Source organism: Rhizobium sp. BK529, assembly GCF_014194105.1.
Classification (GTDB): domain Bacteria; phylum Pseudomonadota; class Alphaproteobacteria; order Rhizobiales; family Rhizobiaceae; genus Rhizobium.
The window spans coordinates 1-57671 of sequence record NZ_JACIAU010000006.1 but is presented as its reverse complement, the minus strand read 5'-3'; the positions used below and the strand labels follow the sequence as shown (position 1 = coordinate 57671).

Annotated in this window: 48 protein-coding genes and 2 riboswitches (1 of these 50 running past the window's edge); of the genes, 18 read left to right on the top strand and 30 right to left on the bottom strand. The window is 58.8% G+C overall.

The genetic code is table 11. The features are described from left to right. Positions 1-488, top strand: partial view of an SMP-30/gluconolactonase/LRE family protein gene (locus tag FHX08_RS27825; RefSeq protein ID WP_132657165.1) — the 3' portion only. Its footprint begins 424 nt before the window's first position; 488 of the gene's 912 nt are visible here — the last part of the coding sequence; the start codon falls outside the window, past its left edge; the stop codon is at positions 486-488. Positions 489-498: 10 nt separating this feature from the next. On the opposite strand, the gene FHX08_RS27820 is transcribed toward FHX08_RS27825, so the two are convergent. The 6 genes from FHX08_RS27820 to FHX08_RS27795 all read right to left on the bottom strand — a co-directional run bounded on the left by FHX08_RS27820 (position 499) and on the right by FHX08_RS27795 (position 5896). Next, positions 499-687, bottom strand: a complete 189-nt coding sequence (locus FHX08_RS27820; protein ID WP_165911957.1) for a MurR/RpiR family transcriptional regulator — start codon at positions 685-687, stop codon at positions 499-501. 160 nt (positions 688-847) lie between these two features. Further along, positions 848-1597, bottom strand: a complete 750-nt coding sequence (locus FHX08_RS27815; protein ID WP_184328069.1) for a ThuA domain-containing protein — start codon at positions 1595-1597, stop codon at positions 848-850. Between the two features lie 15 nt (positions 1598-1612). Then, the gene (locus FHX08_RS27810) at positions 1613-2695 is read right to left on the bottom strand and encodes an ABC transporter ATP-binding protein (RefSeq protein ID WP_132657171.1); all 1083 of its coding nucleotides are present in this window, start codon (positions 2693-2695) and stop codon (positions 1613-1615) included. Positions 2696-2714: 19 nt separating this feature from the next. After that, positions 2715-3626 carry a carbohydrate ABC transporter permease gene (locus tag FHX08_RS27805; protein WP_132657173.1) on the bottom strand — a complete coding sequence of 304 codons (912 nt, stop codon included), beginning with the start codon at positions 3624-3626 and terminating at the stop codon, positions 2715-2717. A gap of 1 nt (position 3627) precedes the next feature. Further along, positions 3628-4515 carry a carbohydrate ABC transporter permease gene (locus FHX08_RS27800; RefSeq protein WP_132657175.1) on the bottom strand — a complete coding sequence of 296 codons (888 nt, stop codon included), beginning with the start codon at positions 4513-4515 and terminating at the stop codon, positions 3628-3630. A gap of 88 nt (positions 4516-4603) precedes the next feature. Beyond that, complete coding sequence (locus FHX08_RS27795; protein ID WP_184328068.1) at positions 4604-5896, bottom strand: ABC transporter substrate-binding protein; 1293 nt, start codon at positions 5894-5896, stop codon at positions 4604-4606. 202 nt (positions 5897-6098) lie between these two features. On the opposite strand from FHX08_RS27795, the gene FHX08_RS27790 reads away from it, so the two are divergent. The 3 genes from FHX08_RS27790 to FHX08_RS27780 all read left to right on the top strand — a co-directional run bounded on the left by FHX08_RS27790 (position 6099) and on the right by FHX08_RS27780 (position 10459). Then, complete coding sequence (locus FHX08_RS27790; protein ID WP_132657178.1) at positions 6099-7103, top strand: Gfo/Idh/MocA family protein; 1005 nt, start codon at positions 6099-6101, stop codon at positions 7101-7103. A 9-nt stretch (positions 7104-7112) separates the two neighbouring features. Next, the gene (locus tag FHX08_RS27785; RefSeq protein ID WP_184328067.1) at positions 7113-8111 is read left to right on the top strand and encodes a LacI family DNA-binding transcriptional regulator; all 999 of its coding nucleotides are present in this window, start codon (positions 7113-7115) and stop codon (positions 8109-8111) included. A gap of 104 nt (positions 8112-8215) precedes the next feature. Further along, entirely contained in the window at positions 8216-10459 is a 2244-nt protein-coding gene (locus FHX08_RS27780) for a glycoside hydrolase family 2 protein (RefSeq protein WP_132657182.1), read from the top strand. Between the two features lie 6 nt (positions 10460-10465). Here FHX08_RS27780 and FHX08_RS27775 read toward each other — a convergent pair whose 3' ends face one another. The 4 genes from FHX08_RS27775 to FHX08_RS27760 form a co-directional block, all read right to left on the bottom strand. Beyond that, positions 10466-11581, bottom strand: coding sequence for an ABC transporter ATP-binding protein (locus FHX08_RS27775; protein ID WP_132657184.1), 1116 nt, complete (start codon positions 11579-11581; stop codon positions 10466-10468). Positions 11582-11584: 3 nt separating this feature from the next. Next, complete coding sequence (locus FHX08_RS27770) at positions 11585-12532, bottom strand: carbohydrate ABC transporter permease (protein ID WP_132657186.1); 948 nt, start codon at positions 12530-12532, stop codon at positions 11585-11587. Next, complete coding sequence (locus FHX08_RS27765) at positions 12529-13482, bottom strand: carbohydrate ABC transporter permease (protein WP_132657188.1); 954 nt, start codon at positions 13480-13482, stop codon at positions 12529-12531. Before FHX08_RS27765 ends, FHX08_RS27770 begins: the two co-directional genes overlap by 4 nt. Before the next feature lie 75 nt (positions 13483-13557). Next, a complete protein-coding gene (locus FHX08_RS27760) occupies positions 13558-14817 on the bottom strand; it encodes an ABC transporter substrate-binding protein (protein ID WP_132657189.1) in 1260 nt (419 codons plus the stop codon). A 308-nt stretch (positions 14818-15125) separates the two neighbouring features. Here FHX08_RS27760 and FHX08_RS27755 point away from each other — a divergent pair, with 308 nt between their 5' ends. Beyond that, the gene (locus FHX08_RS27755; protein ID WP_132657190.1) at positions 15126-16178 is read left to right on the top strand and encodes a LacI family transcriptional regulator; all 1053 of its coding nucleotides are present in this window, start codon (positions 15126-15128) and stop codon (positions 16176-16178) included. On the opposite strand, the gene FHX08_RS27750 is transcribed toward FHX08_RS27755, so the two are convergent. The 7 genes from FHX08_RS27750 to FHX08_RS27720 all read right to left on the bottom strand — a co-directional run bounded on the left by FHX08_RS27750 (position 16175) and on the right by FHX08_RS27720 (position 26891). Continuing rightward, positions 16175-17422, bottom strand: coding sequence for an adenylate/guanylate cyclase domain-containing protein (locus FHX08_RS27750; RefSeq protein WP_132657192.1), 1248 nt, complete (start codon positions 17420-17422; stop codon positions 16175-16177). The two genes, FHX08_RS27755 and FHX08_RS27750, sit on opposite strands and share 4 nt — an antisense overlap. A 93-nt stretch (positions 17423-17515) precedes the next feature. Then, entirely contained in the window at positions 17516-18490 is a 975-nt protein-coding gene (gene nrdF, locus FHX08_RS27745) for a class 1b ribonucleoside-diphosphate reductase subunit beta (RefSeq protein ID WP_184328114.1), read from the bottom strand. A gap of 16 nt (positions 18491-18506) precedes the next feature. Beyond that, positions 18507-20675, bottom strand: a complete 2169-nt coding sequence (gene nrdE / locus FHX08_RS27740; protein WP_184328066.1) for a class 1b ribonucleoside-diphosphate reductase subunit alpha — start codon at positions 20673-20675, stop codon at positions 18507-18509. Beyond that, entirely contained in the window at positions 20654-21055 is a 402-nt protein-coding gene (gene nrdI, locus FHX08_RS27735) for a class Ib ribonucleoside-diphosphate reductase assembly flavoprotein NrdI (RefSeq protein ID WP_132657196.1), read from the bottom strand. Before nrdI ends, nrdE begins: the two co-directional genes overlap by 22 nt. Positions 21056-21068: 13 nt before the next feature. Next, positions 21069-21290, bottom strand: a complete 222-nt coding sequence (gene nrdH / locus FHX08_RS27730; RefSeq protein WP_132657254.1) for a glutaredoxin-like protein NrdH — start codon at positions 21288-21290, stop codon at positions 21069-21071. 263 nt (positions 21291-21553) lie between these two features. Then, positions 21554-21780, bottom strand: a riboswitch (cobalamin riboswitch). 157 nt (positions 21781-21937) lie between these two features. After that, a complete protein-coding gene (metE, locus tag FHX08_RS27725; protein ID WP_132657198.1) occupies positions 21938-24259 on the bottom strand; it encodes a 5-methyltetrahydropteroyltriglutamate--homocysteine S-methyltransferase in 2322 nt (773 codons plus the stop codon). A gap of 100 nt (positions 24260-24359) precedes the next feature. After that, positions 24360-24565, bottom strand: a riboswitch (cobalamin riboswitch). A gap of 40 nt (positions 24566-24605) precedes the next feature. Beyond that, positions 24606-26891: a heavy metal translocating P-type ATPase gene (locus FHX08_RS27720; RefSeq protein WP_132657200.1), complete on the bottom strand. Its 2286-nt coding sequence runs from the start codon at positions 26889-26891 to the stop codon at positions 24606-24608. 71 nt (positions 26892-26962) lie between these two features. Here FHX08_RS27720 and FHX08_RS27715 point away from each other — a divergent pair, with 71 nt between their 5' ends. From FHX08_RS27715 to FHX08_RS27670, 10 genes are all read left to right on the top strand, one after another. Next, positions 26963-27385 carry a MerR family transcriptional regulator gene (locus FHX08_RS27715; RefSeq protein ID WP_132657201.1) on the top strand — a complete coding sequence of 141 codons (423 nt, stop codon included), beginning with the start codon at positions 26963-26965 and terminating at the stop codon, positions 27383-27385. Between the two features lie 38 nt (positions 27386-27423). Beyond that, on the top strand, positions 27424-28635 hold the full coding sequence (locus tag FHX08_RS27710; protein ID WP_132657203.1) for a TIGR03862 family flavoprotein: 1212 nt from the start codon (positions 27424-27426) through the stop codon (positions 28633-28635). A 215-nt stretch (positions 28636-28850) separates the two neighbouring features. Beyond that, positions 28851-29810 carry a helix-turn-helix domain-containing protein gene (locus tag FHX08_RS27705; protein ID WP_132657205.1) on the top strand — a complete coding sequence of 320 codons (960 nt, stop codon included), beginning with the start codon at positions 28851-28853 and terminating at the stop codon, positions 29808-29810. Between the two features lie 168 nt (positions 29811-29978). Beyond that, entirely contained in the window at positions 29979-31487 is a 1509-nt protein-coding gene (gene adh, locus FHX08_RS27700) for an aldehyde dehydrogenase (protein ID WP_184328065.1), read from the top strand. Positions 31488-31560: 73 nt separating this feature from the next. Then, the gene (locus FHX08_RS27695) at positions 31561-31956 is read left to right on the top strand and encodes a DUF779 domain-containing protein (protein ID WP_132657209.1); all 396 of its coding nucleotides are present in this window, start codon (positions 31561-31563) and stop codon (positions 31954-31956) included. 87 nt (positions 31957-32043) lie between these two features. After that, positions 32044-32640 carry a DJ-1/PfpI family protein gene (locus tag FHX08_RS27690; RefSeq protein WP_132657211.1) on the top strand — a complete coding sequence of 199 codons (597 nt, stop codon included), beginning with the start codon at positions 32044-32046 and terminating at the stop codon, positions 32638-32640. 124 nt (positions 32641-32764) lie between these two features. Continuing rightward, positions 32765-33115, top strand: a complete 351-nt coding sequence (locus tag FHX08_RS27685; RefSeq protein WP_132657213.1) for a ribbon-helix-helix domain-containing protein — start codon at positions 32765-32767, stop codon at positions 33113-33115. A 176-nt stretch (positions 33116-33291) separates the two neighbouring features. Next, positions 33292-34425 (top strand): calcium:proton antiporter, encoded by a 1134-nt coding sequence (locus FHX08_RS27680; protein WP_132657215.1) that lies wholly within the window; start codon positions 33292-33294, stop codon positions 34423-34425. Between the two features lie 237 nt (positions 34426-34662). Further along, positions 34663-35859, top strand: coding sequence for an efflux RND transporter periplasmic adaptor subunit (locus FHX08_RS27675; protein ID WP_132657217.1), 1197 nt, complete (start codon positions 34663-34665; stop codon positions 35857-35859). Positions 35860-35901: 42 nt separating this feature from the next. Further along, complete coding sequence (locus FHX08_RS27670) at positions 35902-39069, top strand: efflux RND transporter permease subunit (protein WP_132657218.1); 3168 nt, start codon at positions 35902-35904, stop codon at positions 39067-39069. A 13-nt stretch (positions 39070-39082) separates the two neighbouring features. Here FHX08_RS27670 and FHX08_RS27665 read toward each other — a convergent pair whose 3' ends face one another. From FHX08_RS27665 to FHX08_RS27655, 3 genes are all read right to left on the bottom strand, one after another. Beyond that, positions 39083-39412 carry a hypothetical protein gene (locus FHX08_RS27665; RefSeq protein WP_132657220.1) on the bottom strand — a complete coding sequence of 110 codons (330 nt, stop codon included), beginning with the start codon at positions 39410-39412 and terminating at the stop codon, positions 39083-39085. Further along, positions 39409-40200, bottom strand: coding sequence for a DUF2092 domain-containing protein (locus FHX08_RS27660; RefSeq protein ID WP_184328064.1), 792 nt, complete (start codon positions 40198-40200; stop codon positions 39409-39411). The genes FHX08_RS27665 and FHX08_RS27660 overlap by 4 nt, the downstream gene beginning before the upstream one ends. Before the next feature lie 167 nt (positions 40201-40367). Then, positions 40368-41165: a cysteine rich repeat-containing protein gene (locus tag FHX08_RS27655; RefSeq protein ID WP_132657222.1), complete on the bottom strand. Its 798-nt coding sequence runs from the start codon at positions 41163-41165 to the stop codon at positions 40368-40370. Positions 41166-41607: 442 nt separating this feature from the next. Between FHX08_RS27655 and FHX08_RS27650 the strand changes: the two genes are divergently transcribed. Beyond that, positions 41608-43446: an SLC13 family permease gene (locus FHX08_RS27650; RefSeq protein WP_184328063.1), complete on the top strand. Its 1839-nt coding sequence runs from the start codon at positions 41608-41610 to the stop codon at positions 43444-43446. 58 nt (positions 43447-43504) lie between these two features. On the opposite strand, the gene FHX08_RS27645 is transcribed toward FHX08_RS27650, so the two are convergent. Together FHX08_RS27645 and FHX08_RS31775 are read right to left on the bottom strand one after the other, a co-directional pair. Next, positions 43505-44575, bottom strand: a complete 1071-nt coding sequence (locus FHX08_RS27645) for a helix-turn-helix domain-containing protein (protein WP_184328062.1) — start codon at positions 44573-44575, stop codon at positions 43505-43507. A gap of 410 nt (positions 44576-44985) precedes the next feature. Then, the gene (locus FHX08_RS31775) at positions 44986-45375 is read right to left on the bottom strand and encodes a hypothetical protein (RefSeq protein WP_245508357.1); all 390 of its coding nucleotides are present in this window, start codon (positions 45373-45375) and stop codon (positions 44986-44988) included. Between the two features lie 78 nt (positions 45376-45453). On the opposite strand from FHX08_RS31775, the gene FHX08_RS31770 reads away from it, so the two are divergent. Then, on the top strand, positions 45454-45972 hold the full coding sequence (locus FHX08_RS31770; RefSeq protein ID WP_246698415.1) for a helix-turn-helix transcriptional regulator: 519 nt from the start codon (positions 45454-45456) through the stop codon (positions 45970-45972). Between the two features lie 4 nt (positions 45973-45976). Here the strand turns inward: FHX08_RS31770 and FHX08_RS27635 are convergent, their stop codons facing one another. Next, a complete protein-coding gene (locus FHX08_RS27635; RefSeq protein ID WP_184328060.1) occupies positions 45977-49093 on the bottom strand; it encodes an efflux RND transporter permease subunit in 3117 nt (1038 codons plus the stop codon). Position 49094: 1 nt separating this feature from the next. Then, positions 49095-50279 carry an efflux RND transporter periplasmic adaptor subunit gene (locus FHX08_RS27630; protein WP_184328059.1) on the bottom strand — a complete coding sequence of 395 codons (1185 nt, stop codon included), beginning with the start codon at positions 50277-50279 and terminating at the stop codon, positions 49095-49097. Positions 50280-50772: 493 nt separating this feature from the next. On the opposite strand from FHX08_RS27630, the gene FHX08_RS27625 reads away from it, so the two are divergent. After that, positions 50773-51297, top strand: coding sequence for a DUF1269 domain-containing protein (locus tag FHX08_RS27625; protein WP_132657229.1), 525 nt, complete (start codon positions 50773-50775; stop codon positions 51295-51297). A 95-nt stretch (positions 51298-51392) separates the two neighbouring features. Here FHX08_RS27625 and FHX08_RS27620 read toward each other — a convergent pair whose 3' ends face one another. The 6 genes from FHX08_RS27620 to arcD all read right to left on the bottom strand — a co-directional run bounded on the left by FHX08_RS27620 (position 51393) and on the right by arcD (position 57332). After that, positions 51393-52430 carry an AI-2E family transporter gene (locus FHX08_RS27620; RefSeq protein ID WP_132657231.1) on the bottom strand — a complete coding sequence of 346 codons (1038 nt, stop codon included), beginning with the start codon at positions 52428-52430 and terminating at the stop codon, positions 51393-51395. After that, positions 52423-52584 carry a hypothetical protein gene (locus tag FHX08_RS27615; RefSeq protein ID WP_184328058.1) on the bottom strand — a complete coding sequence of 54 codons (162 nt, stop codon included), beginning with the start codon at positions 52582-52584 and terminating at the stop codon, positions 52423-52425. Before FHX08_RS27615 ends, FHX08_RS27620 begins: the two co-directional genes overlap by 8 nt. Positions 52585-52659: 75 nt before the next feature. Then, positions 52660-53013, bottom strand: a complete 354-nt coding sequence (locus FHX08_RS27610; RefSeq protein ID WP_184328057.1) for a YXWGXW repeat-containing protein — start codon at positions 53011-53013, stop codon at positions 52660-52662. A 45-nt stretch (positions 53014-53058) separates the two neighbouring features. Next, positions 53059-54315, bottom strand: coding sequence for an arginine deiminase (gene arcA, locus FHX08_RS27605; protein WP_132657232.1), 1257 nt, complete (start codon positions 54313-54315; stop codon positions 53059-53061). 14 nt (positions 54316-54329) lie between these two features. Beyond that, positions 54330-55763, bottom strand: coding sequence for a basic amino acid/polyamine antiporter (locus tag FHX08_RS27600; RefSeq protein WP_184328056.1), 1434 nt, complete (start codon positions 55761-55763; stop codon positions 54330-54332). Positions 55764-55904: 141 nt separating this feature from the next. Further along, on the bottom strand, positions 55905-57332 hold the full coding sequence (arcD, locus tag FHX08_RS27595; RefSeq protein ID WP_184328055.1) for an arginine-ornithine antiporter: 1428 nt from the start codon (positions 57330-57332) through the stop codon (positions 55905-55907). Positions 57333-57671: the final 339 nt, after the last annotated feature.

Sequence of the window (57671 nt, the reverse complement as noted above, 5' to 3'; positions counted from 1 at the left end):
CCGACTATGAAGGCCACAAGTCTCCGAAAGAGCAGGAAACCCACAACGTCTATCGCATCGACGCTGCGACCGGCGAAATCGAAGCTGTCGTCACCGATTTCATTCAGCCGAACGGCCTCGCCTTCTCCCCGGACGAGCGACAGCTCTTTATCGCCGATTCCGGCTCCTCCAATCATGACGTCCCGCGCCACATCCGCGTCTTCGATGTGGTCGACGGCCGCAAGCTGGCAAACAGCCGCTATTTCTGCTCGATCGACAGCGGTGTGCCTGATGGTTTCCGTTTCGATATCTCGGGAAATCTCTGGACGAGTGCGGCTGACGGCGTGCACTGTTTTGCCCCTGACGGGACACTGATCGGCAAGATCAAGGTACCGCAGACCGTCTCCAACATCACCTTCGGCGGCCCGAAGAAGAACCGCCTGTTCATCACTGCGACGCAATCGCTCTATTCGATCTATACGACGACGAACGGGGCACAGTACCCGTAGGCGCGACGAACTATTTCTGCGCCCCAGCCCGCAGACCCTGCTGAAAGATCTGCTTCAACTCGGCAAAGCCGTCGAAACCGAGATGATGCGCAAAGCGGATGACGCTGGCCTGCGAGACATTGCAGCGCTCGGCGATCTTGTGGCTGCTTTCGAAGGCGAAGATATCGGGGCCGCTCGGCTGCAAGCCTCGCCAGCGCATCCAGCCGCTGCGGCAAGTCGCAATGGATGGCAACCCAGAATGCCTTGCTGAGAAAGGCATCGCCGCTAGCCTTTATCGATAGGGTCTGCATTCTTCACTCCATCATTGTCGCCCAGGGAGGCCAGAGCCATCAGGCCCCAGTCCCCGCGGGAAGAGCCGTTTAAGCCTTCACTTTGTCCGGCCGGCCGTGCAGCGGCTCCTTGCGGTGCCAGTTTTCCAGGATGCGGCCGTCGGTATGCTTCTGCTGTGCCCAGCGGATGCCGTTCGAAATGACCTTGTGCACCATCTTGTCGTGATAGATCGGATAGGTCTCATGGCCGGGGCTGAAGAAGAAGATGCGCCCGCGGCCGCGTTGGAAGGTGCAGCCGCTGCGGAATACTTCGCCGCCGGAATACCAGGAGATGAAGACCAGTTCGTCCGGCTGCGGAATATCGAAGGGCTCGCCATACATTTCCGAAGCATTGACCTCGAAATAGGGCGGCAGGCCCTCGGCGATCGGATGCGAGGGATTGACCACCCAGACACGTTCCAGATCACCCTCCGGGGTTTCGCGCCAGGAGAGATTGGCATTGGTGCCCATGAGCCGGCGGAAGAGTTTGGAGTGATGGCCGGAATGTAAGACCAGCAGACCCATGCCCTTCAGCACCCGTTGCTGCACGCGGTCGATCAGCCCGTCGCTGACGTCCTCATGCGCCATATGCCCCCACCAGAGCAGCACGTCAGTATCGTTGAGCACGGAATCCGGCAGGCCTTCGTCCGGATCGTCGAGCGTGCCGCGGCGGATCTCGAAATCGGGATGGGCGATACCGGCGGCGATCGCGCCGTCGATACGGTCGGGATAAATATCCTGAACTTCCTTGTGTACTTGCTCGTGACGCCCTTCGTTCCAGATCGTGACCTTGATTGTCATGTCATTCCTCTTGTTTCAAGCTTGGGCCGAACGGACAACCCGGCCGGCGGGATCAAACAGATGGCAGGCGGCGCGCTCGGCAGTGAGCGACACCCGGTCACCGGGACGGATGGTCACGTCGCCCTCGGCGCGCACGACGATCGGCTGCTGCTGCGAACCGACCGTCAGATAGGTCTCCACGCCAAGCCGCTCGACGATGACAACCTCCGCTACAAAATCGCCCTGCCCCTGCGGCGCGAGCTTCAAATGTTCCGGCCGAATGCCAAGCTTCGCCTCGCCCTGCGGCACGGAACCGTTGGCATCCGAGAGGTCGATCGCAAGGCCGAGCGGGCTTTCCAGATGCACCTTGCCGGCGTCCCTCCGCGTCGCCGTCATCGGCAGCACATTCATCTTCGGCGAACCGATAAAGGTGGCGACGAACTCGTTTTCCGGCTGATGGTAGAGCTCCATCGGTGCGCCCTGCTGGGCGACGACACCCTTGTTCAGGACGACGATACGGTCGGCCATCGTCATCGCTTCGACCTGATCGTGTGTGACGTAAACGACGGTGGCCTTCAGCTCCCGATGCAGCCGCTGCAGCTCGGCGCGCATCTGTACGCGCAGCGCCGAGTCGAGGTTCGACAACGGCTCGTCGAACAGGATCAGGGACGGCTTTTTGATGATCGCACGACCAATCGCCACGCGCTGGCGCTGGCCGCCGGAAAGGGCGGCCGGCTTGCGATTGAGATAATCGGTCAGCTGCAGGATCTCGGCGACGCCATCCACCTGTTTTTTGATCTCTGTTTCCGGCACCTTCTTCAGGCTGAGCGAGAAGCCGATATTTTCCGCGACCGTCATATGCGGATAGAGCGCATAGGACTGGAACACCATGGCGATGCCGCGTTTATCAGGCGGCACATCGTTGATGCGCTGGCCGTTCAGCACCAGGTCGCCCTCGTCGATGCCTTCGAGGCCGGCGATCATGCGCAAGAGCGTGGACTTGCCGCAGCCGGACGGGCCAACGAAGACAGCGAATTCGCCGTCTTCCACCGTGATATCGACGCCCTTGATGACTTCGAGCGCGCCGTAGAATTTGCGAACGTTTCTGACATTGATCATTCGTTTCTCTTTCTTGATCTCAACCCTTCACACCGCCCGCGAAGGTCTGGACGAGGAAGCGCCGCGCAAAGCCGAAGGCGACGACGGCCGGCAGCAGGTAGATGAAGGCCAGCGCCGTCAGCAGGCCGTAATCGATCTCGTTGATGCGCAGGAAGGCGCGGAAGAGACCGAGCGGCAGTGTCTGCAGCTCCGGCGAAGACAGGAAGATCAGCGGCAGCAGGAAATCGCCCCAGGCCGACATGAAAGCAAAGAGCCCGGCAGCGGCCAGCCCTGGCATGGCAAGCGGGATCAGTACCCGACGGATGCGCTGCATCATCGTCGCGCCGTCCATGACCGCCGCCTCCTCATAGTCGCGCGGTAGACCGTCGAAGAAGGTCTTCATGATCCAAAGCGCCAGCGGCAGCTGCATCGTGGCTAGCACAAGCATGAGGCCGAGATAGCCGTCGATGAAACCCGTCCAGCGCATGATGTCGCGGGCGTAGCTTCCGAAGATTGGCCTAAGAATGGCGCCTTCCGCATTGTTGAGCGTCAGCAGGAACTTATAGAGCGGCACGACCAGGGCCGTCGGCGGCAGCACGCGGATCAAGAGGATCGCGTAGAGGAAGGGCAGCTTCCACCAGGCACGGGTGCGCGACAGCGCATAGCCGCCGAGCCCTGCCAGCACCATAACGAGCAGCGTGGCGCCGCCGACGACGAAGAGCGAATTGAACAGCCACTTCGCTCCGTCTTCCTTGGTGAAGACGCGCACATAGTTTGCGAGCGTCCACTGATCCGGCCAGCGCAGGAAGAGCTGCGCCTTGCCATCGAAGGAGGCGAGCAGCACCCAGAAGAAGGGCACGGCGCAGAAGATCGAGATGATCGACAGCGTGGCGTAGGCGAGAAGATCGGAGCGGGTCTTGTTGGCGCCTTCGCTCGGGGAAATAGCGGTCATGTCAGAACTCCACCTTCATGGCGCGCACATAGCCGATGCCGAGGATCAGCGAGATGATGAGCGCGACGACCGCGACCGCAGCGCCATAACCGAGCTGGAAGGCCGTGAAGGACTGGTTGTAGATGTAGATGCTGACGACCTCCGTCGCCCCGCCCGGCCCGCCGCGCGTCAGCGCATAGACGAGGCCGAAGACGGCAATGGTCGAGACGGCCGAGATCAGCATGTAGAGCAGGATCGTCGGCATCATCAGCGGCAGGGTGATACGACGGAACATCTGCGAGGGTGTCGCGCCATCCATGCGCGCCGCCTCGTAGATTTCAGAGGGAATGGTGCTCAAACCAGCCGTCAGCAGGATCATGGCGGTGGCGATGCCGCGCCAGGTATTGACGATAATGATCATCGACAGCGGAAAGACATTCAGCCAGTCAGTCGGATTGATGCCGAAGAAGGCAACGATGCGCGACAATGTGGCGTGTTCGCCGCCCGCCAGCATCGAAATCCACATGAAGCCGGCGACGACTTCCGGTGCCGCATTCGGCAGAAGGATGATCGAGGAAAAGAACCGCCGGAAACGGATCGGCCGGCGCAGCGCCATCGCCGAAATCAGCCCGAGAACAAACTGCCCGATGACGGCCGACCCCATGACGAAGACGAAGGTGACGAACAGCGAATTCCAGAACTTCGCATCGTTGAAGAGCCGCACATAATTGCGGATGCCGACGAAACGCGGCCGCAGCGCTGCAGCGCCCGTCAGCGCTTCATTGGTGAAGCTCAGATAGACGGAATAGAGGGCAGGATAGATCACAAAGGCCAGAAGCAAGATGAGCGACGGCAGTAGAACCAGCAGGAGTTGGCGCTCGGTTCGCTTTTCATGAGAGTTTCGGGCCATTGAAGCTGACAACCTTATCGAATGAAATCGGGAAGACGCGGCGACTGTGCCGCGTCCCCCGTCTCGGCGGGAGGAAGATATCAGTGGCTTACTTGACCATGTCGTCGCCGAGCGTTTCCTTGACGTAATCGACAAGGATCTTCTGGGCGCCGGCAGCATCGGTTTCCTTGCGCAGCAGGGCCTCGGTGGCACGCGCCACGCCTTCGGCGACAGTGCCGAAGCCGGAAGCCTGCTTCAGGAAGGCACCGTTTTCAGCAGCAGCATGGATCGGAACGAGCTCCGTCAGCTTCTGGAATTCCGGATTTTTGGCGGCATCCTTGCTGGCCGGGATATTGCCGATGCGGGCAGCGTAAGAGACCTGCGTTTCGACAGAGCCGATCTCCATCAGCGCCTTCTTGGCAAGTTCCACATTGGCAGACTTAGAGTTGACGGCCCACGGAGCAGCAAGGTTGGCAAGCACGTACTGACCGCCGCTCTGGCCCGGGACCGTCCATGTGCCGACGATCTTGGTCACGTCGGGGATCGGATTCTTGCTCTCACGACCCCAGTCGAAAATGTAGCACCAGGAACCGCAGGTGGTGGCGGCAAGCTTGCCGGCCGGGAACATTTCGTACTTCGGTACAACCCACGGCTCCGGTCCGAGTAGCGGCTGCACCGGCATCAGATCCTTGTCGATCAGCGTCTTGTAAACGTTGAAGACATCCTTCACGCCTTCGCCGTTCAGATCGAGCTTGCCGTCGGCATCGACGAGCTGCGGCGTCTTGGAGCCGACGATCAGGTGCTGGAAGCCTTCATCGAAGGCGCCGCTGCCCCAGGATACACCGGGCGGAAAGAGCAGACCGTAAGAGCCGGTCTTCTGCTTGACTTCGGCTGCGCGGTCGAGCAGCTCCTGCCAGGTCTTCGGCTGTTCCGTCGAGATGCCGGCCTTTTCGAGGACGTCCTTGCGGTAATAGATTTCCTGAATGCCGAGCATGAACGGCATCACATAGGTTTCGCCATCGGGGCTGAAAGCGAGCTGCTTGGCGACGTCATAGAGATTGGCGTAGCCGTCCCAGGCCTTGAATTCGCTGGTGATCGGCGCGAGGTAGCCGGCTTCCACCATATCGGCAACGGCGGCCGTCGTCGGAATGGAGAAGAGATCGGGTGCATTACCTGCACCAAGCTCGGTCAACAGCTTGGTGAGATAGTCCTTATCGGGCGCCGGATATTCGACGACCTCGATGGTTACGCCGTATTTTTTCTCGATCCGCTCGACGGTCGACTTCATGGCGTCGATGCCGGCCTGACCGTGATTGGCGATACGGATTGTTTCAGCATGGGCCAGCGTCGAAACAGCGCTGAGCAGGATGGCGCACAGGCCACCGATAACCGTCTTCTTCAACGGAAGTCCTCCCTTTTTTAGAGCAACGGCGCCCTCCAGCACCGGTGAAGAAAATGTACACGCATTCTAGATAGTGACAAGGTGATTTTTAGAACCCTGTTCAATGCAAATTTATACTATTGATTTTATTATATAATTTATAGCTTGCCTCAGGCGTTTCGTTTGTGTAATCGTTTGCACAACAATATCAGGGAGGACTTCGATGTTTCGAAAATTGCGGCTCGGCGTCATCGGCGCCGGCTTGAAAGCGGCTGAATATGCCCATAGCTGGGCGAAGATGCCGGAAATCGAATTCGCGGCCGTGGCCGACACGACGGAATCTTCCCGCAAACGCCTCATTGACGTTTGCACGGCAGCTGGCACGGGTGAGCCGAAGAGCTTCGAGGACTATCGCGACATGCTCGCCCAATGCCGCGATGAGCTCGATATCGTCTACGTCTCCACCCCGCACGCCTTTCATGCGGAGCAGGCGACGGCCGTCGCCGAAGCAGGTCTCGACCTCTTCCTCGAAAAGCCGATGGTGACCACGGTCGCCGAGGCCGAAACGCTGATCGCGGCGCAGAAGAAGAGCGGCGTCACCATCGTCACAGCTTTCCAGGGTGGGCTTTCGCCGCTGGTGCTCGATACGCGCAAGCGGGCGCTGTCAGGTGAATTCGGCGAGCTGATCGCCATATCCGGCATGATCTGGGAAAGCTGGTCTTCCAATTATGACGGCCACTGGAAACAGCAGCCGGACATCTCCGGCGGCGGTTTCATGTTCGATACCGGCGCGCACATGATGAACACCGTCTGCCTGCTCGCCAATTCCGATTTCGACTGCGTCTCCGCCTATATGAACAACCACGGCAAAAAGGTCGATATAGCCACCGCCGTTTCCGCTCGGCTGAAGAATGGCGCGCTCGCAACACTGACGGCCGCCGGCGAAGGCCCTCCCGGCTGCGCCTCCTACATCACCTTCTTCTATTCCAAGGCGATCGTGCGCATCGACGCCTGGGGCGGTTGGCGCGAAATCAGCGTTGGCCGCAACAGCGAACCGCGCGAAGAGGCCGAAATTCTCGGCAATCCCATGAAGAATTTCCTCGCTATCCGCGCCGGAACGATGGAAAATTCCGGCTCCGTTGAAATGGGTCTCAGATTCGCTAGGCTCTGGGATGCAATCAAGGAATCGGCAGCAGCCGACGGTGCACCCGTCAGGATTGCCGGATAGGCGCAGGCGATGAGCGGAACGAACAGGCGGCGGATCACTTCGAAGGAATTGGCGAAACTTGCCGGCGTCTCATCTGCGACGATCTCCCGAGCTTTTTCGCCGGATTCGAGGATCGGCAGCGCGACGCGCGACCGTATCCTCGCCGTTGCTCGCGAATATGGTTACCAGCCGAATGCGATCGCCCGCTCGCTGAACAACCAGCGCTCACGGCTCGTCGCGCTCGTCGTCAATGCAATCGGCAACCCCTGCGAAGCCGAAGAGCAGCAGCTTCTCGTCCACCGCCTGCAAGCCCGCCAGCTCCTGCCCATCCTTCTCTGCTGCGCCGATCATTCGGACCGCCTGCAACTCATGCGGCTCGCCTCGACCTATCAGGTCGATCACGTCGTCATCTTCTCCGACATGGTCTCGATGCAGGATGCCGTTGATATCTTCCACACGACGAGACCCATCATCGTTTCCTTCGAACCACTTGAGAACGAGGATGTATCCAATGTGCGTATTGATGGCTCCGTCGGCGCCGGCGAGATCATCGACAAGATCGTCGGCGACGGCAAACGGCGCTTCGCCTATCTCGCCGGCACCAAGTCGAGCTGGATCGACAAGCTTCGCCGCAAGTGGTTTGCCGACGCGCTCGCCCGGCACGGCCTTGCCTTCGAAGCGGAAGCCTTCGGCGACTATTCCTATGATTCCGGCTTCAAGGAAGCGGTTCTGCTGCTGCACCGGTCCAAGGTCGATGCAATCATCTGCGGTAATGACGTGATGGCGATCGGCGCGCGCGATGCCGCCCGCCGAGTGCTCGGCAAGAATACGCCCGAAGACATCGCTATCGTCGGCCAGGATGGTATTGCCATGGCCGGCTGGGACTGCAACGACCTGACGACACTGAGCCTCGACCATGCCGCCTTCATGGACGCCGTCGTCGAGGTGATCGAGCGCCACGAGGCCGGCGACGAAGGTTCGCACAGCATCACGCTTACCTGCACGCCCCGCTGGGGTTCGACCGCCTGAGGGTCGGTAAAGTCATTCGTTTCGAGGAGGAATACCGATGATCACCCGTTCACGCGCCGCCGCAGCGCGCTGCCTTTCCCCTGCCGCCGGCGGAGAGGCTTGAGATGCGCTCAATCGTTTCCTTGAATGAATCCTGGAGCTTCCACGAAGGCTTCGGTCAGCGCCTGACCGAGACTTTCGATGGCGATCATATGGTCAGTCTGCCGCACACGGCCGTAGAGCTGCCCTTCAATTATTTCGACGAGAAGCGTTATCAGCGCGCCTTCACCTATCAGAAGGTTCTGCGCTGGCTGCCGGAATTCGAGGGCCGCGAAGTTTCCATCGTCTTCGATGGCGCTATGGCCGATAGCGTCGTCTATCTGAACGGTGAAGAGATCATTGCCCACAAGGACGGTTACACGCCCTTCGAGGCTCGTCTCACCGGCAAGCTGCTTAGGGGCGACAACCTGATCACAGTCAAGATCGACGGCAGCGAGAACCCCGCCATCCCGCCTTTCGGCGGTCGTATCGATTATCTCACCTATGCCGGTATCTATCGCGATGTCTGGCTGAAGGTCACCGACAAGGTTTCGATCCGCAATCTCAAGATCGAGACCCACGACGTGTTGTCCGACGTGAAATCGGCAACAGTCCGCGTCGATATCGCCAACCCCCAGAGCCTGACCTATGCGGCGACCGTGACGGCCTCGCTGAAGGATGCAAGCGGCACCGTGCTTGCAAGTGCCGCCGGCGAAACGATCGGTTCCGTGACGACACTCTCCTTCGGCGGACTGACCGGCATCGAACTCTGGGACCTTTCTAACCCGGCGCTTTACGAAATCTCGGTCGATCTCAGGACCGAACACGGTTCTGACAGAACCTCCGCCCATTTCGGCTTCCGTACCGCCAAATTCACGCCGGAAGGCTTCCTCCTCAACGGCGTTCCCGTGAAACTTCGTGGCCTCAACCGCCATCAGGCCTTTCCCTATGTCGGTTATGCCGCCGGCCGCTCTGCCCAGGAGCGCGACGCCGAGATCATGAAGAAAGTCCTGAAATGCAACATCGTGCGCACCTCGCACTATCCTCAGTCGAAATGGTTCCTCGACCAGTGCGACCGGATCGGCCTGCTCGTGTTCGAAGAAATCCCCGGCTGGCAGCATATCGGCGATCTCGACTGGCAGAACGAGTCAATCGAAAACGTCCGCCGTATGATCGAACGCGACTGGAACCATCCGTCGATCGTCATTTGGGGCGTGCGCATCAACGAGTCGCTCGATAGCCACGATTTCTACACCGCAACCAACAGGCTGGCCCACGAGCTCGATTCCACCCGCCAGACCGGCGGCGTTCGTTACCTCACCGAAAGCGAACTGCTGGAAGACGTTTATACGATGAACGACTTTATCCTCGGCAACGAGGAGCTGCCCGGCGCCAACCGCCCACGCACGGCGCTCCGCAGTCAGCAGGAAGTTACCGGCTTGTCCTACAAGGTTCCCTATATCATCACCGAGTTCAACGGCCACATGCATCCGACCAAGATGTATGATGCAGAGCAGCGCCAGGCCGAGCATGTGCGTCGCCATCTGGAAGTGCTGAATGCCGCCTATGGCGATCCAGATATTTCAGGTGCCATCGGCTGGTGCATGTTCGATTACAATACGCATAAGGATTTTGGCTCCGGTGACCGCATCTGCTATCACGGCGTCATGGACATGTTCCGCGAGCCGAAATTCGCAGCCTATGTCTATGCCAGCCAGTGCGACCCTTCCGATGAAATCATCATGAAGCCGGTCACCTTCTGGGCGCGCGGCGAACGCAGCATCGGCGGCGTCTTGCCGCTGATTATCCTCACCAATTGCGACGAGGTGGAGCTGAAATACGGCTCGCTGACGAAGCGCATCGGTCCGGATCGCGAAAATTATCCGCACCTGCCGCATCCGCCGATCGTGCTGGATCATCGCCACTTCACCCAGGACGAACTCGGCCGTTGGGGTCTGGAATGGATCGACGGCGAATTCACCGGCTTCATCAATGGAGAGCCGGTCGCCACACTGACGCTCGCAGCCGATCCCCTGCCAACAACGCTCGAAGTCGCGCCCGACAGTACTACGCTGAAGGCTCGCGAACGTGATACGACCCGCGTCGTCATCCGGGCGCTCGATCAGCGCGGCCAGCGCCTGCCCTTCCTGAACGATGTCGTCACGCTGAAGGTCAACGGCCCGGCCAAGATCATCGGTCCGACGAGTGTTCCGCTGCAAGGCGGCACGGCTGGCTTCTGGCTGGAGGCAACGGGCCTGACGGGCGAAATCACGGTGGAAACGGCGTCCAGCCACTTCACGACCGTTAGCATTTCCGTAGCTGCCGTCTGACGACTTTTACGCGATCCTGAGCTGGCTGGACGGATCGAAGAACACCGCCTTGTCGAGATTGAAGGCCAGGCGCGTATTCTGGCCGGGCATGATACCGGCGTCGGCGCCAAGGCGGGCCACGACCGATTTGCCGCCGAGCTTGGTGACGGCGAAGGTGTCGGAACCGGCCGGTTCCACGACCTCGATGGCACAGTCGCCATGGACGACCGACTTCGCCTTCCGGTCAGCCCCGTCAATATCCGTCAGCGCTTCGGGGCGGATGCCGAAAATTACCTGCTTGCCGGCATAACCGGTCAGGCTGTTATTGCCCGAATTGACTGGCAGCTTCAACGGCTCGCCATTCGGCCGCTCCAGCGATACCTGTAGCCCGCCGGCGCCGTTCTCAACGGTTGCATTGAGCAGGTTCATGGCCGGCGATCCCATGAAATCGGCAACGAAGACATTGGCCGGACTGTTGTAGATCTCTGCCGGCGTGCCGAATTGCTGCAGCACGCCATCCCTCAGGACAGCGATCTTCGTCGCCAGCGTCATCGCCTCGATCTGGTCATGCGTGACGTAAACGATCGTCGTCCCCATGCGTTGGTGCAGGCGCTTGATTTCCGTGCGCATGTCGACGCGCAGCTTCGCATCCAGGTTGGAGAGCGGCTCGTCGAACAGGAAGACCTGCGGATTGCGCACCAGCGCACGACCCATCGCAACGCGCTGACGCTGGCCGCCTGATAATTGTGAGGGCTTGCGATCGAGCAGATGGCCGATCTGCAGCATGTCGGAGACCTGCTTGATCGCCTTTTCGCGCTCCTCCTTCGGCACGCCGCGGATTTCCATGCCGAAAGCGATGTTGCCGGCAACCGTCATGTTCGGATAGAGCGCATAGCTCTGGAACACCATGGCGATATCGCGCTTGGAAGGATGCAGATTATTGATGGCGCGGCCATCGATGCGGATTTCGCCTGATGTGATCGCTTCAAGCCCGGCGATCGTATTCAGCAGCGTTGACTTGCCGCAGCCGGAAGGGCCGACTAGCACAAGGAAGCCACCCTTTTCGAGCTCCAGATCGATCCCCTTGAGAATGTCGACGGCGCCGAAGCGCTTTTTGAGACCGGAGATTTCGAGGAAAGCCATGGATCACCCTTTGACGGCGCCCGCCATTAGACCGCGCACGAAATAGCGGCCGGCGAGGATATAGACGATGAGCGTAGGAACAGCCGCGATCATCGCCGCAGCCATGTTGACATTGTATTCGACCACGCCGGTCGAAGTGTTGACGACATTGTTGAGTGCCACTGTCATAGGCATGGAATCGCCCGTGCCGGCATAGGCCGAGGCAAAAAGGAAATCGTTCCAGATATTGGTGAACTGGTAGATGACCGTCACCACGATGATCGGCAGCGAATTCGGCAGCATGATGCGGCGGAAGATTTGAAAGAAGCTCGCGCCATCGACCTGCGCCGCCTTCACCAGTTCCGTCGGAAAGGCCTCGTAGAAATTGCGGAAGAACAGCGTCGTGAAGCCGAGACCATAGACGACATGCACGAAGACGAGATTGACGGTCGAATTGCCGAAACCGAAGCTCAGCCCCGTGGCATTCTGCAGCGTGGTGCCGAAACGGCCGAGCGCGCCGAGAATGGTTGCCATCGGCAGCAGCACCGACTGGAACGGGATGAAGCAGGCAAAGAGCATCAGCGCGAAAACCAGTGTATGGCCGGGAAACCGCCACTTGGTCAGCACATAGCCATTGAGCGCGCCGAGAATGGTCGAGATGGCAACTGCCGGCACGACCATCTTGATCGAGTTCCAGAAATAGCCCTTGATGCCAGCGCAGGTGAGGCCTACGCAGGCTTCGCCCCAAGCCTTAAACCAAGGATCAAATGTCGGCGCCTGCGGCAAGGCGAGCATATTGCCATTCTGGATCTCGTCCATCGTTTTGAACGAGGTCGTCAGCATGACGAAGAGCGGCATCAGATAGAGAACGGCAAAGATCAGTAGCAGGCCGTAGATGATGATGCGACCGATCCAGCGGCCGCTATTGCCGCCTTGCGAGGTTGTGATCTCGGAAGAAGTAATGCTGCTCATCGCGCCTTCTCCCTCAGTTCGGAATAGAGATAGGGGACGATGATCGCCGAGATGGTCATCAGCATGATGATCGCGCTTGCAGAACCCACAGCCATTTCATTCCGCTTGAATGTGTATTCGTACATGAAGTTGGACGGCAGCCATGCCGAGCCACCCGGCCCACCCGATGTCAGCGCGACCACAAGGTCGTAGGACTTGATCGCCATATGGGCGAGCACGATGAAAGCGGACAGGAAGATCGGCCGCAGCATCGGAATGACGATGCGCCGGTACATCTGGAAGGGCGATGCGCCATCGATCTGCGCCGCCTTCATGATCTCGCCGTCGATACCGCGCAGGCCCGCGAGGAACATTGCCATGACGAAACCGGAGGCCTGCCAGACACCGGCGATGACGACGGTGTAGATGACGAAGTCCTTGTTCTTGATCCAGTCGAAATGGAAGCTCGTCCAACCGAATTGATGCAGCGTCTGCTCGAGCCCGAGGCCCGGATCGAGGAACCACTTCCAGGCGACGCCTGTCACGATGAAAGAGAGCGCCATCGGATAGAGGAAGATCGGCCGCAATATACCTTCACCACGGATCTTCTGGTCGAGAAGGATCGCCAGCAGCAGGCCAAGCCCTAGGCAGATGAAAATATAGAGAAAACCGAATATCCCCATATTGGTGATTGACGTGTACCAGGAGGACGGTGGATCGCTCTCGAAGGTCCAGCGCCAGAGCCGCTCGTAGGCGCGCGTGCCGGTCAGCACATAGGACGGAAAAGTCTTGGAATTTGTGAAGGAGAGATAGGCCGTCCAGACGATGAAGCCATAGACGAAGATCACTGTGATGAGGAAACTTGGCGCCAGGACGATCTTCGGCAGCGCATCCTGCAAGCGGCCGCGAATGGACGTGCGGCTTGAAGACTTCGACGTCAGGACCGGATCCGTGGTCGCAACTGTGGTCATGTGATCATCTCCTCCCCGCATCGCGGGGGCTGCGGCTTTCCCGCAAGAGTGCGGGAAAGCCTTGCTCGATGGGAATTAACGGGCGTCGTTGATGGCCGCGACGAGCTGGGTCACGGCTTCGTCGGAGGTCTTGATCTGACCATGGACGAACTTCGAGATAACGTCCTTATAGGCATTTGCGATAGCCGGCGGAGCACCGTAACCTTGCGCCAGCGAGCCGAACAGCGTGCCGCCTGCGTTGGCAGCCTTCAGGTCGGCGATGCCCTTCTTGCCGCAAGCGTCGAAATCCTTATCCGAAACGTCGGTACGGGCCGGAACCGAACCCTTGACGACGTTGAAGGCGGACTGGAAGCTCTTCGACAGTGTAGCCTTGGCGAGCGCCACCTGAGCGGCCTTGCGGTCGTCAGGCACATTGAACATGCCGAACATGTCCGAGTTGTAAATCACGCTGCCGTCGGTGCCGGGGAAGCGATAGCACAGGAAGTCGGTGTCCGGCTTTTTCTTGGCGGCAACGAATTCACCCTTCGCCCAGTCACCCATGACCTGCACGAGAGCGTCGCCCTTGATGACCATGGCGGTCGCAAGATTCCAGTCGCGGCCCGAGAAGTTCGGATCGACATACTTGATGATCTTGGCGAGGTTATCGAACGACTTCTTCATCGTGTCGGACTTCAGGGAGTCCTCGTCGAGGTCGTTCATGGCCTTCTTGTAGAATTCCGGGCCGCCGGTCGATAACACGATGGAGTCGAACATCGTGGCTTCCTGCCAGTTCTGACCGCCGAGTGCGAGCGGGGTGACGCCGGCTGCCTTTGCCTTGTCGAGCAGCGCGATCAGGTCGTCGAAGGTCTTCGGCTGCTTGCCGCCGATCTTGTCCATGACGGACTTATTGATCCACAGCCAGTTGACGGAGTGAACGTTGACGGGGGCTGCGACCCACTTGCCGTCATAGACGGAAAATTTCTGCAGTGCTGCCGGAACGGCCTTGTCCCAGCCTTCCTTCTTCGCCGTCTCGGTCAGGTCGCCCATGACGCCTGCCTGAGCGTAGTCGAGCACCGTGTAACCGAGCATCTGCGAAGCGGTCGGATAGGTGCCGGCCGCAACCATTGCCTTCAGCGCCGTCATGGCAGCATCACCGCCGCCGCCGGCCACCGGCACGTCCTTCCAAGCAAAACCTTCTTTGGCAAGGTCCTGCTTCAGCACATTGAGCGCTGCGGCTTCACCGCCCGACGTCCACCAGTGAAGCATCTGAACTTCCTTGACGTCGGCCGCATGGGCACTGCCGAAACCAGCCATCATCACGACAGCAAGAGCTGCCGAGCTCAAAAACTTGCGCATGAATATCCTCCCGTTCGTGAGTGGCGGCGAGACCCTCCTCAGCCGCCCCGATGTCTCCCGCCGCAAAGGCGATCAAACACCACACCGCACCTCCCAGTGCGGTTAACAATTTAAAACGTTATAAACGGTGTCGCGTCAAGCCCTTACTCGACTCCCGAGAAAAATATGATTTACTCTATAACGGTTGATTTTGTTGCGATTTCTCAGATTGCCTAAGAAGTTGTAAAAATTTAAATCGTTTGCATTGATCGATTGCATGCCGGTTTCATCGTGTTATGGTAGCCGCGATCCAGCACGGAATGTCCTCAGTGACCGAATCGTCCCAATTGCAACGCGTTGAAAATCCGGATGGCGCGCAAAAACGCGGCAAGCCGACATTACGCACCATCGCAACTTTGACCGGACTTGCGGTAACGACGGTTTCGCGTGCGCTCAGCGACGCGCCGCAAATATCGGTCGAGACTCGGGAACGCGTCCATCGCATCGCCCGAGAGATCGGCTACCTGCCGGACCGTGCCGCTCAGCGCCTGAAGACGGGCCGCACCAATGTCATCAGCATCTTGCTCGATCCGCATCAGGAAGTCGTCGGCTTCGGCACCGCCATCATGTACGGCATCGCCAAGGTGCTGAAGGAAACCTCCTATCACCTCGTTGTCGCCCCGAACTTCCTGTCGACGACGGATCTCGAAGCGGCGGAATATATCGTCCGCAACAATTTCGCCGACGGCCTGATCTTCACACGGACCGAACCATTCGATGCGCGGGTGCGGATGCTGCAGGAAGTGGGATTTCCCTTCGTATCGCATGGCCGTACAGAGTTTTCCACGCCGCATCCTTATGTCGATTATGACAATTATGCCTTTGCCTATGAGGCCACGCGGCGCCTGATCGCCAAGGGCAGGAAGAAAGTCACGGTCGTCATGCCGCCGAGGCGGCTGACCTTCAGCCAGCACATTCTCCATGGCTTCATGACTGCCGTGCGCGAGGCCGGTGTCGCCTACGAAATAACGGAAGCGGTCACACTCGATTCACCGGCCAATGAACTCAGGGATTTCTTCCGCGCACGTGCCGCCGCACCCGATGTTCCCGACGGCTTTGTCTGCCCGGGCGAAGTTTCCGCGCTGGCACTCGTCACCGCCATGAGCGATACTGGCTTCGTCCTGGCCGAGGACTACGATATTGTCGCCAAGGAAACATCACGTCTCCTGACCCACCTGCAGCCGAAGATCGAAACCATTTACGAGGATCTGGTCGAGGCGGGGGAACATCTCGGTCACATGCTTCTTCAGCGTATCAATAATCCGGCGGCGGAAAACCAGGGCCTGCTCCTGCCACCGCAGATCAATTTCCCGGTGACCTAAGCCGCGTCACGACCGTCTATCGGCGTCTCGCGAAACGCGAAGACTTCCACCGGCTCTCCAAGCCCGCGCAACGGGAACATGCCAAGATTATCCATCTCTTCCGTGCAGGTTGCCATCTCGACGAAAGCGCGAGACAGCAGCACTGGCCGCTTGACCTCCTTCGTCAGGCTCTCGAGCCGCGAGGCAACATTGACCGCCGGTCCGATGACCGTGAAATCCAGCCGCCGACGCGAACCGATATTGCCATACATGACGTCGCCGACGTGGACGCCCACGCCGTAACGCAAGGGATCACGCCCCAGACGCTGATGTTGGTCATTCAGCTTCGCCATCGCCGCCTGCCCTTCACGGATCGCCGTCAGCAGATCGTGACAGGCCGAAGGTTTTGTCAGCGGAAAGATGGCAAGCAGGCCATCGCCCATGAATTTCAGGATCTCGCCGCCATTGCGCTCGATCGGATCGGATATAGCGTCGAAATAATCGTTGAGCAGATGGATAACATCATCGCGTGGCCAAAGATCGGAGATCGCCGTAAAGTCGCGCAGGTCGCAAATCATGATTGCCGCGCCGACGGTCGAGCCGCTGCCACGGGTGATGACGCCGGATAGGATTTGCTCGCTCGCATGCGGCCCCACATATGTCTGCAGCAGCGTACGCGCCATGATGTTCTTGAGCCGGATCTCGCTGACGAGAGTGAGAGCCGGCAGCAGATCGCGCAGGAAATCCACGTGTTCGCCGGTAAACCCCCCAGGCCTATTTGTGGCGAACGTAACAACGTGGCGCTTGTCGAACGTATGATCGATCGGCCAGGCGATATATTCGGAATAGCCGTCGTCGCGCAGTTCCTGGTAAAAGGGATAGTCGTCGCCCTCCCACAAATCGTCCAGGTTCTTCCGCACCTCGTTGGCGCCGTTATGGATCTCATTGACCGGGCTGTTGAGGAATTGCGGCGTGGTTTCCACCCCGTAGGCAAAGGTGTTGATCTTTGCCTCTTCCATACCTTCCACCCACAGGATGCGGGCGCCGATCCACTGCGGATGATTGGTGCGAAAATGCAGGCTGGAACGGTTCACCGGTACGCCCGCTGCCAGCAGCCGTTTGCACATCTCCACCAGGATATTGTCGATGAAACGCTCGCTGCGGGTCTCGTTGATCAGCCAATCGAGAATTCGGCGCCTGCGGATTGGCCAGACGCCTTCGGCAGCTTCGCCTGCCGGATCAATCGTTTCGAAAGAGGGCCTCATGAAAAACTCCCGCTACGCGACATTCAACGAACACATCGGGCTGAATGTGGGCGATAGCGGGCCGAATGATAAGAGGCTTCGTAAAGATAAACCTTAGAAATCCCAGTCTTCGTCTTCGGTCGCCACCGCCTTGCCGATGACATAGGACGAGCCGGAACCCGAGAAGAAGTCGTGGTTTTCGTCGGCATTGGGCGAGAGCGCAGACAGGATCGCGGGATTGACCTTACAGGCGTCTGCCGGAAACAGTGCCTCATAGCCAAGGTTCATCAGCGCCTTGTTGGCGTTGTAGTGCAGGAACTTCTTGACGTCTTCAGTCAGCCCGACGCCGTCATAGAGCGCCTCGGTATATTTCGCTTCATTGTCGTAGAGTTCGAGCAGCAAATCGAAAGCGAAATCCTTGATCTCCTGCCGGCCCTCGTCGGAGAGCCGCTCGAGTCCGCGCTGAAACTTGTAGCCGATATAATAGCCGTGCACGGCCTCGTCGCGGATGATGAGGCGGATCATGTCGGCCGTGTTGGTGAGCTTGGCCCGGCTCGACCAGTACATCGGCAGATAGAAGCCGGAATAGAAGAGAAAGCTCTCGAGGAAGACGCTCGCGGCCTTTTTCTTCAGCGGATCGCCCGAAGCGTAGTGCTCCATGATCAGCGTGGCTTTGCGCTGCAGGAACTCATTCTCCTCCGACCAGCGATAGGCATCATCGACATCGGGCGTCAGGCAGAGCGTCGAGAAGATCGAGGAATAGGAGCGCGCATGCACCGCCTCCATGAAGGAGATGTTGGAGAGCACCGCTTCCTCATGCGGGGTCACCGCATCCGCCATCAGTTTGACGGCGCCGACACCATTCTGGATCGTGTCGAGCAACGTCAGCCCGGTGAAAACCCGGATCGTCAATTGCTGCTCCGCCGGCGTCAATGTCGCCCAGGAGGGAATATCGTTCGAAAGCGGCACCTTTTCCGGCAGCCAGAAATTGCCAGTGAGGCGGTTCCAGACTTCGAGATCCTTGTCATCCTCGATGCGGTTCCAGTTGATGGCGCGCACGCGGCTGACCGGCTTGAATTGCATATTCATCATTATCTCCGGTCGGTTAGAGCGTACACGAAACGCAGCCCTGCACCTCGGTGCCGGACAGCGCCATCTGACGAAGGCGGACGTAGTAGATCGTCTTGATGCCCTTCTTCCAGGCATAGATCTGGGCGCGGTTGATATCGCGCGTCGTCGCCGTGTCGCGGAAGAACAGCGTCAGCGACAGGCCCTGGTCGACATGCTGGGTGGCGGCCGCATAGGTATCGATGATCTTTTCCGGCCCAATCTCGTAGGCGTCCTCGTAGTAATCGAGATTGTCATTGGTCATGAACGGCGCCGGATAGTAGACACGGCCGATCTTGCCTTCCTTGCGGATCTCGATCTTCGAGACGATCGGATGGATCGAGGAGGTCGAGTGATTGATGTAAGAGATCGAGCCGGTCGGCGGCACCGCCTGCAGGTTCTGGTTATAGAGACCCGACGCCATGACCGCCTTCTTCAGTTCGAGCCAGTCTCCCTGCGTGGGGATATGGATACCGGCATCGTCGAACAGCGCCAGCACCTTCCCGGTCGCCGGCTTCCAATCCTGCTCGGTATATTTGTCGAAATATTCACCCGAGGCATATTTCGAATTCTCGAAGCCCTTGAAGCTCGCACCGCGCTCGACCGCCAGGCGGTTGGAGGCGCGCAGCGCGTGATAGGTGACCGTGTAGAAATAGATATTGGTGAAATCGACGCCCTCTTCCGAACCGTAATGAATACGCTCGCGGGCGAGATAACCATGCAGGTTCATTTGGCCGAGGCCAATCGCGTGGCTGTCGTCATTGCCCTTCTCGATCGACGGTACCGAGGAGATATGGCTCATATCGGATACGGCCGTCAGCGCGCGGATCGAGGTTTCGATCGTCTTGCCGAAATCTGATGAATCCATCGCCATGGCAATGTTCAGCGAGCCGAGATTGCAGGAAATATCCTTGCCCATCGCCTTGTAGGAAAGGTCGTCGTTGAATTCGCTCGCCTCGCTCACCTGCAGGATTTCCGAGCAGAGATTGCTCATACTGATGCGGCCAGCAATCGGATTTGCCCGGTTCACCGTGTCTTCGAACATGATGTAGGGATAGCCGCTCTCGAACTGGATTTCGGCAATGACCTGGAAGAATTCGCGCGCCTTGATCTTCTTCTTGGTGATGCGGGCATCCGCCACCATCTCGCGATACTTTTCCGTCACCGAAATCTCGGTGAAGGGCACGCCATAGACCCGCTCCACGTCATAGGGCGAAAAGAGGTACATATCCTCGTTGTTCTTGGCGAGCTCAAAGGTGATATCGGGCACGACGACGCCGAGCGACAGCGTCTTGATGCGGATCTTCTCGTCGGCATTTTCGCGCTTGGTATCGAGAAATCGCATGATGTCGGGGTGATGGGCGTTGAGATAGACCGCACCCGCGCCCTGCCGGGCACCGAGCTGGTTGGCATAGGAGAACGAGTCTTCAAGTAGCTTCATGACGGGGATGATGCCGGAGGACTGGTTCTCGATCTGCTTGATCGGCGCACCCGCCTCGCGAATGTTCGTCAAGGACAGCGCCACGCCGCCGCCGCGCTTGGAAAGCTGCAGCGCCGAATTGATGGAGCGGCCGATCGATTCCATATTGTCTTCGACACGCAGCAGAAAGCAGGAGACGAGCTCGCCGCGCTGCTTCTTGCCGGCATTCAGAAAGGTCGGCGTTGCCGGCTGGAAACGGCCGGTGATAATCTCTTCCATCAGATCGCGAGCAAGCTGTTCATTGCCTCTGGCAAGCGCCAACGCCACCATGCAGATGCGGTCTTCGTAGCGCTCGAGATAGCGCTTCCCGTCAAAGGTCTTCAGCGTATAGCTGGTGTAATATTTGAAGGCGCCGAGGAAAGTGGGGAAACGGAACTTCTTGGCATAGGCCTGATCGAACAGGTCGCGGATGAAATTGAAGGAATACTGGTCGAGCACTTCCTGCTCGTAATAGCCTTCCGTGACCAGATAATCGAGCTTCTCCCGGAGGTTATGGAAGAACACCGTGTTCTGGTTCACATGCTGCAGGAAATACTGCTTGGCCGCCATGCGGTCCTTGTCGAGCTGGATCTTGCCCTCGTCGTCATAGAGGTTCAGCATCGCGTTCAGCGCATGATAATCCAGCGCTTCCATTGCCTTTACCGGCTTTGCACTCGCATCCCGCGTCAGATTTGTTCCCGTGTCCAAAATCGTCCCATCCCGTCTTTGACATTGGCGACATCCTCGGCAGTGCCCAGAAGCTCGAACCGATAGAGGTACGGCACCTGACACTTCCGCGAGATCACGTCGCCGGCAAGCCCGTAAGTCTCGCCGAAATTGCTGTTTCCCGCAGCAATCACGCCGCGGATGTTGGAGCGGTTATCCGCATCGTTGAGGAAACGGATCACCTGCTTGGGCACAGCGCCCTTGCCGCCGTCCCCGCAATAGGTGGGCGAGATCAGCACGTAGGGCTCGCGGATTTGGATATTTTCAGCGCCGAGGGGAATGCGCGCCGCGCGCAGTCCCAGTTTCTCGACGAAACGATGGGTATTTTCAGATCGGCTGGAATAATAGACGATCAGGCCCATCGCTCTTCTCCATTCAGGAGAGTGCGCTGATCATGTCGGGACGGAAACCCGCCCAGTGGCTCTCGCCGGCAACGACGACCGGGACTTGCATGTACCCCATGCCGCGCACGCGATCGAGCGCGTCTGCATCCTCGGAAATATCGATGATTTCATAGTCTACGCCCAGACGGTCGAGGGCGCGGTAGGTAGCTGTGCACTGAACGCAGGCAGGCTTGCTGTAAACGGTAACGCTCATCATGTCCCTCGTGATATCAATGGATTACGGACGCAATACTGGGATCGGGCGCCTTGCGGCGTCCGAGGCAACGTTTGATATTGATCTGATAAAGTTGGCGCTTTACACGCCGAACACCCTTCCATGCAGGATCTGCGCGGGCGGCGGTTTTGATGCCCTCGACATGACTTCAACCCCTAAGTGTTCATCGGGCATTCCGGGGCAGCGCTGCAAGCGTGGATTTGATCCGCCTGCATAATACGCGACCTTCCGGACACCCCGCCCGTGGACTTTTTGTTCAAGGCAGGTCTCCTGACTCGCGGGTCGAAGCACCCTGCCCCAGTCTTCCCAAAGCTTCATGCCTCAGTGACCTGAAATCGGACAGTTGCTCGCCGCTTACAGTTGCGGGGGCAGCTCCGGCCTTGTCGCGCCGTCATGGCGAAACGCACCGTATTCCCATCTTAGCCCCTAATCCTTGCGAATCAGGAGAACCTTGAACGCTATATGTAGTAGCCCAATGAGAAGGAACGATCAACGGCTTGTTGTGCCTTCCCTTGCGTCAGGTACTAGATAAAGGTCCGATCATGGTTAACAGTGGATTAATCAAGCCATGTCTAATGCCATTTGGGGATTAAGGAGAGCCGAAGTCTTGTCGGCCCTCCGTTTTCCTACCGCCGAATCGGTGCGGCTGCCCGAAGCGCCTTGGCAGCGGCAACCATGTTGACGAGTGCCGGGCGCACCTCATCCCATTTGCGGGTCTTCAGGCCGCAATCGGGATTGATCCAGAGCTGCCCATCCGTCAGCCATTCACGCGCCAGCGTCAAAAGCTCCGTCATCTCGTCGACGTCGGGAACGCGCGGCGAATGGATATCATAGACACCTGGACCGATCTCGTTCGGGTATTTGTAGCTTCGGAAAGCTTCCAGCAATTCCATCTTGGAACGAGAGGTTTCGATGGAAATCACATCCGCATCCATCGCCGCAATGGCATCGATGATCTGGTTGAACTCCGAGTAGCACATATGCGTATGGATCTGCGTTTCGTCGGCAACACCGGACGCGCAGAGGTGGAAGCTTTCGACCGCCCAGCCGAGATAGGCATTCCAGTCCGCCTTGCGCAGCGGCAGGCCTTCACGAAGCGCGGCCTCGTCGATCTGGATCATCGCCGCACCGGCCTTTTCGAGATCGAGCACCTCATCGAGGATCGCCAGCGCAATCTGCCGGCTGACATCCGCACGGGAGAGATCGTCGCGCACGAAGGACCAGTTGAGGATCGTCACTGGACCGGTCAGCATACCCTTGACCGGCTTTTCCGTCAGCGACTGCGCGTAACGCCACCACTCCACGGTCATCGGTTTCGGCCGAGAAACATCGCCGAAGATGATCGGCGGGCGAACATAGCGCGAGCCATAGCTCTGCACCCAGGCATGTTGCGTGAAGGCGAAGCCGGAAAGCTGCTCGCCGAAATACTGCACCATGTCATTGCGTTCGAACTCGCCGTGGACGAGCACGTCGAGGCCTATTTCCTCCTGCCAGCGGATCGCAGCCTTCGTCTCCTTTTTCAGAAAGGCATCATACTCCGTCTCGCTGATGATGCCTTTGTTGAATGCAGAGCGAGATTTGCGCACATCCGACGTCTGCGGGAAGGAGCCGATCGTCGTCGTCGGGAAGAGCGGCAGGCGAAGCTTGCGCTCCTGCAGGCCGGTCCGCTCAGCAAAGGCGCTGGCCCGCCTCGTCATCACCTCGTCGATCGCACCGACCCGCTGCCTGACTTTCCGATCATGCACACGGGGGGATGCAGCACGCGAAACAACGGCCTGCGAGGCCGCCGCGATCACCTCAGAAGCCTTGCTGGCGTCGCCGAGCACTGCAAGTTCGCCAAGCTTCTGGGTGGCGAAAGCGAGCCACGACTTCAGCTCCTCATCCAGTCCGGTTTCCAATTCCAGATCGATCGGCACATGCAGCAGCGAGCAGGATGGCGCAATCTGCAGCCGATCCGCGCCGAAACGCTGAAGGAGCGGCTCGATTATTTTCAGGATCGCGGCCAAGTCCGCCTTCCAGATATTGCGTCCGTCAATGACGCCAAGCGACAGCGTCAGGTCGGCGGGCGCCTTAAGAAAGGCATCGATCTGCTGCGGAGCGCGAACGAGATCGACGTGCAGGCCGGCAACCGGCAATGCAAGCGCCGTCGGCAGGTTGTCGCCGATTTCGCCGAAATAGGTGGCGAGCATGATCTTCAGGTTCGGCACAAGCTCATGCAGCGCGCAGTAGACATGCTGCAGTGCTTCCTGTTCTTCTCTTGAAAGATCGAGCACGAGGCATGGCTCGTCGATCTCCACCCAATCGGCACCTGCAGCACTCAGTTCCGCCAACACCCGCGTATAGACTGGCAACAGGCGTTCCAACAGGCGGATCGGCACAAAACCTTCCTCGGTTCCCTTGGCGAGTTTCAGGAAAGTGACCGGACCGAGAATGACCGGCCGGGTGTGGATACCAAGCGTCTTCGCCTCGATAAAGGCATCGAGCGGCCTGTTCGCCGTCAGCGCGAAGGATTGATCGGGACCAAGTTCCGGCACCATGTAGTGATAGTTCGTGTCGAACCACTTCGTCATTTCCAGCGCTGGCGCGCCATGGCCATGATGGTGCTGATGGCCGCAATCGGCATGCGCCTCATCGCCGGTCGAGCCGCGCGCCATGGCAAAATAGGTATCGAGTGAAACAGGCCCGCCTTTCCAGCCATAGGCCGAAGGAATGGCGCCGACCATGACGGCCGTATCGAGCACATGATCATAAAGCGAGAAGTCATTGGAGGGGATGATCTTGATCCCCCTCTTTTTCTGCAGGGCCCAATTTTCCGCCCGTAGCTGCTTCGCGACGTCGAGAAGCGCACTGGCCTCGGATTTGCCGGCCCAGTAGCTTTCCAGAGCGAATTTCAGTTCGCGGTGCTTTCCGATCCTCGGAAAGCCGAGATTTGCAGTCTTGATGCTCATTTCCTTACCCCGAAGGTTATGGGCAAGGCTGCGGCGGACGCAAAAGCAGACGGACGCGGGGCGCTGTCTCGCAAAAGCGGCGCACCGGGACACCCCGCCCGTGGACGTTATCAATCGCGGCAGGTCTCCTGGCTCGCGGGTCATCAACATCGTCCAGTCTTCCCAGGCGTCTTCCCAGTGACGTCGAAGGACGGTGTCTATCCGCTTACAGTTGCGGGGGCAGCTCCGGTCTTGGCGATGGCCGCACCGAATTCCCTCTTAGCCCCGGATCGGCAGATCCAGAGAACCACGATGCGTCAAGCATGCACGTGCCGTATCCGATCGTCAAGATGATATAAAGAAATCTTTATGTCTTTATCTGAAGCAGACGGAGTGCGTTCATCGTCACCAGCACGGTTGCACCCGTATCCGCAAGAATCGCCGGCCACAGGCCGGTAATGCCGGCAATGGTGGTGATGAGGAACACCGCCTTCAGCCCGAGAGCCATGCTGATGTTCTGCATGATATTGCGCATGGTCCGCTTCGAAAGCTCGATCATGCGCGCCACATCGCCTACACGCCCATGCAGCACCGCTGCATCGGCTGTTTCCAGCGCCACATCGGTAGCGCCGCCCATGGCGATGCCGACATCGGCTGCTGCAAGTGCCGGCGCATCGTTGATGCCGTCACCGACCTTGGCGACGAAGAGCCCTTCCTTCTTTAATTCGCCGACAATGCGCTGCTTGTCCTGCGGCAGCAGCTCGCCACGCCAGTCGATACCAAGATCGCCGGCAACGGCGGCTGCCGTACGCTTGTTGTCGCCGGTCAGCATGATGGCACGCACGCCGGCCGCCTTCAGCGTCACGAGACCACTTTTTGCATCCTCGCGCGGCTCGTCGCGCATGGCGATCAAGCCGCCAGCGACGCCATCGACGAGCAACACCGAAACACTCTTGCCCACGCCGTTCAGCGCAGCGACCTGCTCGTCCTGCTCAGCATTCAGCGCCCCACGCTCGCGCGCTGCCGGCGGCGACAAAAGATCAAGCACCTCGCCACCCACCTTCCCGGTCATCCCCTTGCCGGGCAGCGCTTCGACTTCGAAAGCCGGCGGCACAGGCACGCCATCGGCCTTGGCGCGATTGAGGATGGCAAGCGCCAGCGGGTGGCTGGAGCCCTGTTCCAGGACCGCGGCGCGCGATAATACCTGCGCCTCCGAGCGACCATAGGCAATGATATCGGTCACCTGCGGCTTGCCTTCGGTCAGCGTGCCCGTCTTGTCGAAGGCGACAGCCGTCACCTTGCCGAGCGATTCCAGAACCGCCCCACCCTTCATCAGCAACCCGCGACGCGCGCCCGCCGAAAGCGAAGCGGCAATCGCCGCCGGAGTGGAGATAACAAGAGCACAAGGGCAGCCGATCAGCAGGATCGCAAGGCCCTTATAGATCCATTCGCCCCATGCCGCTCCCATCAGCAGCGGCGGCAGGACCGCGACCAGAGCCGCTACAACGACGACACCCGGCGTATAATAGCGCGAGAACCGGTCGATGAAGCGCTCGGTCGGCGCCTTCGATTCCTGGGCTTCCTCGACCAGCTTGACGACGCGGGCAATCGTATTGTCCTCGGCAGCGGCGGTGACGCGAACACGCAATGCTGCATCGCCATTGACCGTGCCGGCAAAAACGGTCTCGCCTGCACCCTTGCGCACCGGCGTGCTTTCGCCCGTCACCGGAGCCTCGTCGATAGCGCTTTCACCGGAGAGAATTGTGCCGTCGGCAGAAATCCGGTCTCCCGGCCGTACAAGAATGACGGAGCCGACCGCGAGCGTCTCCGCCGGCACCTCCTTCATCTCGCCGCCGGTTTCAAGCAGCGCATTCTTCGGCACCAGCGTCGTCAGCGACTGAATGCTGGCGCGCGCCTTGCCGGCAGCGACGCCCTCCAGCAATTCGCCGACAAGGAACAGGAAGACAACAGTGGCTGCTTCTTCCCCGGCATTGATGATGACGGCGCCGACAGCGGCAATAGTCATCAGCATTTCGATGGAAAAGGGTATCCCGGCAAGTGCTGCCATGATCGCACGCCGCGTAATCGGAACTAGCCCGACCAGCATGGCTGCGATGAAAGCATAGGAAGCGATCGCGGGCACCAGATGGCCGACAGCATAGGCTATAACGAGCGCCAGGCCGGAGAAGATCGTCAGCCGGCCCTTCTTGCTCTGCCACCATGGACCGGTCATTGGCCCGTGATCATGACCGTGCAGTCCCGCGACTTCCTCCGCACCGTGCAAATGCCCGTGATCGGAACGATCATGACCGGCATGATCGTGATCATGGCCCTCATGGGAGTGATCATGATGTTCATGTCCGGCATGGTCATGATCGTGATCATGATGCGCGTGATCGTGATTCTCCTTTGGTTCCTGAGCGGGCGCCTTGCCCATGAGCGGAGCGACGGAATATCCGAGGCCGGTCACCTTCCTCTCAATCGCCTTGAGATCGCTGCTGCCGTTGTGGTGCACCGTCATCGTGCCCGCCGTCACCGAAACAGAGACATCCTCGACGCCATCCATACGCCTTACGACCGTATCGATTTTCGTTGCGCAGGCAGCGCAATCCATGCCCCCGAGCCTGTACCGCGCCTGTGATGCTTCACTCATGATCTAAATCCTTGCTTGTAGGCTGCATCCTTCCTACATCCTCTAGCGACTAGAGGTACAAGAGGAAAATCATGAAAAAGATCACCATTGGTGAAGCCGCCCGTCAGAGCGGCGTCAAGGTGCCGACGATCCGCTATTATGAAGGTATTGGCCTCCTATCCGCGCCAAATCGCAGCGAGGGCAACCAGCGCTCGTACGAACCATCAGACCTCAATCGCCTCGCCTTCATCCGCCACGCCCGCGAGCTCGGTTTCGAGATCGATGCGATCCGCACCTTGCTTCAGCTGCAGGACGATCCGCACCAGTCCTGCGCCTCCGCCGACGCCATCGCCAAGGCGCGCCTGATCGAAGTCGAACAGCGTATCCGCAGTCTGAATGCGCTCAAGGCGGAACTCGAACAGATGGTGGAGGGGTGCGGCCATGGCCGAGTCGATCAGTGCCGGGTCATCGAGGTGCTCGCCGACCACGGCAAGTGCGTGCATCCGCATCACTGAGACTTGCGCCGGATCATCGGCCACGCCAAGAAGGCGCAATGAAGCAGAAAACAATCGCGATCATCGGCGGCGGTCCCGCAGGTTTGTCGGCCGCCGAAATATTATCGGAGAGCGGTCATGCCGTCGCCGTCTATGACGCGATGCCGACCTTCGCCCGGAAGTTCCTGCTCGCCGGCAAGTCGGGTCTCAACATCACCCATTCGGAAGACTACGACCGTTTCGCCACCCGCTTCGGCGACGCCAATGTCAGTCTCCGGCAAGCCCTCAACGCCTTCACCCCGGCCGATATCCGCGCGTGGGCAGCCGGCCTCGGCACGGAAACCTTCGTCGGCTCCTCCGGCAGAGTCTTCCCCAAGGTCATGAAAGCCTCGCCGCTTCTGCGCGCCTGGCTTTCCCGGCTGGAGCAACACGGCGTCAGCTTCTTCACCCGCCATCGCTGGATCGGCTTTGTTGAGGGCGGGCATAGTTTCGAAACGATCGGCGGACGCAAGACGATCTCCTGCGATGCCACGCTGCTTGCGCTTGGCGGCGCAAGCTACCCTCGCCTTGGCTCCGATGCGGCCTGGCTGCCGCTGCTTACCGAACGTGGTATTAAAATCGCTCCATTCCAGCCAGCCAATTGTGGCTTCGACGTCGACTGGAGCGATCCCTTCCGTGAGCGTTTTGCCGGCGAACCGCTGAAATCCGTCACGGCAACCTCCTCCGCGGGCACATTTCCCGGCGAATTCGTCATCACCAGGCACGGCATCGAGGGCAGCCTCGTCTATGCGCATGCAGCCGCTCTGCGCGATCAACTACGTGGCGAAGGCAAGGCGCCTTTGACGCTCGACCTCGCCCCCGGCCGCACGCTCGAACGTCTTTCCCGCGATCTTGCCCGCCAGGATGCGAAATCGAGCTTCTCTAACCGTCTGCGCAAAGGCGCAGGCCTCGACGGCGTGAAAGCTGCGCTCCTGCGCGAACTGACGCTGGAGACCGATCGCAACGACCCGCAGAAGCTCGCCGCCGCCATCAAGGCTCTGCCGATTCCGCTTCTGCGTCCGCGTCCGATCGCCGAGGCCATCTCGTCTGCCGGCGGCATCGCCTGGAGCGACATCGACGAACACTACATGCTAAAACATCTGCCCGGCGTCTTTGCAGCCGGAGAGATGCTGAATTGGGAAGCGCCGACAGGCGGTTATCTGCTCACAGCCTGTTTCGCCACGGGCCGTGCCGCGGCAAAAGGCATCGAAAGTTGGCTCAGCCGAAAATGAAGGCAGCCGGCGATTATTTCCGGCTTTCGGTTTTCACTTTTGCCTACGGTCATATTATCGCGATCACGACGTGTGAACCGCAGTGTTTAACTGTCTCAGATATGCGACACCCATCATCAGGCAAATTCAATCCATACAATCCGCAGTCCCGCCGGCTGATTGCAAAGCCGCCGCGTTTACATCAGAATATGCGCAAGTTCCGTGGGAGGAGCCTTATGCACGAACAATCCGCACATGCGGAGCATGTCTATACGTGCGCCCAGCAAAACTCTGCTGCGGCCAGTTCGCCGATCGTGGCTTCGTGGCGCCGATGCATGACCATGTATCAGCTTGCGCCGGAAGAAAAACGCGCACCTCTGCGTCTCACGGAGCAGGAATTCCGCCTTGCGCGGGAACAATCAGAACAATTGATGGCGGATGCTCGCGAGGAACTCGACCGTCTCTTCATGACCGTCGGCAAGGCCGGCTGCTGCCTGCTTTTAACGGATCGTAACGGCATCGCGCTGGAGCGCCGCGGCGCTGTCGGCAATGATAAGGAATTCCAGGATCTCGGTCTCTGGACAGGCTCGGTCTGGACTGAAGCCAGCATCGGCACGAACGGCATCGGCACGGCCCTCGCCGATGAGCGTTCCGTTGCCGTCTTCCGCGACCAACACTTCTTCTGCTCCAATATCAAGCTGAGCTGCACCACCGCGCCGATCCGCGATCACCGCGGGCTTCTTGCCGCCGCCCTCGACATTTCCACCTGCCGCGATGATGTCAACGAGATGACGCTCACCATTCTCTCGCAGGCCGTACGGGATGCAGCGATGCGCATCGAGCTCAATCTGTTCCGTTCTGCGTTTGCCGGCGCCCGCTTCGTCATGGTCCCGGCCGGCGCCAATTCCGCCAACGCCCTGCTGGCCGTTGACCGGCACGATCTCATCCTCGGCGCCACGCGCGCCGCCCGTCTCGCCCTCAAGTTGGATGACATACGCATCGCCGCCGGGCTTCCTGCCTCCGATGCGCTGCAGGAAGGCCGCGTCTCGCAGGAAGAGGAAATGGCCGAGGCGGAAAGGGCTGCTCTCCTGCGAGCGCTGTCCCGCACCCATGGCAATGTCTCTCAGGCCGCCACAGCCCTCGGCATCAGCCGTGCCACGCTTCACCGGAAGATGAAGAAGCTCGACCTGCACTGAGACAGGGCGAGAGGTTCGATCACGATTTCATGGTGGTGCCGAAACCTGTCGCAAGTCTGCGACACTGTGCACTGCGGTATTGGCTAGCGACCCTGTTGCCCCGGGTAAAAGCGGCACAGATTTCTCCCACTGGTTCGATCCGGAACCTGTTCATCAAGGGAGGATGACATGCTTCATCAAAAAATCGTCGAGTCGCCGTTCAAACTGAAATACGGCAACTATATCGGTGGCGAGTGGCGCGAGCCGATCGGCGGCAAATATTTCGACAACGTCACGCCCGTCACTGGCGGCAAGCTCTGCGAAATCCCGCGCTCCGATGAAAAAGACATCAATGCCGCGCTCGATGCCGCCCATGCCGCGAAGGAAAAATGGGGCCGGACGTCCACCACCGAGCGCTCCAACATCCTTATGAAGATCGCCCAGCGTATGGAAGACAAGCTGGAGCTTCTGGCCCAGGCCGAAACCTGGGACAATGGCAAGCCGATCCGCGAAACCATGGCAGCCGACATTCCGCTCGCCATCGACCACTTCCGCTATTTCGCTTCCTGCATCCGTGCCCAGGAAGGCACGATCGGCGAAATCGATCATGATACGGTCGCCTACCACTTCCATGAGCCACTCGGCGTCGTCGGGCAGATCATTCCCTGGAACTTCCCGATTCTGATGGCCGCCTGGAAGCTTGCGCCGGCCCTGGCCGCCGGCAACTGCGTCGTCATCAAGCCAGCCGAACAGACTCCCGCCTCCCTGCTTCTCTGGGCAGAAATCGTTGGCGACCTGCTTCCGCCCGGCGTGCTCAATATCGTCAACGGTTTTGGTCTCGAAGCCGGCAAGCCACTCGCCTCCAGCCCGCGCATCGCCAAGATCGCCTTCACCGGCGAGACCACGACAGGCCGCCTCATCATGCAATATGCCAGCCAGAACCTCATTCCGGTCACACTGGAACTCGGTGGCAAGTCGCCCAACATCTTCTTTGCCGATGTGGCAGCCGAAGGCGATGATTTCTTCGACAAGGCGCTCGAAGGTTTCGCCATGTTCGCGCTGAACCAGGGCGAGGTCTGCACCTGCCCGAGCCGCGCTCTCATCCAGGAATCAATCTATGACCGCTTCATGGAACGGGCCGTCAAACGGGTCGAAGCCATCAAGCAGGGCAACCCTCTCGACCCGGCAACGATGATCGGCGCCCAGGCCTCGACCGAGCAGATGGAGAAGATCCTCGCCTACCTCGATATCGGCAAGCAGGAAGGCGCACAGGTGCTTGCCGGCGGCTCACGCAACGATCTCGGCGGCGAATTGTCTGACGGCTATTACGTCAAACCGACCATCTTCAAGGGCCACAACAAGATGCGCGTATTCCAGGAAGAGATATTCGGGCCGGTCGTCTCGGTCACCACCTTCAAGGATGAGAAGGAAGCGCTCGAGATCGCCAATGATACGCTTTACGGCCTCGGCGCCGGTATCTGGACACGCGATGCCAACCGCGCCTATCGCTTCGGCCGGGAAATCCAGGCCGGCCGCGTCTGGACCAATTGCTACCACGCCTATCCGGCCCATGCGGCCTTCGGCGGCTACAAGCAGTCCGGCATTGGTCGCGAAACACACAAGATGATGCTCGACCACTACCAGCAGACCAAGAACATGCTGGTCAGCTATAGCCCGAAGAAGCTCGGCTTCTTCTGAGAGCCATCCAATTGTTCTACTATCAAGTCTCCTCCCTTCGTGGGGAGGAGACATTGTCTTGGAGGAGGCAATCATGGAACAGACGGCCAATGGCGAACCACGTGTGCTCGCCACCGATGCAGCGCTCGACCTCATCAGGGAAATCCAGCAGGATTATCCCAAAATCCTCTTCCATCAGTCCGGCGGCTGCTGCGACGGCTCTTCACCCATGTGTTATCCGACGGACGATTTCATCGTCGGCGATCAGGATGTGAAGCTCGGCGAGATCGGCGGCGTGCCAGTCTATATCAGCGCCAGCCAGTTCGAGGCCTGGAAACACACGCAGCTCATCATCGATGTCGTGCCCGGCCGCGGCGGCATGTTCTCGCTCGATAATGGCCGTGAGAAGCGCTTCCTCACCCGTTCGCGCATGTTCGGCGGCGGCGAGGCCTGCGCGATTCCCGATGTCAGGGCACGCGAGACGACCTGATTAGGAAGCCCCGTGTAGTATTCCTATATTACCCGCGGCCGCGATCCTTTGTTAAAGTCCATCTGTTGGTTTTTACGGGAGGAAGACATGCCAGCGAGCAAGATCCTGATGATCACAGGCGATTTCACTGAAGATTACGAGACCATGGTGCCGTTCCAGACGCTGCTTGCCTGCGGCTATACGGTCCATGCCGTCTGCCCCGGCAAGACTGCCGGCCAGACGGTCGCCACCGCCATCCATGATTTCGAGGGCGACCAAACCTATTCGGAAAAGCGCGGTCATAACTTCGCGCTGAACGCCACGTTCGAAAGCGTGCGCGCCGAAGATTACGATGCGCTCGTCATCCCCGGTGGCCGCGCACCGGAATATCTTCGCCTCAACCCCGATGTCATCAAGACTGTCAGGCATTTCTTTGATGCCAACAAGCCGGTTGCCGCGATCTGCCACGGGGCCCAGCTTCTGGCCGCCGCCGACGTTCTCAAGGGCCGCACCTGCTCGGCCTATCCCGCCTGCCGTCCCGAAGTCGAGCTTGCCGGCGGCACCTATGCCGATATCCCGATCAGCGATGCGGTTTCCGATGGCAATCTCGTCACTGCACCGGCCTGGCCAGCCCATCCTTCGTGGCTGCGCCAGTTCATGACGGTGCTCGATGCGGCAACGGTTCTGGAGACCAATGCCGCCTAAAGCATGTCGCGCCAAAGTACGCAGCGGTTCTGCGATACCGACATGCAAAATCAAAGCCTTAAAGCGTGGCAAACGAATCCGAAGGATCGCGACACGCTTTAAATGGACCGGCGGGAGGAACGTGATGTGTGAACTGTTCATCAAAGCCGATGCGCGGCTCTGGGAAAGCACCACCCGGTCGCTGCGTATCGATGGCATGGTCACCAGTGTGCGGCTGGAGAATTTCTTTTGGTCGAAGCTAGAGGAAATTGCCGCCCGCGACGGCATGAACGTGGTCCAGCTGATCACCAAGCTGCACCACGAGTCGATCGATGCCGGCCATGATCTCGGCAACTTCACCTCGTTCCTCCGCGTCTGCTGCGCCCGCTACCTGGACCTCCAGCTTGCCGGCGACATCCCCGCCGACCTCTCGAGGCCGATTGCCGGCCTCAATGCGCCGGAAATTCTGGGGCGGGAGAAGCGGAAATATCATTGATCGCGGATCACACACGGCGTGATGATTTTTAGATAGGCGGAATACCCTTCTGCGTGAGACAATCGCCCTTAACCGCCTTCAAACCGCCCTGCTCGGTCGGATAGGGCGGAGGGGAGCGGAGGGGGAAGTGGCAACGGTCGTAGCGCGACGGTATTTCGTGACCCATGGTGGTCTCGATGACTGACGGTTCCACAATACGCACCTCGGGCGTAGCGGGCCTTGCACGCGAGGAATGGTTTCTCGGCGTCAGTTTCGCGACCAGCCTGGCTTTCCTCGTTTTCCCGGAGCAAATATTTAGCCGGCTTTCTGAGCCGCTTTGGTTCGCTCTCATTTTTCTGTGGCTCTTTGCCGTGGTGCTGGGCTCTGCCTTGTCGGTCGTTCGCCACGCCGATCATCTGGGGGAGCAGCTTCAGGAGCCTTACGGAACCCTCATCCTGACCCTTGCCATCACCTCGATCGAGGTGATGGCGATTTCGGCCGTCATGCTGCATGGAGAAAATAATCCGACACTTGCTCGCGACACATTGTTTGCCGTGGTCATGATCATCCTGAATGGCATGGTGGGGCTGTCCCTGCTCTTTGGCGCATGGCGGCGCGAGGATCAGCAGCACAACCTGCACGGTGCCAATGCCTATCTCGGCGTTATCGTTCCGCTGGCGACCCTGAGCCTGGTCATGCCCACGTTCCTCGCCGGCCCGGACGACCCGCATCCCTCGGCTCCAAGACAGATGTTCCTCGGTGTCGTCTCGATCGGTCTTTACTGCATCTTTCTGCTGCTGCAGGCCGGACGGCATCATCGCTACTTCGCCGACGACAGCGATCATCATGAAACCCATACCGTCGTCATCAGCCACCATCGACCGGTATGGTATCACGCGGTGATGCTGCTGGCCTTCATGGGACCGGTTGCCTTCCTGGTCGAACAGCTTGCAAGGCCGATCGACTACGTAATCGAAACCTTGCATGCGCCCGCTGCATTCGGGGGCGTGGTCATGGCGATTCTTGTTGCAACGCCCGAGGCAATCAGCGCCGTGCGCGCCTCCATCGCCGACCATCTCCAGCGCGCCATCAATATCTTTCTCGGCTCCGTCTTGTCGACGATCGGTCTGACCGTGCCGGCAATGCTGGCGATCAGCCACCTCTACGGGCATCCGGTCACGCTCGGCCTTCAGGGGCCAGATCTGGTCATGTTCCTGCTGACGCTCGCCGTCAGCATCATCACCTTCTCAAGCGGCCGCACCAATCTCATGCAGGGTGCAGTTCACCTGGTGCTGTTCATCGCCTACGTGCTGCTCATTACCCAACAATGAGCACAACGCCCGTCTCGCCTGCTGGCGGCCATTTCGTCAAAAGAAGCCGAGGCTTAGCCTTGCCGGTACCAAGCGGCCATGATTTGTTTAGGCGCAGCTAAATTGCTTACCGGAAGCTATTGCAATTTCGAAACATCCCGCGGCATAGTAGCGCATGCCTGAAGATCCGGCGAACTTTGAGGGGCGCCGCCGAGGCACGCATAAGACCGGGACACGTAAATTGTCGGGGCAACAGGAATGCGTGAGGGATTGCATCGGGGCCAGCAGATTTTTGTAACCCTCATCGGCATGGCCGCACTCGCCGCCTGCGATGGAAGCAGCAACACCTACGTTCCGCCTCCGCCACCCGCCGTTCACGTCGCCGAGCCTGTGCAACAGCCCATAACTCTTTATTTCGAGCTGACGGGCAACACCGCCCCACTCAATTCCGTCGATATCGAAGCGCGTGTCCAGGGCTACCTTCAATCGATCGATTATCAGGACGGCACATCGGTGACGAAGGGCACCAAGCTCTTCGGCATCGAACGCGATACCTACCAGGCACAACTCGATCAGGCGAAGGCATCGCTCGCTTCGCAACAGGCCTCTCAGGTCGGGGCCAAGCAGGAATATGACCGCCAGTTGAACCTCCTCAAACAGCAGGTCACCACGCAGACTGCCGTCGATAGCGCCAAGGCGACGCTCGACGAAGCGAACGCCGCCATCCTCAACGCCCAGGCCAATCTCGAGCTCGCGACGATCAATCTCGGCTACACCGAAGTGCTTGCGCCCTTTGACGGTACTGTGACCAACCACCTCGTCGATATCGGTACGCTCGTCGGCGTCTCAGGCCCAACCAAGCTTGCCAGCATCGTTCAGACAGATCCGATCTATGCCTATTTCAACGTCAGCGAATCCCAGGTGCTGCTGATCAAGGATATGCTGAGGAAGCAGGGACGCACATTCAAGCAGACGGACCTTCCGAGCATTCCCGCCGAGCTCGGCCTGCAATCGGAAGAAGGCTATCCACACAAGGGACATCTCGATTACGTCTCGCCCCAGCTCGATGCATCGACCGGCACCCTGCAGGTGCGGGCTCTGTTCGAAAACAAGGACAAAGCAATGCTGCCAGGCCTCTTCGTGCGCGTGCGCGTGCCCATCGGCCAGAGCGATAAGGCTTTGCTCGTGCGCGACGATGCGATCGCCACCAACCAGCTCGGCAGCTATCTGCTCGTCCTCGGCAAGGACGATATGGTCGAGCAGAAACAGGTCAAGACAGGTCAGCGGGAAGGCGCGCTCCGCGTCATAGAATCCGGCATCGATCCGTCGGACCTGGTTGTCGTCCAGGGCATTCAGCAGGCCATCCCCGGCAGCAAGGTTGCGCCTCAAAAGATCGACATGAATGTGCAGTCGGCGGAAGCCGGCGCCGATGCGAAGGCCACCACGACGCAATAAAATCCGCCGCCACGCTTCATCTGAACGTCCAAGGACAACAGCATGATATCGCGCTTTTTCATCGAACGGCCAGTGCTCGCCAATGTTCTGGCATTGGTCTTTGTTCTCATCGGCGCGGTGGCTCTCTTCCAACTGCCTGTGGCGCAATATCCGAATGTCGTTCCGCCAACCGTGCAGGTCACGACCCGCTTTCCCGGGGCCAGTGCCAAAACGCTTGTCGATACGGTCGCCTTGCCGATCGAGCAGCAGGTCAACGGCGTTCAGGACATGCTCTACATGCAGTCGACGAGCGCGAGCGACGGCACCTATTCCCTGACCGTGACCTTTGCGATCGGCACGGATCCCGACCAGGCGCAGGTACTGGTACAAAACCGCGTTGCCATCGCCATGTCGTCGTTGCCGCAGGCGGTGCAGGTTCAGGGCGTGACGACCCAGAAGAAATCGACGGCGATCCTCGGCTTCGTCAGCCTGACCTCGCCCGACAGCCGCTATGACAGCCTGTTCCTCTCCAACTATGCGGTCATCAATCTGCAGAACGAGCTTGCCCGCCTGCCGGGCGTCGGTAACGTCACGGTGTTCGGCGCCGGCCAATATGCCATGCGCATCTGGATGGATCCGAACCTGCTGCAGGCCCGCGGGCTGACACCTCAAGATATCGTCAATGTGGTGCAGCAGCAGAGCCAGGAAGTGACGGCCGGCCAGATCGGCATTCCGCCAGTCCCGGCGGGACAGACCTTCCAATACACGCTCAATGTCAATGGCCGGCTGAATGATGCCGCCGATTACGAGAACATCATCGTCAAAGTCGATGGTTTGGACGGCGGCCGCGTAACGCGAATCCGCGATATCGGCCGTGTCGAGCTGGGCGCGCAAACATACAGCCAGTCCTTCATGCAGAATGGCCGTCCGGCAGCCGGCATCGGCATTTTCCAGCTACCGGAAGCAAACGCCATCGCGGTGGCCGAGGCAGTCAACGCCAAGATGGCGGAACTGTCGAAGAGCTTTCCGCAAGGTCTCGAATATCACGTTCCCTTCGATACGACGAAATTTGTCAAAGCGTCGATCAACGAAGTCTACGTTACGCTCATCGAGGCAGGCATCCTCGTTCTCATCGTCATCCTCGCTTTCCTGCAGGACTGGCGGGCGATGCTCGTGCCGGCGACGACCGTTCCCGTCACCATCATCGGGGCTTTTGCCGCCATGGCGGCGATGGGCTTTACCGTCAATCTGTCGACGCTGTTTGCGATCGTTCTCGCGATCGGGATCGTCGTCGACGATGCGATCGTCATTGTGGAAGGGGTGGCGCGACACATCGAAGCCGGCATGTCTGGTCGCAAGGCTGCCGAAAAAGCGATGGACGAACTGCTCGGCCCGGTGATCGGCATCACGCTGGTGCTGATGGCCGTTTTCATTCCTGCCGCCTTTCTGCCGGGACTGACCGGCCAGCTTTACCGGCAGTTCGCGCTCGTCATCGCGGCAACGGCACTGATCAGCGCCATCAATGCCGTCACGCTGAAACCGACACAATGCGCTCTCTGGCTACGAACGCCGGTGCCGCCTGAAAAACGCAACTTCTTCTATCGTAGCTTCAATAGCATCTACGATCGCTGTGAACGCGGTTACGTCAGGCTGATCAACGCGATGGTCCATCATAGCGTCGTCATGGTCATCCTGGCGCTGGCGCTGATGGGCGTTGCCGTCTGGGGGCTCAGCCGGGTGCCGACCGCCTTCCTGCCGATCGAGGATCAGGGCTACGTCCTGATCAATGCCCAGCTGCCTGATGGCGCAGCGAAGGAACGCACTGATGCAGTGTTGGCGCAGGTCGGAAAGATTGCCGAGGAGACGCCTGGTGTCGATCAGGTGCTGACGATCAGCGGCATGTCCGTTCTCGACAACAATGCCAGTCTGCAGAATGCCGGCGTCGCCTATGTGGTGCTGAAAGACTGGGACGAACGCCTCAAGGAAAAGGGGCAGGATCTGCTTTCCATCTACCAGCATCTGAATGGCGCCCTCGAAAGCATACTGGTCGCAAAAACCCTGGTCATCGTACCGCCCCCAATCCAGGGCGTTGGTAATGCCAGCGGCTTCACGATGCAGGTGGAACTCAAGAACGGCGTTTCCGACTACGCTTTGCTGCAGGCTCTCTCCGACACGATCGTGAAAAATGGCGAAGCCCAGTCATCGCTGCAGAGGCTGAGCACGCCGTTCCGCTCGAACGTTCCGCAGTTCGAAGTCTCCGTCAACCGCATCAAGGCTGAAACGCTGGGCGTTACCGTTGGTCAGGTTTTCTCGGCGCTCTCGGGCTATGTAGGATCGAGCTATGTAACGCAATTCAACAAGTTCGGCCGCACATTCCAGGTCTATGCACAAGCCTCCTCCGAATTTCGCGTCAGTCCCAACGATATCCGCAATCTGAAGGTCAAGGCCGGCGATGGCACCATGGTGCCGCTCGGAACCGTCGTCGATGTCACGCCGATGCAGGGCCCCTCGCTGATCAGCCTCTACAACCTCTATCCATCGGCAACGATTGTCGGCGGACCGGCCACCGGCTTCAGTTCCGGTCAGGCGCTCGATGTCATGGAGCAGATCGCCAACCACACCTTGCCGCCCGGCACCGGCTACGAATGGACCGCGCTTTCCTATCAGGAGAAAGCAGTCGGCGGTCAGATCTATTACATTTTCGCCCTCGCCATGCTGCTCGTCTACTTCGTGCTGGCAGGACAATATGAAAGCTGGATTCTGCCATTTGCGGTGCTGCTCGCCGTGCCGCTCGCTCTCCTCGGCACGGTCGGAGCGCTAATGGCGGCTGGCGTTGCCAACAACCTCTACACCCAGATCGGCCTGATCCTTCTGATCGCTCTGGCATCGAAGAATGCTATCCTCATCGTCGAATATGCGCGGGAAAAACGGGCGGAGGGCATGGAGATACTGGACGCGGCGGTCGAGGCGGCACGCCTGCGCTTCCGTCCGATCCTCATGACATCATTTGCTTTCATTCTAGGGGTGCTGCCGCTCGTGCTGGCAACGGGTGCGGGCGCCTCCGCCCGCAAGTCGATCGGGATATCGGTCTTCAGCGGCATGATCGCATCAACCTGCCTTGCCGTGCTTTTTGTCCCGTCTTTCTACGTCGTGCTGCAGCGCTTCGAAGAATTCCGAAAGCGCCGCAGTAAAACTCCGGCGGAAGCCGATGCGGAGATGGCAGCGCAATAGGCCTGCAAACGGCCTATTGTACGATCACCTGCACATAAACGCCGCCGCTCTTGGCGTAATACAATCCACCGCAGCGATAGTAATAGCCGCCGTAATAGGGACCATAGATGCAGCCCGGAGGCAGCACGGGGATCGTCGTCGCCGTTCGACGGACAACCCGGCGCGTCGTCCTGCGGGCAACACCGGCATAGGATAGCGGTGTCAAAGGCCGACCGATGACGGCACCCGCCGGAGTGGCAAAGCCGATCGCGAACGGCAGCGGACCTTGTCCCTCAATGCGAAAATCGGTGAAGGTCATCGCGCCGGCAAGGGCGAGGGCAAATGCGAGCTTGCTGAAAGTCATTTCATCTCTCCTGTATCGGCAACGGGCGCGGGAAGCTCATCGATCGACTGGAGTTCGCTCAAATCGACGGTCTTGGCATTGGCCGGGATCTCGATGTTGTAGGAGGTGGCGGCAACCTCCGCTCCGCTTTTGAAGTCGCTGATCTCAAGCGTGTATTGCGGCGCCTGGACGACATGCTTGCTGGTAATCACATAGCGCCGCGGTATCGGCTGCGACCCGGTCTGTATCCAGATCTGCCAGTCGAGTTCCGGTGTCCGGAAGGTCAGATATTCGCATTCCACCCCGTCGACGAAGGCGCTGGAGATATGCTTGGCCTCAGTCACGTCAGACATCAGGATATCGTAGACATGCGACGACAGAAGATCCGCACCAGGCGCTTCCGCGCCCGCATCGGCAAGCCTGTCGATCAGATCGTCGAGCGAGCCCTTGCCGTCGATCTTTGCATAAGCATCGAGGTTCTTCCCATGCACTGTCAGCGTCGAACCGTCGAAACTGACGTCGATATCGGCAAAACCTCCGGTTCTTGTGACACGCAATTTGTCGGGTCTCGTGATGTTGGCCGTACCCGAGCTTACGAACTGCAGCTTTTCGAAGTCCGGCGTCACAGCCTCGAGCGAAGATTGATAGTTGAAGGATATTGTCTTCTGCGCCACCAGAAAATCGGACATGGCCTTAAGAAGGTCTTTAGCATCATCCGCCCACGCAGGCGTCGGCAGGACAAGGCCGGCGGCAATCACGGAATAGGTTAGTATTCGTTTCAATCGCGATAGATGAGAAGTCGATGACATGGCAATTGCCTTTCACTTGTGTCGTCATTGAATTCATCGATGCTGGGATTTCGATGCGAAAAATGGATGGCCGCCCGACGGTCATCCTCCTTTACCGTCATGGAAATCGCCTCGCCCGGAGGCTTAGGCGTTCCCAACGAACGTCGAAAATGAAGGAGAGCAGGCCTCTATAGTCCGGAGCTCAGTACCCGATGGCACGCCGGCGACACGCGCTGCAGATTGTCCCGCAGGCACGAAATCACGCGGCCCCCGCCGACAGGCACCGCCCGGCAAAAAGCCCGGAAATCCGGCCCGCAGGCTTCCCGCGCGATCATCAATTCTTCACGCGGAGAAAAGTCAGGCATTGCCGCCGGCTTGGTCGGCACCGGTGCCGCAGCAGTGGCAGAACCTCCGCCTACAGCGGGAGCACCTGACGCACCCAATGCCGCAACGGCCTGCTGGCAGGGCGCCGACAGGCGAGCACTGTGCTGCTGTAGGCAGGAAAGTGCCGCTGCACCACCTGGAGTCACGCCGGAGCATTGCGCCATGAAGTCGGACCTGCAGGCCGATTTAACGGCACTGCGTTGCGCTTCGGTCGGTTGAGCCGCCGTCTGGGCGCCGCTCGCCGGCGCGGGCGTTGCCGTCCCCGTTGTAGCGGGCGCCGTTTGGGTTGGCTCGGCGGATGTCGATTTCGGCTTGACGGTGATAGCGGAGACCGCCTTGCGGCAGGCAGCAGAAAGAGTGGAATCATGCTGCTGCAGGCATTGCAGCGCCTCCATGCCGCCCGGCTGCACGCCGGAGCATTGTGCGATGAAATCGGACCGGCAGGCTGATCTGATCGCGCTTTTCTGCTCTTCGGTTGGCGCCTGCGCAACGGCAATCCCGGCGAAAAGACTGGCGCAGACAACGCTTGATATCGATAGTCCGGACAAGAGTTGACGTCTCCCGCGCCGCCTTGTCCTTAGAGAAGATGCACGTTCTCGCATTGTCCCCTCCCACAAATATTCATCGATTTACGGCATGAAAACAAATACTCCGGCTGAACAAGACAACAGGATCTCGAAAGGTCGGTGAAAGTCGCGAAACCGGAATTGTGGAATGTCCACCTGTCTTTAGAATTAGCACATTCGAATTCTATAGACTAGGCTCGAATATCCGTTCAAGGACTAGCGTGTTGTGCTTTTATGTTGGCTGTAAGATGCATTTTGTGTCGCCGCACGGAAACAAGAATTCCAGTCATCTATGCTTCGCATCAAGTTGGCTCTGTTTTGAGTAAACTGTAACAGACTGGCGGCGTTGCCAACATTTGCTACGTTGGCACCCCGGAGACTCCGCAAACTGCGGAGATATGGAGTTGAATTTTCCCGACATTGCCTACGTTTGAAGGCAAATCTTCTGTCTTCGCTCCGTTTCATCTCAAGGACATAAATGAACTATCAGCTCGCGCTCGTCCTGTTTCTGCTTCTGACGGCGGTAACCATGTTCGCGATCAACAAGCCGCGCTTCGATGCCGTCGGCTTGTTGATGCTCGTCGCAATGCCGTTTACGGGCGTCATCACAATGAACGAAGCGCTGGCGGGTTTTAGTGATTCTTCTGTAATCCTTATTGCGGCTCTGTTCGTCATAGGCGAGGGCCTAGTGCGAACAGGCGTCGCAAGGCAAGTGGGCGACTGGCTGGACGCCAAAGCCGGCGCCAGCGAAAGCCGATTGTTGGCCCTTTTGATGGTCGCGGTCGCGGGCCTGGGCGCCTTTATGAGTTCGACGGCGGTGGTTGCCATTTTCATCCCCGTCGTACTGCGCATTTCGCAAAACCGTAGTCTGCCTCCCGGGCGGTTGATGATGCCCCTCAGTGTTGCGGCTCTTATCAGCGGCATGATGACCCTCATTGCGACCGCACCCAATCTTATCGTCAATGCCGAGTTGTCCCGCCATGGCATAGAGGCGTTCAGCTTTTTCAGCTTTACCCCCTTTGGACTACCCGTGCTCGCCCTCGGTATCGTCTATATGCTGGTCGCCCGAAAAACGCTGACAGCACAGGCGACGGACGCCGGAAAATCGCCACATCGATTCACTTTGGGTGACTGGATCGAGCGCTATAATCTTGCTGCCCGCGAGCGACGTTTCCTTGTCACCGAACATTCGGCAATGGTTGGCAAGCGGCTCGATGAACTGCAACTGCGCCGCGCCGGAGTAAATCTGCTCGCGATCGAGCGTGGCTCGGGGCTGTCCGCGGAAGTGCTCCGCCCCATGCCACACACCCGGATCGAAGCGGGAGATACGCTACTTGCAGATGTGAACGGATCGGAAACCCCTTTCGAGGCGCTTTGCCAAACCTATTCTCTAGAGGTTCGCCCGCTCCAGCAAGGAAACGATTATTTCAATGATCGGTCTCAGGAGATCGGCATGGTCGAGGTCATCCTGCCGGCCGAGTCCAGCCTGCTTGGCCAGACAATTCCGGAAGCTCAATTGCGCTCGGAATACGGTCTCACCGCGATTGGGCTGAGACATGGCACTCAAGTTGTGACAGATCACCTGCTGGTCGAGAAGCTCAAGCAGGGCGATACGCTATTGTTGGTCGGCTTCTGGTCAGACATAAGCGATCTGCGCAACAATACAGCCGACATGGTCGTGCTTAATATTCCCTCGGACTTCGAGGCGGTACTGCCGGCTCCGGGACGCGCACGGCGTGCGCTCGCAGTACTCGGCCTTACGGTCCTCCTGATGATCACCGGTGTCGTACCGAATGTTCACGCCGCGCTGATCGGTTGTCTGTTGATGGGATTGCTCGGTTGCGTCAATTTCAACAGCGCCTATGCATCGATCTCCTGGAAAACGCTGGTCTTGATCGTTGGCATGCTGCCATTCTCGCTTGCCCTACAGCGGACAGGAGGTATCGATCTTATAGCCGGAGCGGTGATCGATATTGTTGGTGCACATTCTCCATATCTAATCCTTGCCGCCCTCTTTGCGATCACTGCTCTCCTCGGTCTTTTCATTTCAAATACCGCCACGGCAGTCCTGATGGCGCCGATAGCCGTGGCCATCGCCCAGGACATTGGTGAATCTCCGCGGCCCTTTGCCATGATTGTCGCGCTTGCCGCATCGACAGCCTTCATGACACCGGTTTCCTCGCCGGTGAATATGCTCGTCGTCGGACCCGGCGGATATAGCTTCGGCGATTTCGTCAAGGTCGGCGTCCCCCTTTCTATTATTGTGGCGATCGTGAGCATTATGCTGGTTCCACTGCTGATTCCCCTGGGGCAATGAACTCGCGGTGGAGCGCGGCGTCGAAGTCCACTGTGACAGCTGAGCTCGTAGGGTGATGTCAGGCAGAGAGACCGAGCAACAGATGCTCGAGACTTGAGACATGATCGGATTCCTGTGGCCTGGATCGTCCAATGAGATAGCCGCGACCATCCCACCCGATCTCTCGCGCTTCCTTGGGGGATATGCCGAACTCCTGCCGGAACGCGCGGCTGTATGCCGAGGCGTCGAGGAAACCCCACTGCTCCGCTATACGCGCGACTGGACGCATGTCGGAACTGTCAGACAAGGCGTCCCGCGTCCGAAGCAGACGCTGACGTCGAATATAGGCCGAGATGCCGCCAAACGGTTCAAACAATCTGTACAGGCGGGATCTCGACACACCGAGTTCGGCGCAGAGCATATCCGGAGCGAGGTCGGCTTGCGCAAGCTTGAGATCGATCAGTCGCCTTGCCCGCTCTATCAATATCGAATTGATCGGTCCCTTGGCCTCGGCAAAGCGGTTCCGGGACGGCGCCAGGCACATCTCTATGAGGCAGCGCGTAGCTTCGACGACATAGGGGAGTTCGGTAATCCGCAGGTCGGGCAAGGATCGATCGAGGAGAAACAGGTAGTCTCCCAGCAGCGACCCGAGCCGGCCATCAACCTTTGCATTCAGCCTGTCGTCCCGCCCCAGGCTCGAAGCGAACAGATCGCGCGGTATAAACAAGGTCAGAACCCCTTCCGCCTCCATCTCTGCTTCGAAAGGTCTTGCCAGACAGTGCAGATCCGGCAAGGCCCCCCGTTTCGCATAGGTATCGCCACGCTTGGATGAGTGGAATGGCATCAGGAAGTACAAGTGATCAAGTCTGGTTTTTCTTATGTGCCGCCAATGGTGAGCATATCCCTTTCCCGGCAGCTTGGTTCGCGTGAAAGCCAGCTTGCCAAGATCCCAAACCATCTGGCGAGCGGGAAATGACGCATCCTCGCTCTTGGCAAGAGAAAGATCCCAAACCCCTTGGTAAGCGGCGCGAAAGACTTCGAACTGATCTCTTGGAGGAAAAGCCACCGTCGTGAAATCTAGAAAACACGACAGCCTGTCATCTTGAGGCTGGTTCCGACGATCGATTTTCAACCGGGACATACTGATCATCGGCGGACCTCAAAGCACTAACGCCTACGAAGTTGCTCACACGTCCAAAGCCCTTCTTCTTACTATAGTCGGAAACAGCTTTTGAATACGCTCGTGATAAATCGCTATATCGCGTGACGATCCGCCATGCATAAACCCGTGCAATCCCCTGAGCTTAATGGATTTTTTGTCGCCTTCGCTCCCCTGGTGTGAAACCGTCTGGCGCTTTACATGTCCAATAACGCAACACAATTACACGGCAGTCCTCCACTGACTGTTATCAACCCTCGATAGCAATTTCGGGCTTGTCATTTAGACGATTGCGAACTACTTTGCCGCGTAGAGGAATGCCGCTCTTGCGGGCTTGCACGTGCATTAGGCTTAGGCTCGGACCTGAACAGACATCCACCAGATGTAGGCGTGTCTTATGGTTATTCGCTATGCATAAATCCTTGGAACTGGATCTCAGAGGCATCCAAAGCGAACTTCGTCATACCGAGTTCGTGCGGATGAGGGATGTGCTGGGTCCCACGGAGGGCATTTTTCGAACCAAGGAACATGGACATTATCGGCGGATCGATGATTTTGTTTCCCTGTATGTGATGAATTTCGAGGTCCTCCAGTCCTTTAGCCTGGCGATGGCGCTGAGAGATCTCATCTGTATTCAGATAACGATCAAGGGCAGCTATCATCGCTTGGTTGGCGATCATGTCGAACGTGTCAACCCGGCGCAGATACAGATCACCAATTGCCCGCACTCCACCTCGAAAACCGCGGCCGGGACAAAATTGCGCGGGATCATGATTGCCTGCGACAGACAATATTTCCTCGATCGCTTCGGCCTGAGGCCAGACAACATTCCGGCTCTATACAAGCCGATTTTTCTGACGGACTCAGGCATGGTGGATGCATTGAGGCTGCCGCCAACACCCTCCATCATCACCACGACGGACCAGATCCTGTCGTGCAGGTACGAAGAGCCGTTGAAGATGATCTATCTCAAGGCGAAGACCATTGAGATCATCTGCGACGTCGTCGCACAACTCAACGCCTTTTCCTTGCAGAGGGGAAATCGTATCCGCTCCGTACAGAAAAAGGCTCAGGCGATCGAAACCGCGGCGGCGATCTACAGGCGAGAGATCTATAACCCCCCGACCATCAAGCAGATGGTGCTTCGCGTCGGTCTGAACCGCAACGAGCTGGCGATAGGCTTTCGCGAGCGGTTCGGCGCTACACCCCACGCATATGCGCAGAGGGTGAGAATGGAACAGGCCAAGGCTTTGTTAAGCGCCGGACAGCTGTCGATCAGCGAAGTCGCGAGGCGCGTCGGCTACGAAGGCTATTCGAGCTTTTCGCGCGCCTACCATATGCACTACGGCCATGCCCCCTCCCTTAGCGCCCATCCCGACGACAGGTAGCTCTCTAAGCTGTCTGCCGGCGTCGAAAGTATCGACCTATACTGTCGAAGAACACGTAGAGCGCCGGTATGAGTATGATGCCGATGGCGGCTGCGGCCAACATGCCGGCAATAATGGTCATTCCGATCGCAACACGGCTGGCGGCGCCCGCTCCGCTGGCGAACACCAATGGCAATGCACCGAAGATCGTCGCCAGCGCAGTCATGAGAACCGCACGAAAGCGAATATGCGCGCCTTCGATTGCCGCTGAGACAAGATCCTGTCCCGCCTCGTGCGCTTCCTTCGAGAATTCGACGATCAGGATCGCATTCTTGGCCGCAAGTCCTACAAGCAATACCAGGCCGATCTGCACGTAGACGTTCAGATCGATGCCAGCGGCATGAATTCCGATGAGAGCGCCCAGAATGGCGACAGCCACCGAAGTGATGACCGAAAGCGGAATCGACCAGCTCTCGTATTGGGCGACTAGGAACAGATAACCAAAGATCAGAGCCAGGGCAAAAATGGTAACCGTCTGCGCAGACGCGGTCGCCTCCTGATAGGAAAGGCCGGACCATTCGAAACCGTAACCTTCCGGAAGGGATCCTGCCGCAGCTGTTAACGCCTCCATCGCCTGCCCCGAAGAAACACCCGCCGCGGGCTGGCCATTGACGGTGGCGGCGGTAAATTGGTTGTAACGTGACAGCAGCGTCGGCTGGAGCGTCTGGCTCACCGACACCAGAGCTCTCAGCGGCACCATGGCTCCGGTCGTGCTGCGCACATAGAGGTTCAGGATATCGTCTGTTCGGCCGCGATATTGACTGTCGGCCGCCACGTTCACCTGATAGGTCTGCCCCATGATGTTGAAGTTGTTAACGAAGCTCGATCCCAGCTGCGTTTGCAGAGTGTCGAAGATCGTTGCCGTGGGCACGTGCAAATTCTCGGCACGCACGCGATCAAGATTGAGATAGAGACCAGGCACTTCGGCGGAAAAGGTCGAAAAGGCTGCGCCGATTCGCGGATTGGAATTTGCCGAGACGATGAAGGAGCGCGTTACCTGTGCCAATTCCTCCGGGGATTGCCCGCCAAGCGCCTGCAAACGCAGGTCGAAACCTCCTGATACGCCAAGGCCCGGGATCGACGGCGGCGGAAATGCGATGACGTTGGCCTCGCTGATCGAAGCCAGAGACCGGTTGAGTTGCATCAGCACGCCACCGAGACCTGTTTCGGCCGTCATTCGCTCGCTCCACGGTTTGAGAACAAGCAGTACCAACCCGCTATTGGGCTGCTGGGCGCCAGACAGCAGGCTTGTGCCCGACACGGTGATGACACTATCGACACCATTGATGGTGCGGACCGCCTGCGTGACACGATCCAGCACTGCCTGTGTGCGCGGCAAGGCCGCCGCGTCCGGGAGCTGAACATTGACGAAAACGATTCCCTGATCCTCGGTGGGCAAAAATCCGGTCGGCGTACGCCCAAACATCCAGGCGCAGATGCCGGCAATCAGCAGGATGATCAATCCAGCGACAACAGATCGCCGCGCCAGGCTGGCGACGGTTCCGACATAGCCTTTCCGGACCTTGTTCAGACCTCGGTTGAAATAGGCAAACGGACCCTTTTCCCTGGCGTCGCCGTGGCGGAGCAAAATCGCACAGAGAGCCGGGCTGAGCGTCAACGCATTGACCGAGGAAATGGCGACCGCGGCGATAATCGTCACCGCGAATTGCCGATAAAGTTCACCGGTAATGCCCGGCAGAAAACCGACCGGCGCGAATATTGCGACGAGGACCAGGGTCGTGGAAATGATCGGCCCGGTAACCTGCTTCATCGCTGCTTCCGCTGCCTCCGCGGGCGAGATGCCGGGATCTTCGGCGAGGACGCGTTGCACATTCTCGACGACGACGATGGCATCGTCGACGACGAGACCGATCGCCAGGATGATTGCGAACAGGGTGACGGTGTTCGCGGAATAGCCAAGCACGAGCAGGATGGCAAAAACGCCGACGAGCGAGACGGGAATCGTCAGGGCGGGGATGAGTGTGGCGCGCCAGCTCTGGAGGAAGAGATAGACGACGAGGATAACGATGATTCCCGTCAGGACGAGGGTATGGATGATCTCCGTGATGGTGGCGTTGACAAAAGCAGTCGCATCATAAACCACCCGGTACGAAACATCCGCAGGCAACCGGCTCTGCAGGGCATTCAGTTGCGTCCGGACGTCCCGGGCGACGGCGATCGCGTTCGAACCCGGTGACTGGTAAAGGGCAATCGTTGCCGTCGGTTGACCGTTAAGGAGCCCCACCGAGTTATAGGAAGCTGCCCCGAGTTCGACGCGGGCGATGTCGCGGATACGAACGATACCTCCCTCATTGTTTGTCCTGACGATGATGTCGCCAAACTGTGTCGGGTCGCTGAGCAGCCCGAGCGCAGAAATGGAATATTGCAGGACCTGGGTGTCGGCAATCGGAGGGGCTCCGATCAGACCGGCAGCGGCCTGAATGTTCTGCTGCTGAATGGCTGTCGTGACATCGGATGGCACAATCGAAAGTGCCGCCATGCGGATCGGATTAAGCCATATCCGCATGGAATAATCCAAGGCACCCATGATCTGGGCCGATCCGACGCCTCTGACGCGCGACAACGGATCAGCGATGTTGATCTTCGCAAAATTCGAGAGGAAGAGGCTGTCGTGCGTCCCGCCCGGTGAAAACAGATTGACGACCATCAGGAAGTTTGACTGCTGCGACCTGACGTTGACGCCGAGATTTCTTACCGTCGCCGGCAACTGCGCCTGAGCAAGGGCGACGCGATTCTGGACGTTGATCTGAGCGATATCCGGATCGGTTCCGACCGCGAAAGTGACGGTCAGTGCATAGGTGCCGCTGGCGCTCGCGCTGGAGGACATGTAGGTCATGCCTTCCACGCCGTTGACCTGCTGTTCGATCGGCGCCGCAACGGTTTGGGCAAGCGTCTGCGCATCCGCTCCCGGATAGCTGGCCGTCACCTGAACGGTCGGTGGCGTGATCTCCGGAAACTGTGAAACAGGTATGGTAACGAGGGCGATGGCGCCAGCGAGCGTGATGGCAATGGCGATGACCATTGCCAGCCGGGGCCGCTTGATGAATATCCCGGCCAGCACGCTAGTTTCCCGCAGTTGACGGTTGAGGGCGGACGACGATACCGGGATGAATTCTCTGAATACCGGCGACGATGACCATCTCTCCATCCGCGAGACCCGATGAAATCGACCAATCACCCTCGATCTTATCGCCAGTCGTCACACGGCGGATCGTCGCGCGGTTGTCTTGGCCGAGAACAAAGACATAGCTACCATCCCGATCCTTTTGGATTGCCGCAGCCGGGACGCCTATGACCTTACGAGGTTCGCCAGCTTCGACCTTCACTTTCATCGTCTGTCCGGGGACAAGAAGTGAGTCAGGATTCGAGAAATCCGCGAAAACGGCAATCGTACCCGTCTGAGGATCGACCGCATTGTCGACAAAGACGACCGCACCCGGATTGGGATAGGCAGTGCCGTCGGAGAGTTCCAGCCTCGGCCTGAATTGGTCGAGTTGTGATCCCACGCCCTGCCCTTTTTTCTGAAGCGCACGAACCACCGCCAGATATTGCTGGTCGGAAATCGAGAACACCACCCGGATAGGATCGGTCTGCACGACAGATGCCAAGGCTCCAGTGCTTTGAGACACGAGATTGCCCTTGGTCACGAGAGCGCGTCCGATGCGGCCGGAGATGGGCGCGGCGATATCGGTGTAGGACAGGTTGAGGGATGACGTTTCGACCTGGGCCTTTGCCTGCGCCACATCGGCCTGCGCCTGATGCACTCTTGCCACGGCAACATCGCGATCAGTCGAGGCCTGATCAAAAGCAGCCTGAGTAGTAGTATTGCCGCGCAACAGCTCGCGTTGACGGTTGAGCGTAATCTCTGCCTGCGCGGCATTAAGCTTCGCCACTTCGAGAGCGGCCTCCGCTGACGACAATGTGGCATCGGCGCTGTGCAGGGCAGCGAGATATCCACCCTTTTCAATGCTGAACGCGGGCTCCCCTGCCTTGAGAAAGCCGCCCTCGGTAAATTTGACCTCTTCCAGGACGCCGCTGACTCGGGCGTAGAGGTTGACCCGCTGGATCGCTACGACCGTACCCAGAAACTCGTAATTGCTGGTGAATTCAATGAGCCGTGCCGGCGCGACCTCTACTGCGGGTTCTGTTCCTTCCTGCGCCCCGGCGTCATTCAGAACAGCAGTTGCAACAAGCAGGGCAGACGCTGCGAGACAGCTGCGCAAGCTTGCATATATACGAAGTCTCATCTCGCGCTTCCTCGTCTAGAGCGTCGACTGCATCGACCATGCGTCCTGAAACTTGTGCTTTCGTTCCGAAAATCCACTTGGGAGCGTATCACCGACCCTCTGTGACCCGGGCCTTCCCGTGAAACTTCGTCATAACGCGTGACGAAATGCCATAACTGCGCGCCGCTGTACTTACGCAATCGCAACGCAGCGGAGCGACGTGAGAGCAGTAACCGTCATGATTCCGACGACCGAAAACCAACCGACAAGCTTCCGTCAGATAAACCCGTTGGCGCTGGCGCGCCGTCGAAGCCTTTCGTCAGGCAGCCAGCGTTGATCTCGGTCTATGTTGCGGTCATGTCCCAGCAAATATGCAAACGTCCGGCGCGCACTTCCCGATTGCGGCGCCAGAAAGAGACGGTGTGTAAAGTTGTGGGATTCTCAACTGATTTCTTCGCAAAGCCGAAGACATAAAATGTCCGCGGTTTAACTCAATGTCGTTGCGGGAGTTCCCATGTCAGACCTGATCGTCATCGTTTACCCCACGGAATCCAAGGCCGAAGAAGTCCGGCAACGACTCATCGAGCTCCAGAAGGAATATTTGATCAAGCTTGGCGACGCCGTCATCGCCACCAAGACGGAGTCTGGAAAGATCAAGCTCAACCAGCTTATGAATACCACGGCAACCGGCGCGATCTCTGGCAGCTTCTGGGGCCTGCTCATCGGCGTGCTGTTCCTCAACCCGCTCCTTGGTGTAGCCATCGGGGCAGCGTCGGGCGCCATTGGAGGCGCCTTGACCGATGTCGGCATAAACGATGCCTTCATGAAGGATCTTTCCGCCAGCCTGCATCCGGGGAACGGTGCCCTGTTCCTGCTGGTCCAGACGATGACATCGGACAAAGTGTTGAAGGAAATTGAGGGATTCGGCGGCCACGTGCTCAAGACGTCGCTCGACGAAACCAAGGAGCAGACGCTTCGCGACGCTCTTCAGCGGGCCTCCAAGGCGGCTGAAGCAGAGGCAGTAGAGAAGTCTGCCTGAGGGGTAGCTTCGCGCTGCATTCGAACGGACTGCGCAAAGGAACGCGAGGAGATATCCGGTGCGGCGCTCGAGGGAGCGATGCCGCACAACCGGCGCTATGGTCCCTGGCCGGCGCCCTCCTTGGCGCTCTGCAGATCAGCCAGCCACCGCGTTGCGGGAGATTGTTCGCAGAATGTCAGTATGGCGATCGTGATCGGGACTCCGATGAAGGAGCCGAACAATCCCCAAAGAAAAGTCCACAAGAAAACCGAAAACAGCACGATAAACGATGAGACAGCCAGCGCGTTCCCGGCCACGCGTGGCTCGATATAGCTGCCGATCACGAATTGGATGATATTGAGGCATACGAAGACAATCAATGCTGCCTGCACGGACTCGAATTGGGCCAAGGCATAGAGCGTCGGCAACAACGTCGCAATGAAAGACCCGATAAATGGTATGTAATTCAGTGTGAAGGCGATAACGCCCCACTCAGCAGCGAATTGAAGGCCGAACGAAAGCGCCAATACCCAGACCATTGCTCCGGTCACAATACTCATGATCGTCCTGATCAAGATGTAGCGACGAAACTTGGAGGCGGTCACGCTGCAGCCGGTGATCAATATGCGCGCCGTTTCCGCGCTCATCACCGTCCGAATCTTGCGGCTGAGCGGTCTCACCTCGAGAAGGCCGAGCAGCACATAGACGAGCACCACGAGCCAGAACGAAATCATTGTGTTGAGACGTGCTGTCAGCCCCTGCAGCATCCCAACAGCCCAACGGACGTTGAAGTGCTCCCCCCAAATGCCGGCGACGACAATACCATGCCCCTCCAGCCATATGGTTGCCTGGTCGTAGAGCATCTGAAAGCGTGGAGCGTCCGATATCAGCGATCGCGCAATACGCCCAAAGCCCCAGCCGACTACGGAGGCGAAGAGTACAAACACGACGAAGATGACACCGACCACCAGCGCCAGCGCCAGCATCTGCGGCAGATGGGACTGAAGCAACCTCTGCATCGGCCATACGATTGCGATGATAAACAGGGCGCAGGCGACCGGAGCAAAAATGACAGCCAGGAGATAGAGAGTGGCAACGACCGCGATTGCGGCGATCACGCCAAGGGTGACGGGAACGGTTCGATCTTCAACCATGAACATCCATCGCGACGGCTGAAGCCGTTAACTTGGCCGCTGAGTTGTTCTTGTATATCTTCCCATCCTTCACGATCATCAGGAAGTTCTTATCAGGATCGGCGACAAAACGAAAACGGGTCACCGTCGACGAACAGGAGATCGGCAAAGCCATCCACCTCTATGACCTGGAGCCTGCCGAATGGGAGTTACGGAGGAAAACATCGCTCACCTCATTCCCACGAGACGGTCATCGCACCCATCCCCCTTCGATGAAAAACCAGCTGCCGTTGCGATTGGTCCAGCGTGGCTGACGATAGCGGAAGCCGGGCCTTGCGGGAATCCAGCGGCCGGGTACCCATACATAGTCGCGCCTGCGGTGGCTCCATTCCCAGTATCCCGGTACCCAGACAGAGCCACGCCGCGGCGGGGGCCTTCGCTCGGGACGGGGACGTGGCGGCGGACGGTTCGGCCGCCCCCTCGCATTTTGAGCTTCTGCTTCGACAGGAAGGAACACCGCCAATGGTGCGATGGTGATACCGGTCAAAAGTGCCTTGAGCAAGAATCGTCGCGAAAATATTGTCCGCTCATCTTCGCTTCCCATGATAGCACCTCCGGTTCTCCTCGCGGACACTCTCGCATTGCCGTCTCAATAATCGACAGGGTCGCGGCTGATCGGGCATGTCATGCAATGGCCACCTCCGCGTCCGCGTCCAAGCTCGGCGCCCACAATCGTGATCACCTCGATGCCCGCCTTCCGCAGTAATGTGTTGGCATAGGTATTGCGGTCATAGGCATAGACGACGCCTGGCGAAGCACAGACCAGATTCGCACCACTATCCCACTGGGTCCGTTCCCGGACGTAGTCGTTACCGCCGGTTTCGACGACGCGCATTTTCTCCAGGCCGAGCGCGTCACGAACGGTGTCGACGAAGCTGCCCTTATCCCTGTGGAGTTCGACGCCGCCGTTGCCGTCCGGGCGATAGGAGAAAGCCTCGATGCCGTTGACAATATCTGGATAGATCAAAACGCAATCGCGGTCGGCGAAGGTGAATACCGTATCGAGATGCATGGCAGCGCGCAGCTTCGGCATCGCCGCCACGATGACGCGCTCGGCCGCCCCCTTCTCGAAGAGCGCGGCTGCGACCTGGCTGATGGCCTGGCGAGAAGTGCGTTCGCTCATGCCGATCAACACGTTGCCTTTGCCGATCGGCATGACGTCGCCACCCTCGAAAGTTGCCAGGCCCCAATCCTTGGTCGGATCGCCCCACCAGACATTTACATTGCCCGCAAAGGCCGGATGGAACTTATAGATCGAGGTCGTGAGGATTGTTTCCTCGTGGCGTGCCGGCCAGTAGAGCGCATTGAGCGTCACCCCGCCATAGATCCAGCACGTGGTGTCACGCGTGTAGAGCGTGTTCGGAAGCGGCGGCAGCAGATATTCGTTGACGCCGGCTGCATCGCGGATCAGCGCCAGTTGCTCGCCGCCCAGCTTCTCCGGAAATTCGTAGGTCGACAGCCCGCCGATCAGCGTTTCGGCGAGTTCGCGATCCGGCAGTCCTTCGAGATAGGAGCGAACTTCGTTGATGAGGCCGAGACCGATCTGGTTCGGCACGATCTGATTGTCGAGAATCCACTTCTTGGCCTCGGGGACCGCCACCGTCTCGGTGAGAAGGTTATGCATTTCCAGGACTTCGATGCCGCGGTCGCGCATCTTGGTCATGAAATCGAAGTGGTCGCGCTTGGCGTTCTCGACCCAGAGGACATCATCGAAGAGAAGGGCGTCGCAATTGCTCGGTGTCAGACGCTGATGGGCGCGACCAGGGGCGCACACCATGACCTTGCGCAGCTGACCAACCTCCGAATGGACGCCGAAAGCCTGTTGAGCGGAGCTTGCAGAAGACATGCCTTACCTCCTCTTCAGATTGTCAGGTAACCGGTGGACAATCCCACAATCGCAGCAACGCAGCCGATGACTGCAGCCGCGAAGATCACCCAATCGGTAACGGTATTGAATATTTTCTTGCCCTGCTCGCGGCGGGCCCAGAAGTAGAGGATCGTGCCAGGAGCGTAGAGAAGAGCCGATAGAAGGACGAACTTCAACCCGCCGGCAATGATCATGAAGATCGTATAGATCACGGCGATGCCGGCGATGATCATGTCGCGTCGACGCTCCTCCGGCCTGACCTCATAGGTCTCCCCGCGCTGCGCGACGAGATAGCCATATGCCGCGACGAACAGATAGGGGATCAGAGACATGGCGCTGGTCAGGTTCAACATCAGCGCAAACGCGTCTTGAGACCAATAGGTGCTTATCACGAAGAGCTGGACGATGATGTTTGTCAGCCAAAGTGCTGCAGACGGTACCCTGTTCTGGTTCTCGGTGCCGAAGATACGGGGCATGTCGTCGGTGCGTGCGGCAACATAGAGGACTTCCGCACATACGAGCGACCAAGCGAGATAAGCGCCCAGAACCGAGATGATGACACCGGCGCTGATGAAGACGGCTCCCCACGGCCCGACGACGGCTGCCAGAACGCCAGCCATCGAAGGCTGCGACATCGCCGCTATCTCTGGACGCTGCAACGCGGCGTATGGCAGCAACGTCACCAGCACCATCAGCGCAGTAACGCCGATGAACCCGACGATAGTGGCCGTCCCGACATCGGAACGGGTTTGGGCATAGCGGGAATAATTGCTCGCGCCCTCGATACCGATGAAAACGAAGACGGTCGCCAACATCGTCGCTCGAACCTGCTCCAGCAGCGAGGCCGCCGGCATTCCTTCGCCACCCCAAAAATTGGCGCGAAACAGCTCGAGTTTGAACGCGACGGCAAGCAGCACGATAAACGTGAGGATCGGGACGATCTTGGCGACAGTGACGACGGTATTGATGAAGGCCGCCTGTTGCACGCCCCTAAGGATCATGAAGTGGAACAGCCAGATGCCCATCGACGCCACGACGATTGCGACCAGTGTGTTGCCGTCGCCGAAGACCGGAAAGAACCGGCCCAGCGTGGACTTGATCAGGACCCAATAGGAGACGTTGCCGATGCAACTGCCGATCCAGTAGCCGAAGGCCGACAGAAAACCGGGATAGTCGCCGAACCCGGCCTTGGCATAGGCATAGACGCCGGCATCGAGATCCGGCTTGCGCTCCGCCAGCGCCTGGAAGATGCGGGCGAGCATGTACATACCGCCGCCGGCGATGCACCACGCGATGATCGCGCCGAAGGGACCAGTCGCCGCGCCGAATGTACGGGGAAGCGAGAAGATACCCGCTCCCACCATCGAACCGACAACCATCGCTGTCAGCGCGAACAACGAAAATTTTTGCGTAGATCCGGAAGCCATGAGACACCCACCCGATCACTCGTAGGTTGCTTTTCGAAAGTTTATGCCTCAATTTCACCACCGGCGAATGAGCGTAAAATCTCACCTGTGTGCTAGGCGTCCCTTTTTTCCTCGATAGGCCTCCGATCTCATCCCCGAGGTTCAGACGGTAATGCGGCCGGTCAGGAGGGAGTAGATTGCGACGGCAGCGGCGATGGCTGCTGCCGCAAAGATAACCAGTTCGACCATGCTGAAGACGACTCTGCGCTGCTCGCGGCGCGCCATGATGAACAGCACGCTACCCGGGCCGTAAATGGCGGCGGACAATAGAAGATGTGTTGTTCCAGCTGCATAAATCAGCCAGACCGTATAAATGAGCGCAATGCCCGATCGCACGAACTCGCCGCGATGACTAGCCGGATCGCGATCGTAGGTTTCTCCTGTCCAGGCAAGCTTGAAGCCATAGGCAGCAACGAGGAGATAGGGAATGAGTATCATCGAACTTGTCAGCTCGAGCGCCAGCCGGAAGGCATGTTGGGCAAACAACGTGAGGATCAGGAATATCTGGACAAGGATATTGGTGAGCCACAGAGCATTGGACGGGACGCCGTTCTTGTTCTCATGAGAGAGAAACCGGGGCATCGTTTCGTATTTGGCGGCTGAAAAGAGGATTTCGGCTGCAAGCAGAACCCAGGATAGGTAGGCGCCTGCCACAGAAATGATCAGGCCCGCACTGACGAACATGGCACCCCACGGGCCGACGACAGCCTCGAGAACACCGGCCATCGATGGATTTCTAAGCCGAGCGAGATCCTCGTTCCGCATCACTCCATAGGACAACATCGTGACGAGAACGAGCAGGCAAAGTACCCCGAAGAACCCCAGAAGTGTCGCGATGCCGACATCAGAGCGATTGCGGGCATAGCGCGAGTAGACGCTTGCTCCTTCGATGCCGACGAACACGAAAACAGTGACGAGCATTGTCGCACGAACCTGGCCAGCTACGTCTCCTAAAGTCGCTCCGCCACCCCAGAAATTGGCGGTGAAGACATCGGTCTTGAAGCCGAAAAATACCAGGACAACGAAGAGGAGTATGGGAATGATCTTGGCGAAGGTGACGATCGTGTTGATCGCGGCCGCCTCTCTTATGCCGCGCAAAATGAGAAAATGGACAACCCAGAGAAGGATCGACGACGTCGCGACCGCAATGACGGTGTTGCCATCTCCGAAGATCGGAAAGAACAGGCCGAGCGTCGACTTGATCAGCACGAAATAGGATACGTTACCGAGAAGGGCTGCCGCCCAATAGCCAAGCGCGGACAGGAAGCCGAGATAATCACCGAAGCCGGCCTTGGCATAGGCGTAGATGCCGGCATCGAGATCGGGCCTGCGTCGCGAGAGCGACTGGAACACGAAGGCCAGCATCAGCATACCGACACCGGCAATGGACCAGGCAACCACAGCCCCAAATGGTCCCGTTGCCCGGCCAAAAGCTTGCGGTAGCGAGAAAATCCCTGCGCCAACCATCGAGCCGACGCACATCGCCATCAGCGCCCATAGGGAAAATTTCTGTTCAGACGCAGAGATCATGGGCGCCAGCCCCGAAGCCAGATGATCGAAAGTGTCGGGGTGCTGACCCGCATCTCGACATTCTAGCCTTTTCCACCTAGCCCTGTGATCGGCAAAGAGTCCAAATTTTATGCCTCGAGTCCCATTTTTTGATCGGATCGGATGCCTCTGATCCGACGATCTGTCGGATCAAACGCGCAGAATAGAGAAAAGAGGGAAGCTTGGATTTGTTTTGCGGCTTTTCGGCTTCGGCCTTGATGTGTGCGGAGGAGGAGCTAGCATTGGAGCGAAGATGATGCTTTGCGCCGGCGATAACAGATGATCTGTGTCTGGATTGGGCAGGGTTTGGTTGCGGGGGCA

Bases quoted from the DNA above. Each gene is read 5' to 3' on its own strand.
- FHX08_RS27820 (WP_165911957.1), bottom strand. From the start codon at position 687: ATGCGCTGGCGAGGCTTGCAGCCGAGCGGCCCCGATATCTTCGCCTTC.
- FHX08_RS27815 (WP_184328069.1), bottom strand. From the start codon at position 1,597: ATGACAATCAAGGTCACGATCTGGAACGAAGGGCGTCACGAGCAAGTA.
- FHX08_RS27810 (WP_132657171.1), bottom strand. From the start codon at position 2,695: ATGATCAATGTCAGAAACGTTCGCAAATTCTACGGCGCGCTCGAAGTC.
- FHX08_RS27805 (WP_132657173.1), bottom strand. From the start codon at position 3,626: ATGACCGCTATTTCCCCGAGCGAAGGCGCCAACAAGACCCGCTCCGAT.
- FHX08_RS27800 (WP_132657175.1), bottom strand. From the start codon at position 4,515: ATGGCCCGAAACTCTCATGAAAAGCGAACCGAGCGCCAACTCCTGCTG.
- FHX08_RS27790 (WP_132657178.1), top strand. From the start codon at position 6,099: ATGTTTCGAAAATTGCGGCTCGGCGTCATCGGCGCCGGCTTGAAAGCG.
- FHX08_RS27785 (WP_184328067.1), top strand. From the start codon at position 7,113: ATGAGCGGAACGAACAGGCGGCGGATCACTTCGAAGGAATTGGCGAAA.
- FHX08_RS27780 (WP_132657182.1), top strand. From the start codon at position 8,216: ATGCGCTCAATCGTTTCCTTGAATGAATCCTGGAGCTTCCACGAAGGC.
- FHX08_RS27775 (WP_132657184.1), bottom strand. From the start codon at position 11,581: ATGGCTTTCCTCGAAATCTCCGGTCTCAAAAAGCGCTTCGGCGCCGTC.
- FHX08_RS27770 (WP_132657186.1), bottom strand. From the start codon at position 12,532: ATGAGCAGCATTACTTCTTCCGAGATCACAACCTCGCAAGGCGGCAAT.
- FHX08_RS27765 (WP_132657188.1), bottom strand. From the start codon at position 13,482: ATGACCACAGTTGCGACCACGGATCCGGTCCTGACGTCGAAGTCTTCA.
- FHX08_RS27760 (WP_132657189.1), bottom strand. From the start codon at position 14,817: ATGCGCAAGTTTTTGAGCTCGGCAGCTCTTGCTGTCGTGATGATGGCT.
- FHX08_RS27750 (WP_132657192.1), bottom strand. From the start codon at position 17,422: ATGAGGCCCTCTTTCGAAACGATTGATCCGGCAGGCGAAGCTGCCGAA.
- nrdF (WP_184328114.1), bottom strand. From the start codon at position 18,490: ATGAATATGCAATTCAAGCCGGTCAGCCGCGTGCGCGCCATCAACTGG.
- nrdI (WP_132657196.1), bottom strand. From the start codon at position 21,055: ATGGGCCTGATCGTCTATTATTCCAGCCGATCTGAAAATACCCATCGT.
- nrdH (WP_132657254.1), bottom strand. From the start codon at position 21,290: ATGAGCGTTACCGTTTACAGCAAGCCTGCCTGCGTTCAGTGCACAGCT.
- metE (WP_132657198.1), bottom strand. From the start codon at position 24,259: ATGAGCATCAAGACTGCAAATCTCGGCTTTCCGAGGATCGGAAAGCAC.
- FHX08_RS27720 (WP_132657200.1), bottom strand. From the start codon at position 26,891: ATGAGTGAAGCATCACAGGCGCGGTACAGGCTCGGGGGCATGGATTGC.
- FHX08_RS27715 (WP_132657201.1), top strand. From the start codon at position 26,963: ATGAAAAAGATCACCATTGGTGAAGCCGCCCGTCAGAGCGGCGTCAAG.
- FHX08_RS27710 (WP_132657203.1), top strand. From the start codon at position 27,424: ATGAAGCAGAAAACAATCGCGATCATCGGCGGCGGTCCCGCAGGTTTG.
- FHX08_RS27705 (WP_132657205.1), top strand. From the start codon at position 28,851: ATGCACGAACAATCCGCACATGCGGAGCATGTCTATACGTGCGCCCAG.
- adh (WP_184328065.1), top strand. From the start codon at position 29,979: ATGCTTCATCAAAAAATCGTCGAGTCGCCGTTCAAACTGAAATACGGC.
- FHX08_RS27695 (WP_132657209.1), top strand. From the start codon at position 31,561: ATGGAACAGACGGCCAATGGCGAACCACGTGTGCTCGCCACCGATGCA.
- FHX08_RS27690 (WP_132657211.1), top strand. From the start codon at position 32,044: ATGCCAGCGAGCAAGATCCTGATGATCACAGGCGATTTCACTGAAGAT.
- FHX08_RS27685 (WP_132657213.1), top strand. From the start codon at position 32,765: ATGTGTGAACTGTTCATCAAAGCCGATGCGCGGCTCTGGGAAAGCACC.
- FHX08_RS27680 (WP_132657215.1), top strand. From the start codon at position 33,292: ATGACTGACGGTTCCACAATACGCACCTCGGGCGTAGCGGGCCTTGCA.
- FHX08_RS27675 (WP_132657217.1), top strand. From the start codon at position 34,663: ATGCGTGAGGGATTGCATCGGGGCCAGCAGATTTTTGTAACCCTCATC.
- FHX08_RS27670 (WP_132657218.1), top strand. From the start codon at position 35,902: ATGATATCGCGCTTTTTCATCGAACGGCCAGTGCTCGCCAATGTTCTG.
- FHX08_RS27665 (WP_132657220.1), bottom strand. From the start codon at position 39,412: ATGACTTTCAGCAAGCTCGCATTTGCCCTCGCCCTTGCCGGCGCGATG.
- FHX08_RS27660 (WP_184328064.1), bottom strand. From the start codon at position 40,200: ATGTCATCGACTTCTCATCTATCGCGATTGAAACGAATACTAACCTAT.
- FHX08_RS27655 (WP_132657222.1), bottom strand. From the start codon at position 41,165: ATGCGAGAACGTGCATCTTCTCTAAGGACAAGGCGGCGCGGGAGACGT.
- FHX08_RS27650 (WP_184328063.1), top strand. From the start codon at position 41,608: ATGAACTATCAGCTCGCGCTCGTCCTGTTTCTGCTTCTGACGGCGGTA.
- FHX08_RS27645 (WP_184328062.1), bottom strand. From the start codon at position 44,575: ATGATCAGTATGTCCCGGTTGAAAATCGATCGTCGGAACCAGCCTCAA.
- FHX08_RS31770 (WP_246698415.1), top strand. From the start codon at position 45,454: ATGGTGGATGCATTGAGGCTGCCGCCAACACCCTCCATCATCACCACG.
- FHX08_RS27630 (WP_184328059.1), bottom strand. From the start codon at position 50,279: ATGAGACTTCGTATATATGCAAGCTTGCGCAGCTGTCTCGCAGCGTCT.
- FHX08_RS27625 (WP_132657229.1), top strand. From the start codon at position 50,773: ATGTCAGACCTGATCGTCATCGTTTACCCCACGGAATCCAAGGCCGAA.
- FHX08_RS27620 (WP_132657231.1), bottom strand. From the start codon at position 52,430: ATGGTTGAAGATCGAACCGTTCCCGTCACCCTTGGCGTGATCGCCGCA.
- FHX08_RS27615 (WP_184328058.1), bottom strand. From the start codon at position 52,584: ATGGCTTTGCCGATCTCCTGTTCGTCGACGGTGACCCGTTTTCGTTTT.
- FHX08_RS27610 (WP_184328057.1), bottom strand. From the start codon at position 53,013: ATGGGAAGCGAAGATGAGCGGACAATATTTTCGCGACGATTCTTGCTC.
- arcA (WP_132657232.1), bottom strand. From the start codon at position 54,315: ATGTCTTCTGCAAGCTCCGCTCAACAGGCTTTCGGCGTCCATTCGGAG.
- FHX08_RS27600 (WP_184328056.1), bottom strand. From the start codon at position 55,763: ATGGCTTCCGGATCTACGCAAAAATTTTCGTTGTTCGCGCTGACAGCG.
- arcD (WP_184328055.1), bottom strand. From the start codon at position 57,332: ATGATCTCTGCGTCTGAACAGAAATTTTCCCTATGGGCGCTGATGGCG.